The following is a 56,369-nucleotide window of genomic DNA, read 5'->3' as shown; positions in this document are numbered from 1 at the left end:
GCGGTGCAGTGCGGCGTTCGGGTACTTCTCGATGGCCTTGAGGAACCGGGCGATCAGCGCGCGGCCGCCGATGAAGTAGTCGTCGGGCGCGGGTGTGCCGAGCCGGTCGGTGTCGAGCGGTCCGCGCACCACCTCGCGCAGCTCGGGGGCCTCCGACACCGGCAGCACCGACGGCATGGTGTGCCGCTGGCCGTCGAGGCGGGCCTTGGGGGCCTTGCCGAAGTAGTCGGGCCACGGCAGCATCTCGAACTTGAGGTTCTCGTCCTGCTCCAGGTACTCGATCAGCGGGGCGCCGCCGCGGACGTACGCGTCCTGCAGCTCACGAGGGGTGCGATCGCCGACGACGGCGTGGTAGTACTCGAGCGCGTCGTCGATGGTGTCGTCTGTGCCCGCGCGCTTGAGCACCGGATTGCACGGGAACCACACCCCGCCGCCGCCGGAGTACGCCGTGGTGCCGCCGAACTTGTCGGTGGCCTCCACCAGGATCACGTCCAGGCCCTCGCGGGCCGCGGTGTAGGCGCCGGTGACGCCGCCGCCACCCGACCCGACCACCAGCACGTCACACGTCTCGTTCCACTGCACCATTCTCTGCACCTCTCACACCGCCGCCCGCCAGGGCGGCATTCGTCGGCTCGACCGGACCGTCTTGGTATGCCCAAGGTAGGCGGCCGCGAGACCTGCATCACAGCAACCTCCCGGTCAGAGGGAACATCCTGGTTCGGCGCCCGGAGATCCGCGGCCTACCCTGGATCCGTGAACAAGCGCCTGCCCGTCCTGGCCGTCGACATAGTCCTGGTGGTGGTGTTCTGCGCGATCGGCCGACGGAGCCACGACGAGGCGAACGCCCTCGCCGGTCTGGCGACCACGGCATGGCCGTTCCTCGGAGGGCTGGCGGCCGGCTGGCTGGCCAACGAGGCGCTGTACCGCAACAAGTCACTCCCGGCGTCGGTGGTCCCGGCCGGAGTGATCATCTGGCTGAGCACGGTGGTGGTCGGGATGATCCTGCGGGTCATCGGCGGTCAGGGCACCGCGTTCAGCTTCATCATCGTCGCGACCAGTGTGTTGGCGGTCTTCCTGCTGGGTTGGCGCGCGATCTACGCCACGGTCATGAAGCGCTCGGCAGCCGCCTAACAAGTTGGCGTCGAGTCCCACCCCGCACCACGCACTCATGAGAAAGTTTGGCGATGAGCGAAATCACTTCGCCACCCCGTGATCCCAAGGCCGACCACGGCTTCTTCGGCCAGCCAGTAGCGCTCGCGAACCTGTTCGGCGTCGAGATGTGGGAGCGGTTCTCGTTCTACGGGATGCAGGGCATCCTCATCTACTACCTGTACTACTCGGTGGCCGACGGCGGGCTCGGCATCTCGCAGGCAGCCGCGACCAGCATCGTCGGGGCGTACGGCGGCACCGTCTACCTCTCCACCATCCTCGGTGGCTGGATCGCGGACCGCATCCTGGGGTCCGAGCGCACCCTCTTCTACAGCGCGGTCCTGGTCATGTGCGGCCACATCGCCCTGGCCGTGATCCCGGGCCTGGCGGGCGTCGGGGTCGGCCTGATCGCGATCGCCGTCGGTAGCGGCGGACTCAAGGCGAACGCCACCTCCCTGGTCGGCGACCTGTACGCCGAGAACGACGACCGCCGCGACGCCGGGTTCTCGATCTTCTACATGGGCATCAATCTGGGCGCGTTGGTCGGCCCGCTGCTGACCGGGTGGGCACAGAAGGAGTGGGGATTCCATGTCGGCTTCGCGCTCGCCGCGATCGGCATGGCGCTCGGCCTGATCCAGTACACGCTCGGTCGCAAGCGGCTCGCCGGGATCGGCGAGCGGCCGCTGAACCCGATGCCGCACGCGCAGCGACTGCGGTACGCGGCCCTCGGCGCCGTCGCGATCCTCGCGATCCTCGTGCTCTGCCTGATCGGGCTCATCACCACCGACAACCTCTCCGACGTGGTCGTCGGCCTGACGATCGTCGCGTCGATCACCTATTTCCTGGTGATCCTGACCAGCAAGAAGATCACCAGCACCGAGCGCAGCCGCGTCATCGCCTTCATCCCGATGTTCCTGGCAAGCGCCGCGTTCTGGTCCCTGTTCCAGCAGCAGTTCACCGTCGTCGCGATCTACTCCGACAAGCGCCTGGACCGCAACCTGTTCGGCTGGGACTTCCCGGCCTCCTGGGTGCAGTCCATCAACCCGGTCTTCATCATCATCTTCGCGGGCGTGTTCGCGGCCATCTGGACGAAGCTCGGCCCCCGCCAGCCGTCCTCACCGCTCAAGTTCGCGGCGGGCACCATCATCATGGGCCTGGCCTTCCTCGCGTTCCTGCCGTTCGCGGGCGGCGGGCCGAACAGCACCCCCCTGTTGGGCCTGATGTTCATCCTGCTGCTGTTCACCTTCGCCGAGTTGTTCCTCTCCCCTGTCGGGCTCTCCCTGTCGACCAAGTTGGCGCCCAAGGCATTCCACACCCAGATGGTCGCGCTGTTCTTCCTCTCGGTGGCGCTGGGGTCGTCGATGGCGGGCACGCTGGCGAAGTACTACAACGAGAACGACGAGGTGTCGTACTTCACCTGGGTCGGCGCGGCGTCGATCGCGGTCGGCGTCGTGATGATCCTGCTCTCGCCGTGGATCAGCCGGATGATGCGCGGGGTGCACTAGCAACCTCCGGCGGCCGCACCCTTGTGCGTGGTGTCGCATCGGGCGGACGATGGTTGGGAGCCATGAGGGGTGGCTCGACCGCAGGTTCGTCCCAATCAAAAGGTGTGAGCACAATGTCCACCAAGATCACGAAAACCCTCGCTGCGACCGCAATCGCCCTGACAGTCGGAGTCTTCGCGGCCCCCGCCGCCTCCGCGAGCGACACCGTGGCCGCCACGCCCGCTCTTGGCTCGGTTGCCCTCTGCTTCAGCGTCCCGCTCGGGTCCGCCGCACTCGTCTGGTGCATCTGAGCTGCGCCGCGGAACGCCCCTGTCGAGCGATCCAGGGGCTATCTCAGCCGTAGAACGGCCGACCCGAACACGCCCGTCGGCCGGATCGCCATCATCGCGGGATCTGGGCCTGGATCGGTCGTAGGAACCGGCCGGCCGCGTCCACCGCGGGGGCGGAGCTGTCCGCCCCAGCGACGAACACCGCGAAGGCCACGTCGCCGTCGATGCCGACGAACCAGCCGTGCGCGGGGGCGTCGCCGACCTCGGCGGTGCCGGTCTTGCCGCGCAGGTCGGCGATGTCCGCGAGCTGGGTGGCGGTGCCCGCCGTGACCGTCTCCCGCATCATCGTCCGCAGCTGCTCGGTGACCTGCGGGGGCGCAGGGGCGGGTGTCGTGTTCGCGACGCCCGGCATCCCCGCGACCAGCGTCGGCGCGGGCGTGGAGCCCTTGGCGATGGATGCCGCCACGAGCGCCATCCCGAACGGCGTCGCCGTCACCTGCCCCTGCCCGATCGCGGATTCGACGCGCTGCGCCGGGGTGTCCGCGGGCGGCACGCTGCCGGTGACCGTGGTCAACCCCGGCGTCACGTAGTCCACCCCGAGACCGAACTGCAGGGCGGCATGGGGCAGGGCGGTCGGCGGCAGCGCGACCGCGAGCGCGCCCATGGTGGTGTTGCAGGAACGGGCGAACGCGGTGTGCAGCGGCACCGAACCGAGGTCGAAGTTGTCGTCGTTGGGGATGGTGCGGCCCTCGATGTTCGCGCTGCCCGGGCACGGCAGCACGGTGTCGGGGGTGACCGAACCCGATTGCAGCGCTGCGGAAGTGGTGACCGTCTTGAAGGTCGACCCCGGCGGGTACAGGCCGGTCAGCGCGATCGGGCCCTGAGCGGTGGCTGCCGGGTTCTGCGCCACCGCGAGCACCGCCCCCGTTGACGGCCGCAGTGCCACGATCGCGGACTGCTGCGGGAGATCGGCGATGGCCGCCTGGGCGGCGCCCTGGATCGCGGGGTCGAGGGTGGTGGCGATGTCGGGCTGAACCGTGCCGTCCTCACCGGCCAGCCGCTGCGCGGATCCGTTGGCGGACACCAGCTGTACCGCCCAGCCGGCGGAGGCATCCTGGCCCTGCTGCCACAGTTCCCGGAGTCCGTCGAGGGTCGGTGAGGTCATGGACTTGTCCGCGGTCAGCAGCCGGGCCTGCTTCACCAACTGCACACCGGGGATCTCGGCGAGCCGATCGGCGATCGGCTGGAAGTCCGCGTCCCGCAGCGTGATCGCGGTGACGGTCTTGCCCTGGGACCCGGCCAGGTCCGCCTGCAGCGAGGCCGCGGTGACCGTGGGCGCCACCGGGCCGACCAACTGCGCGACCGCGGCGGCGGTACCGGCCGAGTCGGCGATCGTCGCCGGGTCGAGATTGACCAGGGTGACGGTCTGCTCGGTCATCAGCGGGCGACCGGCGGCGTCGAGCACCTGCGGGGAGCCACCGGCGAGGGTGGTGTAGCGCAGCGTGCTGTCCGCCGTCAGCCCCGGCGCCAGCAGTTGCGGGTCCCATGGGATCTTGCCGCCGTCGGCAACGGCCTGGCCGCCGCCGGTCGTGGTGTAGCTCCAGGTCTGCGCCGAGTCCGTCTCGGCGGTCGGGGTGGCGCTCGTCGTCCCGGAGGTCGGGGTCGTGGTCGTGGTGGACTCCGCCTCGGGCTCGGGTTCGGCGCCGAGGGTCCAGTCCGCGTCGAGGGTGAAGGTGCCCGCATCGTTGTCGGTGCCCGCGACCACGAAGGTCGCATCCCGGGCGGCGAGGCCGTCGAACATCTGGGTGATCGCGGCCGCCGCGGCCGCCGGGTCGCTGGTGAGGTCCGCGGCCGCCTGCGCGTTCCGCTGGGTGAGCGCGTCGGCGAACTGCTGCGCCGCGATCTCCGTTTCCGACTGGGTCTGCCCGATGGTGCATCCGCCCAGCACCAGCGCCGACACCGCGATCCCCGCCACACTCAGCTTCATCCGCATGGCCTCGAGGTTAGGCGGCCCCGCCGCCGGCGCGCAGTTTCCGCACCTCGCGCGGCCGAAGCGGCGCCGATCCTGGGGTGGCGAGGATCCATTCCATGGGTGGCTGCGCCGCACCCTTGGGTCGCTTCTGAGTGGGGTCCGGACTGGGCAGAGTAGTCCCTGTCACCAACACACCTCACCCACCATCACCCCAGGAGATACTGAATGTTCAACGCCCGTCGCACCTTTGCCGTCGTCGCTATCGCGGCCCTTCCGATCCTGAGCGCCTTCGGGGCGGCGTCCGTCGCCAATGCCGAGCCCAGCACCCCCATCGGTCCCAACGGCCCGACGGGGCCGTGCCCGATCGTGAACACCGACGACCAGGGCAATGAAACGGTGATCAACAAGAAGCCGGGCGATGTCAGCCACGGCCTGGTCTGCGGCGCGGACGGCGAATGGCACATGCCTGCGAAGGCGGGCGGCGGCGCCGGTGGTCCCGGGAAGATCCAGACGCAGCCGGGGCTGTCGCAGGGCTAGGAAGTCGTTCGCCCCCTGCCCCGATCTGGCAGACCCCGCATCGATACCGATGCGGGGTCTTTGCCATCGGCGACCCATAGCGCATTCACCGAAACAGGCGTATGACTGTAATCAAGTAATCATCGCAACCTTAGAGGTGAGCTCGATGGGATACACGGGACACGGCGGCCGCAGGTTCGGGCGGCCCGGCGGCTGGCAGCAGGCGGACACCCCCGACGCGAGCGACGCGAGCGAGTGGTTCGCAGGACGACTACCCGAGGACTGGTTCACCGGACCGGCCACGGCGGTGGTGGACCGCGAGGAGATCGTCGTCACCGGCGAGCTGCCCGCGCCGGAGGAGACCTCCCAGGCCGCCGTCGACGGCCGGATCTCCCGGTTCCGGGAGACCACACGGGCGGACCGGATGCGGATCGCCGACGAGGCCGAGGCCCGCTACGGGCGCAAGGTGGCCTGGGGCGTCACCGTGGGCGAGCAGCACGTGCTGTTCACCCATCTGGCGGTGCCCGTGATGACCCGGCTGCGCCAGCCCGAGCGCCGGGTGCTCGACACCCTGGTCGATGCCGGGGTGGCCAGGTCAAGGGCGGACGCGCTGACCTGGGCGGTCAAGCTCGCGGGCGAGCACAGCGAACAATGGCTCGCCGAGTTGCGCGAGGCGATGGGCCGGGTCGACGAGCTGCGGTCCGAGGGGCCGAACATCTGAGGCGCCGCTCATAATTCCCTTGCCGAACGACCGGGGTCGTCCTATCGTGGTGGCCGTCTTGTTGTCGACGATCGGAGAAGGGCCCTTGCTCATTCAGAGGTAGTGATCGCATCGCGTCGCGTGCTCGTGCACGCCGTCGCCCCGCACCCACCTCTAGGAGCACCCATGGCCCAGCCCTATCTCGCCCTGTCCGATGTCACCTTCAGTTGGCCCGACGGCGACCCCGTCTTCGATGGCCTCGACGCCGTGTTCGGCAGCGGTACAACCGGACTCGTCGGCCTGAACGGCGCGGGCAAATCCACGCTGCTCCGGCTGATCGCCGGGGAGCTGACCCCCGACCGCGGTTCGGTGACCGTGCACGGGTCGCTGGCATACCTGCGCCAGGACCTGGCCCTCGACCCACACCGTCGGGTGGACGCCATACTCGGCATCGAGTCCGCACGAAAGGCACTGCACCGCATTGAATCCGGCGCGGGAACGGACGAGGACTTCGCCGTCGCCGCCGGACACTGGGACATCGAGGAACGCGCCGTCGCCACTCTCGACCGGCTGGGGCTCGCGCATATCGCCCCCTCGACCGATGCGCTCGGCCGGACCGTCGGCACGCTGTCGGGCGGGGAGACGATGCTGCTCGGTCTCACCGCCGCGCTGCTCGGCGAACCACAGGTGCTGCTGCTCGACGAGCCGACCAACAACCTCGACCTGTCCGCGAAGTCCCGGTTGTATGCGGCGGTCGGACAGTTCCCCGGCACCGCGGTCGTGGTCAGCCACGACCGCGAGATGCTCGAGCGGATGGATTCCATCGCCGAACTGCGCCGCGGGGAGGTGCGGATGTTCGGCGGCAATTTCAGTGCCTACCGGGCCGTCGTCGACGCCGAGCAGGAGGCGGCCAGGGCGGCGGTCCGCGACGCCCGCAGCGACGTGCGCAAGCAGGGCCGCGAGCTCGTCGAGGCGCAGACCAAGATCGCGCGCAGGGTGCGGTACGGGAAGAAGATGGAGGGCAGTGTCCCGCGAATTCTGGCCGGCGAGCGCAAGCGCCAGGCCCAGGTGTCGGCCGGCAAGCTCCGCGGCAGCCACATCGACAAGCTGGAGGAGGCCAGGCAGACCCTCACCGAGGCCGAGGAGATGATCCGCGACGACCGCGAGATCCGAATCGACCTGCCGGACACCGCCGTCCACCCGGGCCAGCAGGTGATCGAGCTCGAGGACATCACGCTGGCCTGCGGTCCGACGGTGTCGCTCACCGTGTCCGGTCCGGAGCGAATCGCGTTGGTCGGACGGAACGGGATCGGCAAGACCACCCTGCTCCGCGCGATCGCCGATGCGAGCCCGCGGGTGCCCTGGCGGTCCCTTCCACAGCGGCTCGACATCTTCGACGGCGACCGCACGGTGGCGCAGAACGTCGCCGATGCCGCACCGCATGCGACGCCAGAGCAGATCCGGGCGCGGCTGGCCCGGTTCCTGTTTCGCGGCGACGCGGCCGACACGCAGGCCTCGGCCCTGTCCGGCGGAGAACAGCTGCGCGCGGCGCTGGCGATGATCCTGCTCGCCGAGCCTGCGCCGCGACTGCTGATGCTCGACGAGCCGACCAACAACCTGGACCTGCCCAGCCTCGCGCACCTCACATCGGCGCTGGCCGAGTTCCGCGGCGCGCTCGTGGTCGCCAGCCACGACCTGCCCTTCCTCCGGGAGATCGGAGTGACCCGATGGCTCGAACTCACCGAGGAGGGGCTGCACGAGGTGGATCCGCGTTAATCTCGGAGTCGGCCGGCCACACCGCCGGCCGGCCGTGCCTGCAACCCCGATCCGAGGACACCCGATGACCGACGACGCACGCATCCACGCCTTCCGCGACGACGCCCTCGGCGACCTCGACGCCACCGGCATCGCGGAGCTGATCGCCTCCGGGCAGTTGTCCTCCCACGAGGCCGTGCTGGCGTCGGTCGAACGCGCCGAGTCGGTCCGGGACTCGCTCAACGCGATCGCCTTCCCCGACTTCGATCGGGCCCTGACCCGATCCGCTGGGCCGCACACGGGCGTCTTCGCGGGCGTCCCGACGATCGTCAAGGACAACGTCGATGTCGCGGGCCTGCCGACGAATCACGGCAGCGCGGCGTTCGTGGCACGGCCCGCCCGCGCGGACAGCGACTTCGCCAGGCAGTTCCTGTCCACCGGCGCGGTCCCGATCGGCAAGAGCAGGCTGCCGGAGTTCGGGTTCAGTGCCTCGAACGAGTACGCCACGGCCGAACCCGTGCACAACCCGTGGAATCCGACGTTCTCCTCGGGAGCCTCCTCCGGGGGATCCGCGGCGTTGGTCGCGTCCGGGGTACTCCCGTTCGCACATGCCAACGACGGCGGCGGATCGATCCGGATCCCCGCGGCCGCCTGCGGTCTCGTCGGCCTCAAGCCGACCAGGGGGCGCACGGTCGCGGACCCGGCGGACCGGGCGATGCCGATCCGCATCGTCGCCCAGGGCGTGCTGTCGCGGTCGGTCCGGGACACCGCGCGGTTCTACGCCGCGGCCGAAAGCTATTACCGCAACCCGAAACTCCCTCCCATCCGGCTCGTCGAAGGCCCGGGCCGCACCCGCCTGCGCATCGGCGTGATCATCGATTCGATCACCGGCATCCCGACCGACGACGAGACCCGCGCCTCCGTCACCGCGACCGCGAACCTGCTCGACGAACTCGGCCACCATGTCGAGGAGGCGCCGTTGCCGGTCGATCGATCGTTCGTCGAGGACTTCTCGAACTACTGGGGGTTCCTGTCGTTCGCGATCTGCGCGGGTGGAAAGCGAATGCTCGGACCGGACTTCGACAAGTCCAAGACCGACAACCTCACCCGCGGGCTGGATGCGATGTACCGCAGGAACATCGCGAAGACGCCACAGGTGCTGTACCGGCTGCGGCGCACGCATCGGCAGTACGCGGAGGTGTTCCAGAAGTACGACGTGCTGCTCTCGCCCGTCCTCGCGCACACCACCCCGAAACTCGGATACCTCTCTCCGACACAGAGTTTCGAGGAACTGTTCACCAAGCTGGTGAATTACACCGCGTTCACCCCGCTGAACAACGCATCCGGCGGGCCCGCCATCTCGCTGCCGCTGCACGAGACCGCCGCGGGGCTGCCGCTGGCCTCACACTTCTCGGCCGACCACGGCGACGAGCGGACCCTGCTCGAGCTCGCGTTCGAGCTGGAGCAGGCCCGTCCGTGGCGGCGGATCCAGGACTGACACCGGCCGACGAGGCGCGGCTCACTCCCGCCGCAGGGGCTGGGTGGTGCACCGGAACGACCCGCCGAAGCCGCGGGTGATCGCGAAGTCCACATATTCGACGGTGACGCCGTGCGCGGCGATCCGGTCCCCGATGTGACGGAAGGCCGGATCGGTGACGTAGACCTCCGGACTGATGGGCAGACCGTTGGTGCCGAGGCCGACACCGTCCCTCTCGCTTATCTCGATCCGCTCCCAGCCGCGCAGCGCGGCGGGCAGGCCGTCGAGGAGTGCGTCCGGGCACGCGACCAGCAAGCCCTCCCGAATCAGGCCGAGGGCACAGTCCAGGTGCAGGAAGTTCGGTGCGAGGCGGACGGTTTCCACGGTGTAGCCCAGTGGGGTGAGCAGCTTCTCCAGCCAGCGGATCCCCATGGCGTTGGACGCCAGCCCTGAGTTGCCTACGAAGACACGCTTCTCGTACACGAGCACGTCGCCACCCTCGAGGAAGGGACCGGCGCCCAGGTCACCCGGCGCCCCGTCGGGAACCGCAGGCTGCGGCAGCGCCAGGTAGGAACAGCGCCCCTCGAGCGCCCTGGCGGTGAGGAGGTCGCGGCTGGGCAGCACCTCGCGTCGGCGGTGGGGCAGCCTCAGGTTCCCCTCGATGACGATGTCTCCGATGGTGAACCAGGGGTCGCGGACGAAGAAGTTCGCGTAGCCGTTGGAGCCCCCGGCCGCCTTCTCCGCGTCGGTCAGCATCCGTGGCCGCAGGACCTCCACGCCGTGGCGTTCGAACACCGAGCACAGGTTCTCGCGTTCGGATTCCCAGAGCCGCTGGCGGTCGGGATAGACATCGCCGTGATCGCGTCCGAGCATGCGCTCGAGGATCGGCAGCACCTCGGGAGCCAGGAACGACGCCTCGCTGTCCGACATCTCGTCCGGGGCGCGGAACTGCGACCGGGCGACGGCGACCGTACGGAGCGGCGCGAACTCACTGCGCACCATGACTCGGCCATGGTCGGGTACTGCTGCGGTCGAATCCGTGACGGCTTCCATCGAGTCCCTCCACCCTCAGACATCGTGACCCGGTACCGATGCTAGTTGGCCGCGGCGGCCTGGCACCCTGGTCAGGTGAACTCGTACTGGGCGCAGTGGTCGGCCTACCTCCCCATCGCCATCGCCGCCGCCATGGTCCTTTTCGGGCCGCTGTGGTCGTTGACCAGGCACGCGGTGACGCTCGTGCACGAGGCCGGGCACGCGATCGCCGCGGTGGTGACGGGCCGACGGCTCACCGGGATCCGGCTGCACTCGGACACCTCGGGCCTCACGCTCTCGCGCGGCAAGCCCCGCGGCCCCGGCATGGTGCTCACCGCGGCGGCCGGCTTCCTGGCGCCCTCGCTGCTCGGCCTGGCAGGCGCGCTCCTGATCGCGGCAGGCCAGCTCCCGGTGCTGCTGTGGGGCGCGGTCGCGCTGATCGTCGCGATGGTGCCGTTCATCCGCAACGTCTTCGGGCTGCTGGTGCTCGTGGTCTGCGGATCGGCGATCGGCGTCGTCGCGTACTACGGATCCCCCACGCTGCAGCTACATTTCGCGTACACCGCGATCTGGCTGCTGCTGTTCGGCAACCTGCACACCATCGTCGAGGCCGCCCGCACCCGGTCCGGCCGTTCGGACCTCGACCAGCTGCGGTCGCTGAGCCACCTGCCGCGGTTCGTGTGGGTGCTCCTGCTGGTGGCCGTCGCGGTCGGGACCGGGGTGCTGGCGTGGCGGGCGCAGTATCTCGGCTAGCAGCCGTCCCCGCACACCTTCTGACGAGAACGCACACGCCTTGTACGTCCGCAAGGGGTGCGACCTTGTCAACGAGTGTGCGACGCCGGCTCCGTCGTCACCGCGTCGACCGCGTACGGCCGCATCGTGTAGTCGTCGAGCGGGAAGCTCTTCGCCTCCCGGAACGCGTTGACGGTCGAGGTCGGGCGCAAGATCGCCGCCTCGCCGTGCTGGTTGAAGTAGTAGCTGCGCGCGGTCTGGCAGCTGCCGCCGTAGAAGACCGAGTCGTCCAGCTTCTCGGTCATCCGGTCCAGGAAGCCCGCATTCGCCTCCTCGGTCACCTCGAAGACGTCGGCGCCGCGTCGTCGCAGCTCCCCGAACAGCCGGTTCATGTGCGCCATCTGCGACTCGATGGTGGTGAAGTACGACAGCCCGCTGTAGGAGTACGGGCTCGCCAGGCTCAGGAAGTTCGGGAAGTGCGGCACCGCCACTCCCTCGTACGCCTGGAACCGGTTGTCCCGCCACCACTTACCGAGGTTGCGCTCCTCCCGACCGATCACCTCGATGGCCGGGAAGTTCACGTCCCACAAGTTGAAGCCGGTCGCAAGGACCAGCGTGTCGATCTCGGTCTTGCGTCCGTCCGCGGTGACGATGCCGTCGGGCTCGATGCGCTCGATCGAGTCCGTCTCGAGGTGCACGTGCGGCTTGGTGAAGGTGCTGTAGTAGCTGTTGGAGAAGGTCGGCCGCTTGCAGCCGAAGTCGTAGTCCGGGGTCAGCTGACGACGCAGCTCCGGGTCACGGACCTTCGCGCGCAGGAAGATTCGTGAGAGGGCGGCGGCACCCTTGTTCAGCAGCTTGGTCTGCCGGTAGTGCAGCACGGCGCTCACCATCACGGCCTCGAGGATCCCCGAGCTCACCCCGCGGGCCGCACGCTGGACCGCGGGCACCCGGGCGAACAGCCGCTGCACCGGACCCGGGATGGGGGTGTCCACCTTCGGCAGCACCCAGATCGGGGTCCGCTGGTACACCGTCAGGGCGGCGGCCTTCCGGGCCACCTCGGGAATGAGCTGGACCGCGGTCGCCCCGGTGCCGATGATCGCGGTGCGCGTGCCCCTCAGGTCGTAGGTGTCGTCCCATGCCGTCGTGTGGATGACCTTGCCCTCGAACGAATCGATGCCGGGGATGTCGGGCTTGTGCGGCTGCGACAGGAACCCGGTCGCGGTGAGCAGGTACTTCGCGGTGACCAGTTCGCCGCCCTCGATCGCGACCTCCCACCGCTGCGCGTCCTCGTCCCAACGGGCGCCTTCGACGACCGCACCGAAGCGCATGTGGCGGCGCAGGTCGTACTTGTCCGCGACGTGCTCGGCGTACCGCTTGAGCTCGGCGCCCGGCGCGAACAGCCGCGACCAGTACGGGTTCGGCTCGAAGGAGTAGGAGTACGTCACGGAGGCGATGTCGACGGCGAGTCCCGGATAGCGGTTCACGTGCCAGGTACCGCCGAGGTCGTCCTCACGTTCGAGAATCGCGAGGTTGGTCAGGCCGAGCCGTTTGAGCTGGATGGCGGCACCCATGCCGCCGAATCCGGCACCGACGATCACCGCGTCGTACTGCCCGTTCTGGTCCACAGGTCCAACCCCTTCGCCGATGTGCGTTACAGCCAGTATCACGCACTTTCCGCGGCGGCAACACCCCCTTCGACCCAACACGGGTTCCGAAACCGTCCTCGCGGTGGTAGGCAGAACCATGACCGCGACGATCGACGACCTCAGCCGGGCACTCGACGCGACGGGCACGCTGGTAGCAGGCGTCGCCGACGACCAGTGGTCCGCACCCACCCCCTGCACAGGGTGGTCCGTCCGCGACGTCGTCAACCACGTGACGGCAGGCAACCACCTGTTCGCCTCGTCCCTGCGGGGCAACCCGCTGCCCGTCACCGTCGTGGGCGCGCCGCCCGACCTGCTCGGTCCGGACCCCGCGGGCTCCTTTCACGCCTCTGCCGACGCACTGGTGCAGGCATTCGCCCTGCCGGGGGTGCTGGACCGGGAGATCACCCTGCCGATGGGCCAGGTACCGGCCGTGCAGGCCCTGAACATGCGCATCACCGAGATGCTCGCGCACGGCTGGGATCTCGCCCGAGCGTCGGGGCAGACACCGCGCTACCCCGACTCGGTGGTCGAGGACCAGATCGCATTCAGTCGGGTGCTGCTGCCGAACCTCCCGGCAGGACGCACCCCGTTCGCACCGTCACGGCCGGTGCCCGAGGACGCTTCCCCCCTCGACCGACTGGCCGCGCTCCTCGGCCGGACTCCCTGACCCGTCAGCCCCTCGGCAGCCCTTGTTACGTTCATTTGAACAACTGAGCAATTGTTGAGATGGCTGGTTATGCTCCGCTCGTGAACAGCCCGAACGACGCCGTCCTCGCGATGCACATGAGCGACGGCCTGGTGGACTCGCCGACCTCGCTGCTGTTCGGGGTGGTCGCGGTCGCGGGCATCGCAGTGGCCGCATGGAAGGCCCGAACCGAACTCGACGAGCGGACCGCGCCGATGGCAGGCCTGGTGGCCGCGTTCATCTTCGCGGTACAGATGGTGAACTTCCCGATCCTGCCCGGCGCCAGCGGCCACCTGCTCGGCGGCGCCCTCGCGGCCATCCTGGTCGGCCCGTACACCGGTGCGCTGTGCGTGGCCATCGTGCTCGTGGTGCAGGCGCTGCTCTTCGCGGACGGCGGCATCACCGCGCTCGGCACCAACATCACGAACATGGCGCTGATCGGCGTCGGGGTCGGCTACGCGGTGGCCGTCGCCCTGCGACCCCTGCGCCGCCGGTTCGGCGATGCCGGCCTCGCCGCGCTGGCTTTCGTTGCCGCGCTGGCGAACACGCTGGCGGCCGCGTCCGGGTTCCTGCTCGAGTACGCGCTCGGCGGCGCCGGGGAGACCTCGCTCGACACCGTCGCCTGGTACATGCTCGGCACCCACACGCTGATCGGGGTCGGCGAAGGGTTGATCACCGCGCTCACCGTTGTCGCCGTCGCCAGGGCCCGACCCGACCTGGTGTACCTGCTGCGCACCGCGCCCCGACCGGCCACGGAGGTACCGGCATGACATCCCGAAGGTCCTGGTTTCTCACCAGTTTCGCCGTCGTCGCCCTGTTTGTCGCCGGCGTTGTCAGCTACCTCGCCAGCTCGAGTCCCGACGGCCTGGACTCCACCACCCTGCGCGGCTGCACCGTCATCGAGACGGCGGCGGGCGAGGAGTTGACCGGCAACTGCATCGCGCAGAACGCCGGGGAGCACCACCTCGCCGACGGCCCACTCGCGGACTACGCCGTCGCGGGCAACGACAACCTTTCCGGAATCGCCGGGATCCTGGGCGCTACTGCGACATTCGCGGTAGCGGGAGGACTGTTCTGGCTGATCGCCCGCTCGGGCCGCACCCGCAGGACCTGACGATGGGCGCCGGTCACACCCACCCGCTGTACCGCGCGGGCGACTCTCCGGCGCACCGGTTGCCGGTCGAGGTGAAGATCGTCGCGGCGACGGTGGGGGTCTTCGCGGTGGTCGCGACGCCGCGCGAACAGGTGTGGGCCTTCGGCCTGTATGCCATTGTCCTGCTCGTGGTGTGGCAGATCGCCCGGATCCCGCTGCGCTGGATCGCGCCACGGATGCTGATCGAGGCACCCTTCTTCGTGCTCGCGGTACTGCTCCCGTTCGGCGACGGCGGTGAGCGCGTGCGGTTGGCGGGGCTGTCACTGTCCGTGGCCGGCCTGTACGCGGCCTGGGGAATCCTGATCAAGGGCACTCTCGGGGTCCTCACCTCGCTGACACTCGCGGCCACCACCCGGACCGCGGACCTGCCGCTGGGGCTGACCCGACTGAGGGTGCCCGCCCTCGTCACCACCGTCGTCGTCCTGATGCTGCGCTACGTGGATCTGCTTGCCGCGGAGGCAAACCGGATGCGGATCGCGCGAATCTCTCGCGGCGACGATCCCCGCACCCTGCGACAGATCGGCGCCACCGCACGCGGGGTGGGCGGGCTGTTCCTCCGGACCTACGAGCGCGGCGAGCGGGTCCACCTGGCCATGGCATCGCGCGGGTTCACCGGCGCCATGCCCGACCTCGGCGCACCCGCGGCCACCGCGCGCGGCTGGCTGGTCGGCCTCACCCCCACCGTCGGCGCGGTCGCCGTCTGCCTGACGGCGCTGGCGGTGGCCGGATGAGCCCGACGGCCGCGGTGCGGGTGCGCGACCTGGGCTTCGCCTACCCCGACGGCCGGGTCGCGCTGCGCGGCGTCGACCTGGAAGTCGGTGTCGGCGAGCGGATTGCGCTGCTCGGCCCCAACGGCGCCGGCAAGACCACCCTCACGCTGCAGCTGAACGGGGTGCTCTCCCCCACCGCGGGCCACGTCGAGATCGGCGGCACCCGGGTCGAGCGGGGCACCCTGCGCGAGGCCAGGCGCCGGGTGGGGATCGTCTTCCAGGACCCGGACGATCAGCTGTTCATGCCGACCGTCGCGCAGGACGTCGCGTTCGGCCCGGCGAACTTCGGCGCCACCGGCGACGAGCTGCGCGCGCGGGTGTCCGATGCGCTGGCGGCGGTCGGCATGGGCGAGCACGCCGAACGGTCACCGTCGCACCTGTCCGGCGGGCAGCGTCGGCGGGTCGCGCTGGCCACGGTGCTGGCGTGCAGGCCGGACGTACTGGTGCTCGACGAGCCGTCCGCGAACCTCGACCCGGTGGCCCGCCGCGAGCTGGCCGAGGTGCTGCTCGGGCTGGACACCACCCTGATGCTGGTCACCCACGACCTGCCCTACGCCGCGCAGCTGTGCGACCGCGCGGTGATCATCGACGACGGCCGGCTGGTGGCGGACGGCCCGGTGCTCGAGCTGCTCGCGGACGCGGAGCTGCTGGGCCGACACCGCCTGGAGTTGCCGTGGGGGTTCGAGGTCCCGCGCGGCTGACGGTGCGCTCGGATTGCCGAGTGTGCACCTGCCGGCTCGCCCTCTCGGGCGATGCCCCGGCAGGTGCACACTCGGCGGAGTTAGTTAGTGCGCGATCTATTCGTGTACGCTCTACTGCATGTCCATCGTCGAACAGTCAGCGGCTACCGGGGTCGACCCGCTCGCCCTCGACCGCCAGGTCTGCTTCGCGCTGGCCGTCGCCAATCGGGCGGTGCTCTCGGTGTACCGCCCGCTGCTCGAGCCGATGGGTCTGACGCACCCGCAGTACCTGGTGATGCTCGCCCTCTGGGGCGAGGCGCCGATGTCGGTGAAGGCGATCGGCAGCGCCCTGCAGCTCGATTCCCCGACGCTCTCGCCGCTGCTCAAGCGACTCGAGGCGTCGGGCCTGATCACCAGGTCCCGCAGCAGCGAGGACGAGCGGCAGCTGGTCGTCGACCTGACCGAGGCCGGGCGGGCCATGCGCGCCAAGGCCGAGCTGATTCCGCCCGCGGTGGTCGAGCGCCTCGGCGTCGGCCTACCCGAGCTCGAAGAGCTGCACGACGTTCTCACCCGGATCAACCGGGCCGCACTCAAGGCAGGAGCACTGAACCAATGAGCGCCACCCGACCGAACCCGATTCAGTGGATCGCTTACGCCTGCGGCGCCAAGCTGCCCGCATCCATGAACGACTGGGTGCTCAACGACATCACGGGCGACCACTACGTCGCCCGGCACCTCACCCGCGCGATGGTGCCGTTCATCCCGCTGTTCGTGATCTTCATGCTCTTCCCGGGACCGCTGTGGCTGCGGGGGTCGATGGTCCTGCTCGGGATCCTGCTGGCCCTGTTCTACTCGGTGGTCTACATCCACCAGAACCGCGCGCGGCGCCTGCAGAAGAACGGCCTGCCCATGGACCTGGACAACCCCCGACGCAAGGCCGCGCGCGAGGCGGAGGAGGACGCCTACCGCCGCCTGTGGGCTCGGTAGGCGCCCGACGGACTACGCGCCCGACTCCACCGCTCGACCGGAGCTGATCCACGCGTCCGTGCCACCCGCGACGTTCACCGCGTTGATACCCGCGGCCCCCAGCAGGGAGGCGCCGTGCGCGCTGCGGCCGCCCATCGCGCAGATCACGTAGACGGTCGGCGCGGCGGGCACCTCGTCGATGCGGGCCACCAGCTCGCCGAGCGGGATCAGCCGGACCCCCGGCACGTGCCCGCGGGCGTACTCATCGGCTTCGCGCACGTCGATCACCGGCGCGCCGGCGGCCAGGGCGGCGTCGAGCGCCACCAGATCCACTTCCTGCATGAGGTTCCTCTCCTCGTCGAATGCCCAGATCATACCCAAGGGGGTATCGAAGGAGAGCTCAGTAACGCGCGACCGCCCCGTCCACCGCGCGCTGTAGGCCTGCCGCCACCAGCCGCGCGATATCGGCCGGCTTCTCCGGGATCTCGGTGACCGGATTGTCGAGGTACACGCTCGCCCGCGTCTCCTTGCCGGGCACCGGACCGTAGCTGATCCCCATGTAGACCAGCACCGGGCGGACCCCGAGTCTCACCGCCCTGCTCATGATGTGGCCGATCCCGCTGCCGATCTTCTGCAGCCGGGTCGGATCCTCCAAGTTGCAGGTCCCCTCCGGGAAGATGGCCAGGTCATCGCCTTGACGCATCCGCTCGGCGCAGACGTCCATCATCCGCTGCCCGGCCGCGTTGACCGCGCGCATCCCGTGGTTCTTGCCCCGGAAGACGGGGATCCCGCCCATCAGATCCACCCGCTCGCGCCGCTTCGGCTCCAGGAACAGCTCGTCCTTCGCCAGCACCCGGGTCCGGCCGATCGCCGGGCGCAGCGCGCTGGCCGACGCCGCGGCGGCCACCGTGTACGGATCGCGCTGACTGAGGTGGTTGACCGCGAGAACCAGCCGGGAATCCGACCGCACCAGGGCCCGGACCTGCTCCTTCGCCCCATCCGCGTAGGTCACCCTCGGCCGGAACTTCAGCGCGAGGAACCCGTAGGCGGCCTTCGCGGCCAGGCGGTTCTGCTGGTGACGCAGGTAGAAGTCGTAGACCTCGTCGCAGTTGTCAAGGGCAACCTCGGGCTTGTCCATGTCCACACTGTACGGAGATAACGCGTAGTGCGCCCGCTACAGTAATTCCCTTGCACGACAACAGAATTCAGCCATGACTAGAGGAGAATCGAACTGAACGCATGTCCGGATGGCCACGCCGGGGTGCGCCGAACTAGCATCATGGAATGAGCATCGCCTTCGTTCAGTCCACGTGGCACCGACCCATCGTCGACCGAGCACGAGACGCCTTCGTCACGCAGTGGCGAACACTGGGCCACACCTCCGGCGAGATCGAGTTCTTCGAGACCCCCGGCGCCTTCGAGATCCCCCTGCACGCGCTGCGGCTCGCACGTACTGGCCGGTTCCAGGCCATCGTCGCAGCCGGACTGGTCGTCGACGGCGGCATCTACCGGCACGAGTTCGTGGCGTCCGCGGTCATCGACGGACTGATGCGGGTCCAGCTCGACACCGATGTCCCCGTTTTCTCCGCCGTGCTCACCCCGCACCACTTCCACGAGCACGAGGATCACGCCGTCTTCTTCGCCAACCACTTCGACAAGAAGGGCGCGGAGGTCGCTCAGGCCTGCTCGCTCACCCTCGCCTCGCTGGACACGATCAAGTAGCCAGTGCGCCGAGGAACTCGAGCATCGCCGAGTTCACCTCGGCGGGCTTTTCCATCTGCACGAAGTGCCCGGCGTCGGGGATCACGTGGGTGGAGACCAGGCCCGGAACCAGCCGACCCATGGTCGCGAACGGGTCGCTGCCCATCATCTCGAGCACCGGGTCCTTGGCGCCGGCGATGAAGGTGACCGGCACCTCCACCGGCTTCGCGTGCAGCGACTCGTTCTGCGCCCAGACCGCATCCTCTGCGCGATACCAGTTGAGCCCGCCGGTGAACCCGGTCTGCTCGAATTCCGTGACGTAATAGTCGAATTCGCCCTCGTCGAGCCAGCTCCACGGCAAGGCGGGCGGCTCCGGGAGCACATCGAGGTAGCCGTTGCCGTCGGAGGGGAACTCCCAGCAGTCGAGGTAGCGGTTCGCACCGCTGAGCGCGTGGAAGATCTTGGCCAGGAACGCCCTGGTGTTGTCGCCGAGCTCCCGGTCCGCGACGCCCGGCTCCTGGAAGTAGTGCACGTGCGCAAAATGCTTGGATGCCAGGTACTTGAACCCGACACTCGGCTGCACCGGCAGTCGAGGCGCGCGGGGGACGCTCAGCTGCATCAGCGCGGACACCCGATCGGGCGCCCAGGCCGGCAGGTCCCAGGTCAGGTGGGCGCCGAAATCGTGGCCCGCGAACACCGCCCGCTCGATGCCGAGCACGTCGAGGAGGCCGACCAGGTCACCGACGGTTTGCGGCCGGTCGTACTCGGAAACCTGCGCGGGCGCGCTCGTCCGTCCGTACCCGCGCATGTCCGGGGCGATGACGCGGTAGCCCGCGGCGGACAGCGCCGCGAGCTGGTGACGCCAGCTGAACCAGAGTCCCGGGAACCCGTGGCAGAGCACCACCGGCTCGCCCTCGCCCTGCTCGGCGAAATGCAGGTCGATCCCGTTGACCGCGACGGTCCGGTGCGTCGGCTGCCCCATGCTCACTCCTCCTCGCCGTCGTCGGCAATTCGCCACCCTAGCTGGCGACTCCCCTCGACAGTGGCGGATCGCCGGTCACCCGGTTACGACGCGGGCGGCGTCAGCTTGACGACGGTGCCGAGAAAACTGGTGGCGTACAGCGCGTTCGGGTCCCAGCCTGGACCCGAACCGAACCGGACCGACGAGATCAGCGGCAGGCCGGCAGCGATGGTGCACTGCGCGCCGGTGGCAGGGTCGAGTCGCACGACCGTCCCCGCCACGTTCAAGGCGACGTAGACCGATCCGTCGGACCCGACCGTGAGATCGTCGGCAGAGTTGATCGGGCCGACCCCCGGCAGGTCGAACCGGCGCGGCGGGGCGTCCGGGTGGTCGATGTCGACGGCGGCGATGGTGGTGACCGGGTTGAAGGTCGTCGCTACATACAGTCGGCGGGTGGTCTCGTCATAGGCCAGTCCGTTGGTCGAACTCAGGGTGGGCGCGAACCCGGACGGGAGCTCGGCACTCCCGGGCACGCGGGTGAGTCCCGTCGACTGCCCGATGTCCCGGCTGACCACGAAGTCCCCGTCAGGGAGCTGTGCGAGCCCGTTGGGCATGGTCAACCCGGTCTCGACCGTGGTGGCGGCGCCCGTGTCCAGGTCGAGCGCGTCGATCGTGCCGTCGCTACGACCGAGAAGTCCCGAGACGAACCCGTTCCCGGTGGTGAAGTAGGCGGTGTCGCCCACCACCACGATCGCGCCAGGCGCCTTCACCTCGGGCACCGCAGTGGTGCGGGATCCGTTCGCCTCGAGTCGCCGGATCGCGCCGTCCGCCCCGGTCAGCGACGACTCGGACAACAGCATTCCGCCGCGTCCGTCGAACGCGAGGTTCTCGAGCGTCCCGTACCCCTCTGCCACCCGCTCGGTCGTCCACGGGACGCAGCCTGGCGTCGCCGCGGCGACGCCGGGACCGGAGACCGCGACCAGACCGGCGGCGACTCCGGTCCCCGCTGCCGCGGCCAACCACGCGGCGATTCCTGCACCCTTCATCCGAAATCCCCCGTCTCGAAGCCAGCTGCGGCGGACCGACGGCCCGTGACGAACCCTAGGCGCCGAGCGGCTTTCCGAACAGGCCTGCGACCTCCTCGCCGACGACCTGCTGCCACACCGGCCACGTCCTCGCGTCCAGCGCGATCGATCCGACATCTGTGGTGCTGCACCCCTGCTGGGCAGGCTCCCCCGCGAACCGATCGCGCAGCCACAGGATCACGCTCGGCACCGCGGCAACCTCCAGGCTCAGGTGTTCGCTGAAGTGGTCGCGCGTGTAGGCCACGCTCGCGGACGGATCCTTGCAGTATGTGTCCACCAGTGTGTTGACGGGACCGACGGGGACGAGCCAATCCGGGTTGGACTGATAGATGTACATGGGCATGTCGGGTACCGACCTGCCCATCGCGGTCCGCGCGAGCGCCTTCTTGGCGATCGGGTTCTGCAGCGGATCACCACCGTCGAAGAACCCCTTCAGATTGAGGAACGGCGCCACCGACGAATTCCAGGCCACGCAGAGATTGTCCTTCGCGGCGAACAGCGCGCGCCCGACCGGATTGATGCGCTCGTCGACGAACGCTGCCAGCTCGGGATCCTCGCGGCTGACCCCGATCACGCCCGAGGCGACGATGCCGGAGCCGAGCGCATTGTCGGCGTTCTCGACGAGCGCACCGAGATCGGCCGCGACGCCGCCCTCCGCGGCTCCCACGATGTCGAGTTCGGGCGCGTAGGTCTTGCGGAGTTCGGCGGCGTGCCCGGTCGGGATCGAGCCGCCGGAGTAGCCCACCATCCCCACCTTGGTCGACCGGCCGCTGAGCTGCATCGGTGCGAAATTCTCCGCGGCCCGGATTCCGTCGAGGGTGATTCGCCCGGCCACCGGACCGGCGGCGAAGGACGAGTTCGGGCCCTGGTGGTCGGGAACAACCACCGCCCAGCCCTGCGCCAGCGCGGCCTGTACCTCGAGGAACTGCGCGCCTGAGGTGACTGCACCCGTCAGGAGCCACGGCACCGCCGCCTGCTGCATGACGTACGACGGCGCGCAGTAGCGCCCGAGCGAGTCCTCGGCCATCTGGAACGACAGCAGCGGGCGCGGTGCGCCGTCCCTGGTCCCGCCGCGAGGTTTGATGACCGTGGCCACCGCCGCGATCGCCTCGTCGCGACCGTTGTTCGACCGATACGAGACCTGCCAGGCATCGACGTTGGTCGGGATGACGTTGAGCGTCGCCAGATTCACCTGGCGGGCGGCGATGATCTCGCCTGGCGCCTTCGAGGCCACGATCTCGGCGGGCGGCTGGTAGAACTCCGCGTCGAACTCCGGGATCTTCGGCGGCACCGGAAACGGCAGGGCCGGTTGCACCGACACCTGTGGCGATCCCGCCCCTCCGTCAGGCGCGGGCGCGGCCAACGCGGGCCCGGACAAAGCGAACTGCCCCGCCACCGCGGCCGCGGCCATCAGGCACATCCGGCGTCGGCGGCCCCCTCGATCGAACAGTCCTCGCCCTGCCATATCGGTGTCCTCCCCTGTCCCGCGAGCAGATCACGGGAAATTAGATACTCGTGTCTAACTTTGCTCGCACGACTGTAGGGGGTTGTGTCGCGGATAACAATGGGGCGCCTCGGGCCACTCAGGTCTCGGCGGAATCCTCGGATGCGCCGCTCACAAACGCGTTGAGGACGGTGGTCATCACATCGATCAGGCCGGCGACGGGCGGCCGGGGATCGGTGGTGCTCCACTGATGCACCAACGCGGTCAACGCGCCGATGAAGGCCGTCGAGGCCATCTCGTACCCGCCGGGCGGGACGAACCCGGCGCCGGCGACACCCCTGAGGGTCGACTCGAAGAAGCCGCGCCACACGGCGCGCTGATCGAGCCGGTGCTGCTCGACCCGGGGGCTGACGCCGACGATGTCGACGTAGGAGATCTGCGCTCGGCGCGGGTCCTGGCCGATCGATTCCACGAAGGCGGCCATCGCTGCCGCCGCGTGTTCGCGCACGTCCGCAGAGTCCACCTCCGCGAGCCCGGCGACCATGGCGTCCCTGGCATCGGACTGGATCTGGTCGTAGAGCGCGAGGAGAAGATCCTCGCGGCTGGCGAACTCGGCATAGAACTGGCTGCGGGCGAGCCCCGCGGCCGCACAGATGTCGGCGACCGAGCTTCGCGCATAACCCTTCTCGGTGAAGACGGCGAGGGCGGCGCCGAGGAACTGAGATCGCCGTTCCGCCTTGCGCGCCGTCACGGGCCTTCCGCCGTAGTGTCGCTCCACCTCACTCACCGTTTCCACCCCACCAGACTAGGACCAGCAGGCGCAGGCCCCGATTCCTACGCCGAACCGGCGCCGAGCATCGACGACACCGCCGACCACAACTTTGCCCAAGTGAGGGTTCGAAAGAAATCCCGTGAACTCGGCCAACACCGCGTCCACCGGCCTACGGTAGAAGGGCGTGCTTGTCCCGGCAGAGCGTCACATCGATGAGTTCCAAGACCGGCTGCTCCGCAACCGGGAGAGGAAGCGAGGCCCGGAGTTGAGCGTGAAGCTGCAGGACGAATCGATCGGCGACCTGTTCGATACGGGCTTGTTCATCGACGGAACCTGGGTCCGCTCCAGTTCCGGCGACACCCGCGATTGCCTCAATCCGGCCGACGGTTCGGTGGTCGCCACGGTCGACGAGGCCGCCCCCGACGACGCCACCCGCGCCGTCGCGGCGGCGCGCGCGGCCTTCGACGAGGGCACCTGGCCCCGGACACCCGTCGCGGAGCGCACCGCCTTGCTCGCCACCATCGCCGACCTGCTCGAGCGCGACAAGGAGAAGTTGGCACGGATCGAGACCCTCGACACCGGGAAGACCCTGGCGGAGAGCAGGATCGACATCGACGACGTGGTGTCGGTCTGCCGTTACTACGCGCGACTCGCCGCGATCGAGTCGGATCGGGTGGTGGATGTCGGTCGGCCCGACGTGATCAGCCGGGTGGTACACGAGCCGATCGGCGTGTGCGTCCTGATCGCACCATGGAACTACCCGCTGCTGCAGATCTCGTGGAAGATCGCGCCCGCACTGGCCGCCGGCTGCACGATGGTCGTCAAGCCGAGCGAGGTCACCCCGCTCAGCACCATCGCCTTCGTCAAACTCATCGAGGAGGCCGGGGTGCCAAGGGGCGTGGTGAACCTGGTGCAGGGCAGCGGCGCAGTCCTCGGCGGCGCGCTGACCGACACCCCTGACGTCGATTTCATCTCGTTCACGGGCGGACTGGTCACGGGACGGGTCATTCTCGAGACAGCCGCCAAGCATGTCACCAAGGTCGCGGTGGAGCTCGGCGGGAAGAACCCGCACATCGTCTTCGCCGACGCCGACGGTGCCGACTCCGTCGACCAGGTGCTCACCGGGGTCTTCCTGCACTCCGGGCAGGTCTGCTCCGCGGGGGCCCGCCTCATCGTCGAGGACTCGATTGCCGACCACTTCGTAGCCGCTCTCGCCGCGCGGGCCGAGAAGATCCGGATGGGCGACGGCCTCGATCCCGCAAGCCGAACCGGGCCGCTGGTGTCCATGGCGCATCGGGAGAAGATCGAACGCTATGTGGCCCTCGGCATCTCCGAGGGCGCCGAACTGGTGACCGGCGGATCCCGCCCTTCGGACCCGGACCTGGAGCGGGGCAGCTACTACCTGCCCACCATCTTCGACCGCTGCGACCGGAACATGCGCATCGTGCGGGAGGAGACCTTCGGCCCCATCCTCACCGTCGAGCGGTTCGCCACGGAGGAGGAGGCTCTCCGGCTCGGCAACGACACCGAGTACGGACTGGCCGCTGGGGTCCGGACCGCCGACAGCGCCAGGGGCGAACGCATGGTTCGCGGCCTGCGCCACGGCACGGTGTGGCTCAACGACTTCGGCTACTACACCGCCGCCGCCGAATGGGGCGGCTTCAAGAGATCGGGAAACGGGCGCGAACTGGGCCCCGCCGGACTGTCCGAGTACCAGGAGATCAAGCACATCTGGCACAACACCGCGCCGACTGCGGCGGGTTGGTTCGACAACGACTGACCGAACCCGGGGAGGGCGCACAGACATGACCACTCAGCGCGACATCGCAGTTGGAGACAGCGGACTCGGCGATTTCGGTTACAAGGAGTCCCTGGACCGGAGCCTCGGCAAGTTCGCCAGCTTCGCCGCCGGGGTCAGCTACATCTCCATCCTCACCGGCACCTTCCAACTGTTCTATTTCGGGTTCGGAAACGCGGGACCCGCGTATCTGTGGTCGTGGCCGATGGTCTTCGTCGGCCAGCTGGCCGTCGCGCTGTGCTTCATGGAACTGGCGGCCAAGTACCCGGTGGCGGGTTCCGTGTACAACTGGGCGAAGCTCCTTGGCAGCCGGATCGTGGGATGGACGTCCGGCTGGCTGATGCTCACCGCCTCGATCGTGACCCTCTCGGCCGTGGTCCTCGCGTTGCAGCTCAACCTGCCGCGGATATGGAGCGGCTTCCAGATCGTCGGCGACGGCACCGGCGAGTACGACTTCGCCACGAACGCAGTCATTCTCGGCACCGTCATGATCGCGTTCACCACCTTCATCAACGCCTACGGTGTCAGGTTGATGGCGAGGATCAACAGTGCTGGCGTCTTCATCGAGCTGATCGCCGCGGTCCTCATCGCCGTGATCCTGGCGGCGAACATCACCAGGGGCCCGGAGGTGTTCTTCTCCACGCACGGATACGGCGCGGGCGAGAGCGGCGGATATCTCGGGGCCTTCCTCGTCGCCTCGCTGGCGTCCGGCTACGTGATGTACGGCTTCGACACCGCGAGTTCCCTTGGCGAGGAGACGGTCGAGCCGCGCCGGACCGCTCCCAAGGCGATCTTCCGCGCGATCCTGGCTTCGTTCGTGATCGGTGGAGCGATCCTGGTGTTCGCCGTCATGGCGGCGCCCGATCTCGACGATCCGCTGCTCGGCAGCCCCGAGGGCAGCCTCCAGTACATCGTCGAGCAGGTGATGTGGGGTCCGCTGGGCACGATATTCCTCATCTGCATCGTGATCGCGATAACCGTGTGCTCCCTCGCCGTGCACGCCGCCGCGATCCGTCTGACATTCGCCATGGCCCGCGACAACGCGCTGCCATTCGGGGAGAAGCTGGCCCGGGTGCATCCCAAGCACCAGACGCCCGTGGTCCCCGCGATCGCGATCGGCGTGCTCGCGGCCCTGATCCTCGTGGTGAACATCGGCCAGCCGCAGATCTTCACCGTGCTGACGTCGATCGCCATCATCATGATCTACCTCGCGTATCTCATGGTCACCGGACCGCTGCTGAAGAAGCGACTGAAGGGCGAATGGCCGCCGCCCGATCTGAAGGAGGGCGGCTACTTCACCATGGGCAGGTGGGGCCTGCCCGTGAACATCCTCGCCGTGGTCTGGGGCGTGGGGATGGCGCTGAACCTGGCCTGGCCGCGCCCCGAGGTGTACGGGACGCCCTGGTACAACACCTGGGGCGCCTTCGTCTACATCGGCGCGATCCTGTGCCTCGGCCTGCTCTGGTACGGCATGAAGGGACGGCACCACCTCGGCACCCTGGCCTCACACGCGGCCACCTCACGCACCGCGGCACCGGAGGGCGAACCATCGTGACAGACACCGTCTTCGACTATGTGATCGCGGGTGGAGGCACCGCGGGATGCGTGCTCGCCGCCAGGCTAAGCGAGGATCCGTCCGTGACGGTCTGCCTTCTCGAGGCCGGCCCGTCGGACGTCAACGACCGCAACATCCTGGAACTCTCGCAGTGGATGCACCTCCTCGACTCCGGGTACGACTGGGACTACCCGGTCGAGCCGCAGGAGAAGGGCAACAGCTTCATGCGGCACGCCAGGGCCCGTGTCCTCGGTGGGTGCTCGTCACACAATTCGTGCATCGCGTTCTGGCCGCCGGCGGAGGGCCTCGACGAGTGGGAGGCGATGGGCGCCACCGGATGGGGCGCCGAGAGCACGTTGCCGTTCGTTGCCCGGGTGGAGAACAACGATGTCCCCGGCGGGCAGCACGGTCACAGCGGCCCGGTACGGCTACGCGATGTCCCGCCGAACGATCCGTGCGGCGCCGCCGTGTTGGAGTCGGCGGCCGAGGCCGGACTGCCCACCGTCCAATTCAACAGGGGCGCCACGGTACTCAACGGGGCCGGCTGGTTCCAGATCAACGCCGGCGAGAACGGCAATCGCATGTCGAGCTCGCATGCCTATCTCCATCCCATCCTGGGGACACGGAACAATCTCGAGGTCAGAACCAACTGCTGGGTCAGTGAACTGCTGATCGACGACAGTCTGGCCGCCACCGGGGTGCGGTACCAGCGTCCGGATCTCACGGGCTATGACACCGCCACCGCCCGCCGCGAGGTGATCGTCACTGCCGGTGCGATCGATACGCCGAAGCTGTTGATGCTCTCGGGAATCGGCCCCTCCGTGCATCTGCGGGAGATCGGGATCGACGTGCGTGTCGACTCGCCCGGGGTTGGCGGCAACCTCGACGACCACGTCGAGGGCCTGGTGTTCTGGGAGGCGTCGAGGCCCATGGTGACGACCTCGTCGCAGTGGTGGGAGATCGGCCTCTTCGCCACCACGGCCCCGGGGCTGACGCAGCCGGACCTGATGATGCACTACGGCAGCGTGCCCTTCGACATGAACACGCTGCGGTGGGGATATCCCACCACCGACAACGGATTCTGTCTCACGCCGAATGTGACGCAAGGACGATCCCGCGGCACGGTGCGGCTCCGTTCGCGTGATTTCCGGGACCGGCAGAAGGTGGATCCGCGATACTTCACCGATCCCGAGGGCCACGACGAGACCGTGATGCTGGCGGGTATTCGGTTGGCGCGCAAGATCGCCGAGCAAGATCCCTTGCAAAGCTGGGTGGCACGGGAACTGGCGCCCGGACCAGCGGCGGTGAGCGACGAGGAACTGCTCGACTACGTCCACAAGACACACAACACCGTCTACCACCCCGCGGGAACCGCGCGAATGGGGTCGTTCGAGGACCCGCTCGCCGTGCTGGATCCGCAGCTGCGGGTGAAGGGCATACAGCGCCTGCGGGTGGTGGACGCGTCGGCGATGCCGAAACTGCCTGCCGTCAACCCGAACATCACGGTCATGACCATGGCGGAGAAGTGCGCGGATCTCATTCGCAACCCCCCAGGGTGACGACGTGGACCTCGAGCTCGACACCGCGACCTTCCTCTCGAAGCACCCACCGTTCCAATACCTGACGCCGGGTGAGCTCACCGAGTTGGCAGGCGCGGCGGTCACGGATGAATACCTAACGGGTGCAGTGATTCTCGACTCCACGCAGCGGCCCGCTGATGTGATCTGGGTGGTGCGTAGCGGACAGGTCACGCTCCTGCACCCGCACGACGACGGGATAGACGGTGTCCCCATGGACACCGTCTATCCAGGTGGCGTGTTCGGCTACTCGGCGCTGCTGACCGGCTCCGACCTCGGCTTCACCGCCAGGGCGAGCCAACCCACCACGGTGTCCCGCCTGCCAGGGGAACTCGTGCGGCCATTGTTCGCCAGGCCAGCCGGCCTGGCCTTTCTCGCGGAGGCTGCGGCGAAGGCCACCGGCGCGACTCCCGTACCGGTCGAACAGATCCCGTCCCGACGCGCCGTGGGCGATCTGGTGCGAGGCGAACCGGCCCTCACCAGGCCGGGGACCTCCGTGCGCGACGCCGTCCGGCAGATGAGCGAACGCCGCAGCTCCTACATCCTGATCCCGTTGCCGGGTGGCGACCTCGGGATCTTCACGGACCGGGACCTGAGGACCAGGGTGGTGGCCGCCGGGGTGGACCTGAGCACCCCGGTGTCGGAGGTGATGAGTACGCCTGCCCAGACCGTCACGGAGGACAGGTTGGCCGCCACCGTGTTGATGGACATGCTCGAGAGCGGCCTACGGCACATGCCGGTACTCACGATCCGTGGCGCGGTGTTGGGTGTCCTCGAGGAGGCGGACCTGCTCGCCGCGGCCACCCGCAAGAGTTTTGTCCTGCGCCGATCGATCGCGCTGTCACCGAGCCCCGCTGCGCTACAGGAAGTCTGCTCTGGAATCCCCGATCTGGTGGTGGACCTGTTCCGCGGCGGCACCGAGGCATCGGCGACCAGCGGGATCCTCTCGGTGGTCATCGACAGCGTCGTTCGACGCGCTGTGGAGTTCGCGTTGGCGGACGACGAGGACCTGCCGCGGACGGGATTCGCCTGGCTCTCGCTCGGCAGCATCGCGCGCCGCGAGGCGATGCCGTCATCCGATATCGAGAGCGCCCTGTCCTGGGTGCCCGAGTTGTCTCCCGAGTCGGGACGTCTCATGAGGATGGCGGCGACCGTGCATGTCACCCTCGACGACTGTGGGCTGCCCGCCGACGCGAATGGTGCGGTCGCGAGCACACCGAGGTTCGCGCGGTCGGTCTCCGGCTGGCGCCGCACCGCAGCACGTTGGTTGGACGATCCGCTGCAGGACCGTGGGCTCGTCATGTCGTCGCTGCTTCTGGACGGGCGCGTGGTGTGGGGCGAGCGGTCTCTGCACACCGTCCCGGCGGCCTACCGGAACATGCGGACCGACCATCCCGATGCCCTGCGATTGCAGCTGCGTGATGCGTTGGCCGGGCGCGCACGCACCCGCTCGCTGCGGGACGTGCTCTCGCGACGCGGGGGCACCTTCGACCTCAAGACGCACGCACTGACACCGATCGTCAACCTCGCCCGGTGGGGTGGCATGACGGTGGGGGCCACCGCCGCCTCGACGCCGGGTAGGTTGCGGGCCGCGGCGGGGAACGGCCTACTCACAGAACGGGATACGACAATCCTCACCGAGGTGTTCACACTGCTCCAGCGGCTGCGGTTGACCCACCAGGTGGATCAGATCACCGCGGGTCTCGCCCCTGGCGACATCGTCACCATGCCGGAGCTGTCGCCCCTGAACCGGAGCCTGCTGGGCGACGGCGTACGCGAGATCGCGGCCGTGCAGCGCAGGGTGGGGTACCTGGCATCCGACTCCGGAGTGCCTCTGCGCCGGTGACCACGGCTCTCATCCCTTGAGGCGCGACTCCAGCCACTCGACCACGTCGTCGAGCACCTGCTCCCGCTCCGGCTCGTTGAACACCTCGTGGAACAGGCCGTCGTACTCGGTGTACGTCAGATCCGGGGAGCCCACGATGTCGGCGATCATCCGGCTGCCGTTCACGTTCGCCAGCCCGTCCTCGCTGCCGTGTAGCAGCAGCAACGGAACCTGCAGTGTCGGCAGCCTGTTGGGCAGCGACTCTGCGTTGACGATCATCCCGCGGGCGATACCGGCGGGAACCCTGCCGTGGTGCACCAGCGGGTCGGAGTTGTAGGCGGCCACCACAGCCGGATCGCGGGAGACCAGATTTGCGTCCAGCGACTCGACGGGCACCCGGGGCGCGTACCGGCCGAGAACCTTGCCTACCTCGACCACCACTCGAGGCACCCCGGTGGTCACGTCCACCGCAGGGGCGGACAGGATCAGGCCGGCCAGGTCGCCGGGGTGATCGAGCGCGTAGGTCAGCGACATCGCGCCACCCATGCTGTGGCCGAGCAGGTACCGGTCGAGTCCGGGATGCTCGGCGGCGGCGATCCCGAACAGCCGCCGCAGGTCGTCGGTGAAGTCCGACCAGTCCTTGAGCTCGACGCGCTTGCCGCCCGAGCGACCGTGGCCGCGATGGTCGGGTGCGTACACCACGAGGCCAAGGCCCACGAGGCGTTCGACGACATGGTCGTAGCGGCGGGCGTGCTCACCGAAGCCGTGCGCGAGGATCAGGACCGCGCGCGGTTCGCCGTCCGGCGTCCAGACGTCGTAGTCGATCCGGGTGCCGTATTTGCCGGTGAACGAGGACTCGGTGTGGGCCACGGATCCGAGTCTAGTGTCTCGTGCCCGAAGTCCATCGATGGTTGCCGGGGATCCACGTGGATGCATCGCCAGGCGGAGGAGTCCCAGGTAGCGGGGTTCTACCTGGGACTCCGACAACGCAGCGAGGCGCCGCGTGGGCCACGGCAGCCGCGAGAAGACTTCGGGCGCGGGGCACTCGGTGGCAGACTCGGATGGGCATCGACGATTCCGGGGAGCATTCACCGAGGGAGCCACGATGACCGAGACGACGGCGACCGACGCGTGGCCCGCGCTGCGCCTCGACGACTGGACCGACACCCGCGACACCCTGCACATGTGGACGCAGATCGTCGGGAAGATCCGGCTACAGCACGCGCCGCTGCTCAACCACTGGTGGCAGGTGACGCTGTACGTCACCGCCAGGGGGCTGACCACCTCGGCCATCCCGTGCGGCTCCCGGCTCCTCGAGATCGAGTTCGACTTCTGCGACCACGAGCTGCGCATGCGCACCAGTGACGGCGGCGCGCGCCGGATCGCGCTCGAGCCGAAGTCGGTGGCCGTGTTCTACGCCCAGACCGTGGCGGCGCTCGGGGAACTGGGCGTCGAGGTGCGGATCCAGGCCGCCCCCAACGAGGTCGTGACGGCGATCCCCTTCGCGGAGGACGAGGTCCACGCCTCGTACGACGCCGCGGCCGCGAACCTGTTCTGGCGACAGCTGGTCCAGGCCGACCGGGTGCTGACCCGGTTCCGCTCGAATTTCGTCGGCAAGTGCTCGCCCGTGCACTTCTTCTGGGGCGCGATGGATCTGGCCTGCACCCGGTTCTCCGGGCGCGGCGCGCCCGTCCACCCCGGTGGTGCCCCGAACTGCGCGGACTGGGTGATGGTCGAGGGCTATTCCCGCGAGCTGAGCAGCTGCGGGTTCTGGCCCGGCGGCGGCGAGGAGGGCGGCTTCTACTCCTACGCCTACCCGGCGCCGGACGGTTTCGCCGACCATCCGGTCGGCCCCGCTCAGGCGCACTACAGCGCCGAGCTTGGCGAGTTCGTGCTGCCGTACGAGGCCGTGCGCACCGCCGCCGACCCGGACGCCGCGCTGATGGAGTTCCTGCAGAGCACCTACGAGGCCGCCGCGTCGATGGGCAACTGGGACCGGTCCGCGCTCGAGTCCGACCCGGCCCGCTGGGATCGGAACGCCTGAACCGCGCTCCCCTACTGTGTTGACGGTGCGATCGGAACTCAGCGCCCGCCTCGTCGCGGCACATCCCCTGCCCGGTGTGCGCGCGGGCTCGGCGCTGGTGCGTGTCGGCGACCGCCTGCTGGCGGTTCAGGACGACGCTTTCTGTGCCGCCTGGATCGACCTGCCCGGACTCGGCGTCACCCGGCTGCCGCTCAGCGGTGACGGCGTGGCGCTCGCCAAGAAGGACAAGCCCGATTTCGAGTCGGCGCTGCGCGCCCCGGACGGCAGCATCCGACTGCTGGGCTCCGGATCACTGGAGAACCGCTGCACGCTCGCGCGCATCGACCCCGACGACGGCTCCGTCACCCTGCACGAGTTCCCGGCGATATATGACAGCGTCCGACTCGCGCTCGGTCTCGCCGATCGGCCCAACATCGAGGGGGCCGCGGTAGACGGATCACGGCTGCGGCTGTTCCATCGTGGCGCCGGCTCCGCGGCGAGTGCGTGCGTGGATCTGCCGCTGGGTGTCCTCGACGGCGACCGTCCGCAGGTGCTCGGGTTCACCTGGTTCGAGCTCGGCACGCTGGACGGGGTCGGCCTCGGCGTCACCGACGCAGCCGTCCTCTCCCACGACCGCACGATGTTCCTCGCCGCCGCCGAGCTAACGGACGATGCCATCGCCGACGGTCCGGTCGCGGGTGCGGCGGTCGGCCTGATCGACGGCGTGGGGGACCCGCTCTCGGTGCGCTGGACCCGGCTGCTCGAATCCGACGGCCGGCCCAGCGTGCGCAAGGTGGAGGGCCTGGCCGTGGACGACGATCTGGGCGGCGGCTGGCTGATCACCGACCCGGACGATCCGACCCGGTCCGCCGAACTGTGCCGAGTGGAGCTCGACGGGATCGCCTGATAGTCGAGGCGATCCCGCCTTCGGTGTCAGGGGGTCGCGGGCGAACCCGACGGGCGCCGCCGCAGCGACCACACCAGTGCGCCCGCGAGCGCCGCGGTGGTCGCCGCGAACACGATCGCGAGGTTCCTGGCGGTGAACAGCTCGACCCCGCCGTCGGATCCGCTTGTCTGGACCACCGCGACCGGCGCGCTGAGCACGGTCGAGATCCGATCCTGCTGCGCGGCATTGCGGGCGGGAATCGCGTTGACCCCCTTCGTCAGCTGCTCCCCGATCTGCGTCGAAACGGACTTGAGCTGGCTGACGCCGGTGAGGATCTGGTCCTTGGTGGTGCCCAGCAGCGCGGGCGCCTGCTCCGCGATGGGGCCGATCCCGGCCTGGAGCTGGTTGCCGGCATCGGTGAGCTGCGCGGACACGTCCTGCAGCTGGCCGAGCCCGCTGCGCAGCGCGCCGCCCAGGTCGGTGTCGGGCCCGGCGTCGGCGCTCAGCAGCCCGGTGATCGCCGTCAGCTGACCGGACACCAGCGCGAGATCGGTCTTGGTCTGCTCCAGCGTCCGCACCATTTCGGGCTGGAGCCCGGTGGCACGCAGGGTCGCGGCCGCGGCGTCGAGACCGCCCTGCAGCTGCTCGGTGGAGCGGGTGACGTCGCCGAGGGTGACGCCGAGCTCGGTCAATCGCCCGGACACCTCGGTCGCGGGGCCCGCCGCGCCGTCCACCATCGCCGAGACCTGCCCGGCGACGTCGACGAGCTGGTTGGCGCCGTCGTTCGCCGTGGCAAGGAGCGGCAACACCTGGTCGGCCTGACCGAGCAGCTGCTGGACCTGCTTGTCCGCGGCGGTGGTCGCCGCCGTCAGCAGCTGGGACGGCAAGAGCGTCTGCTGCAACTGCGCCCGCGCCGAAGCGATCCCGGCCAGGACGTCCTTGATGCCCTGCGCGCCGGTCTGATCCGAGACGGTCGCCATCAACGCCGACATCGACTCCGTGTCCGCTGGCGAGCCGTCACCGTTGTAGTGCACCGCGAGTTCCGCCTGCCGGGGCGCATTGGTGGAGAGCGAGTTCACCGAGTCGGAGAAATCCGCCGGGATCGTGACGGAAGCCAGATACGTGTCGGCCGACCCCTCATCGACCGATACCGTCGCCCATTCGAAGTCACCCGATTCCTGCAGTGCCGCGACGACCTGGTCACCCGCATTCATCGGTTTGCCGTCGACCACCGCGCCCGCGTCCTCGTTGACGATCGCGACGGTTCGCGTCGACTCCCCCTCCGGTGAGACCAGGAAATAGACCCCGACGGCGGCGGCGAGGAGCGCCGTCACCGCGGCGATCACCCACGGCCCACGTCTCGAACTCGCATGTGCGGCAACCATAGGCCGGACCGTACGGGAAATCTCTGGCACAGGGGTGGCGCGAGTGTGAGAAGACTGTGAGGAAAAGGGCGCGCGCTCAGTCGATGTCGTAGACGACCGCGACCGACACCGTCAGCTCCTGGCTGCCCGGCTCGATCGGCGTCGAGGGGGCTCGGTCGAGAGCGGCACCGGGGTACGGGGTCGGCCCGGTGACGGGCACCTCGGTGATCGACCGGACCTCGCCGAGGCCGACCCCGGCGGCCTCCGCGATCTGCCTCGCCTGGGCCTGCGCCTGCCGCACCGCGTCGGCCCTGGCCTGCGCGCGCAGGTCGCTGTCGTCGGCGATGGAGAAGGAGGTCTGCTGGACCCGGACGGCATCGCCCGCCGCGGCCGCGGCGGCATCGATCAGCCCGCCCGCCGCGCTGACATCGTGCACGGTCGCCGTCACCTGGTTCGTCACCTGATAGCCGGTGATCGCCGAGGAGTTCGGCTCATATGTCGGCTGCACGGACAGCCCGCTGGTCTGGATGTCCTCCGCCTGCACCCCCTTCTCCTTCAGGGTGTCGATGAGGGCGTTCGCCCTGTTCGCGTTGTCCTGGAGGGCGCCTGCCGCGTCCGGTGCCTGCGTCTGCACACCGAGCACCACGCTCAGGGTGTCCGGCGTCCCGCTGACCGTCCCGGTGGCCTGAGTGCTGATCCCCGGGGGAGCACCGGTCCCCGCGTGCGCGTCAGACCCATCTGTGCAGCCGGCGGCGAGCAGTCCGACGGCGGATACCGCCAGTCCCACGGCGGCGGTGCGTGTTCGTTTGGCGGCCACGCACCCACTATGGCCGATCACCGCGGGGAACCGTCGGGTTTCACGTCGCCGCGCCGTGCCCCGCGAGAAACAGGTACGTGCCCCCGTGTTTCCACCGTGGTCCCGCGGGCCGCCCGAGAGAACAGTGTGATCCACACCACTGCCGAGCACGTCGAGGTTCCGATGACGCACCACCAGCCCCCGCCCCCGCGCATCCTCCATCCCGATCCGCGCCCCGCGCTGACCTCGCTGGACTCCGAGCTCGACGGGCGTTCCCTCGCCTACGGCGTCGCGGGCGAGGGCCCGCCGCTGGTCTTCCTGCACGGATGGGGCTCGAGCCATCGCACGTACCGGCGGTCACTGGAACGGCTCGCCCGCAACGGCGCGCGCGTGTTCGCGCCCTCGCTCCCGGGGTTCGGCGGGACGGCCGAGCTCCCACGCGGTGAGCGGCACCCCGCCGGTCACGCCCGGTGGCTGGGCCGATTCATCGACTCCGTCGGCGTGACCGAACCGGTCACCCTCGTCGGGCACTCCTTCGGCGGCGGCGTCGCCATCCAGACCGCCCACGACCTCCCCGACCACGTGGCCCGCCTCGTTCTCGTCAACTCGATCGGCGGCGGCGTCGGCCTCCGCGCCGCGGAGAACGGGGACCCGATCCGGGCGGGACTGCCGCACGAATGGCGCGCCACGACCGGCGGCGGCGACCAGACGCGCCAACTCGACCGCCTGGCGGAACGCGGCCTCCCGGTGACGCTGCTCTGGGCTCGCGGCGATCAGGTGATCCCGCGGGCAGGCCTCGAGTCGCTGCGCACGGCGCTTCGTCGTCCGCCGGTGTTCACGGTCGCCGGCTCCCACGAATGGCCGGTCGGCGACCCGCACGGCTTCGGGCACGCCATGAGGACCGTGCTGGCATGGCCGCCGAGGGTCGCGGCATGACCGCGCAGGGCACGGCGCCGGTCAACCCGTCCTCGCTGATGATCAATCGCTGCGTGCGCTGCGCAGCACTGCTCTCGCCGATGACGGCATCCTGCCCGTCCTGCCAGGGCGCCGAACTCCGCCCGGTGGCGTCCTCCGGCGCCGGGTCGATCGTGTCGTGGAAGGTGGCCGATCATCGGCCGGACGAGGCGCGCGCGGACTCCGCGCCCTCGGCCGTCGGGATCGTCGAGCTCGACGACGGCCCGCGGATCTACACGTGGATCGACGGCGAGGTCCCGGCTGGGACCGACCGGGACGTCCGCGTCGAGTTCCGGCCCACCGCCGAGGACGGCCGGTTCCCGGTGTTCGCCGTCCGGCAGGCTTCCTGACCGGCTGGCGGCGGCGGACGGCCGCGCCGGGAATACCTCCACCCCGCGGGTGTTGAGTCAGATGCACTAGTTGAACAATCAACTAACCGAGTCGGAGGAGCGCCCCATGCCTGCCGTGACCGTCGACAACATCCTCGCCCTGCCGCGCATCACCGAGACCGCGCCCGAATCCGCGGCGCGGCCGGTGCTGGCCGTGACCACCGCCCCCGTTGGCTACGAGGGCGAGGGCTTCCCGGTGCGCCGCGCGTTCGCGGGCGTCGACATGAAGCACCTCGACCCGTTCATCCACATGGACCAGATGGGCGAGGTGAACTACGCGCCGGGTGAGCCCAAGGGCACCCCATGGCATCCGCACCGCGGCTTCGAGACCGTCACGTACATGATCGACGGGATCATGGAGCACCAGGACTCCAACGGTGGCGGCGGCACGATCGGGGGCGGCGACACCCAGTGGATGACCGCGGGCGGCGGCATCCTGCACATCGAGACCCCACCCGAACACCTCGTGATCAGCGGGGGCCTGTTCCACGGCGTGCAGCTGTGGGTGAACCTGCCCCGCGACAACAAGATGGCCGCGCCGCGCTACCAGGACATCACCGGTAACAAGGTCGCGCTGCTGTCCTCGCCGGACGGCGGCGCACTGGTCCGCGTCATCGCGGGCGAGGTCGACGGCCACCAGGGCCCCGGCTCCACCTACACCCCGATCAGCCTGGTGCACGCGACCATCGCACCGGGGGCCCGGCTGACCCTGCCGTGGAACCCCGAGTTCAACGCGCTCGCGTACGTCCTCGCGGGCGAGGGCACGGTCGGCGCCGAGCGCAGGCCGGTCCGGATGGGCCAGACCACGGTGTTCGGACGCGGCGACACGCTGACCGTCTCGGCCGCGGACACCCAGGACTCCCGGACCGAGTCCCTCGAGGTCTTCATCCTCGGCGGCAGGCCGATCCGCGAGCCCGTCGCGATGGCCGGGCCGTTCGTGATGAACACCAAGGCGGAGGTCATCCAGGCATTCGAGGACTTCCAGGCCGGACGGCTGGGCTCGATCCCCGCCGCCCACGAGACGCTGGCGTAGCGATGCCGTCGATCGCGGTCCAACGCGCGGGCGACCGTGCGCACCAGCGCTACGGCTGGCTCGAGTCCTGGCAGAGCTTCCCCTTCGCGGGCAACTTCGACCTGGCCGCGAACGCGCACGGGCTGCTGGTGGTCAACAACGAGGACATCGTCGACGCCGGGTCCGGCTTCGACATGCACCAGCACCGGGACGCCGAGATCATCACCTGGGTGCTCAGCGGATCCCTGGTCCACCAGGACTCCGAGGGGCACTCGGGGGTGGTCCACCCCGGACTCGCGCAGCGGATGAGCGCGGGCCGCGGCATCATGCACTCCGAGCGCAACGACCGCTGGCGGGCGGACGGGACCCGGGGCACCGGGCCGGTGCACGTGGTGCAGATGTGGATCCCGCCGGACGAGTTCGGCATCGAGCCCAGCTACCAGGAACTACCCATCGACGCGGAACTCGACAGCGGCCGGCTTGTCACGGTGGCGTCGGGGCTGCCCCGGCACCGCGATCACGCCGCGATCGGCCTGAACAACCGGCACGCGGGGCTGCACGCCGCCAGATTGCAAACTGGACAGTCGGTAACAATGCCGGACGCGCCGTACGTCCACGTGTTCGTCGCGCGCGGATCCGGCGAGGTCGAGGGGTTCGGACGACTCGACCAGGGGGATTCATTGCGGCTCACCGGGATCGGCGGCCAGCAGTACACAGCAGCCGAACCCACGGAGCTGCTGATCTGGGAGATGCATGCCGCGATCAGGTGAGTCCGCAACCAAGCGCGGATCCGTTTGGACAGCAACCCTTTTCAAGGAGATCGAGGATGATCGACAACCCGGGTCGCGCACACCGAACCGGGTCCGACATGCAACGGTCCCGCATCGGAGCCGACAACTGTGCACCGAGTCCTTGACGCCCTCGTACTCTGGAAACCCGAAGCACCACAAAGGAGGACGCCCATGACGGCACCCACCACACCGCACGTCGACATCCACCGCGCGGGCGATCGGATGAAGACCCGGATCTCCTGGCTCGACTCGAAGCACTCCTTCTCGTTCGGGCAGCACTACGACCCGGACAACACCCACCACGGCGTACTGATGGTCAACAACGACGACATCGTGATGCCGGGCCAGGGCTTCGACACCCATCCGCACCGGGACATGGAGATCGTCACCTGGGTGCTGCGGGGATCGCTGGTGCATCAGGACTCGATCGGGCATTCCGGCGTCATCTACCCGGGCCTGGCCCAGCGGATGAGCGCAGGCACCGGCATCCTGCACTCGGAGAAGAACGACTCCTGGCGCCTGGCCGGATCCCAGCACGACGAGCATGCCGAGCCGGTTCGATTCATCCAGATGTGGGTGCTCCCCGACGAGCCGGGCATCAGCCCCGGCTACGAGCAGCTCGAGATCGACGACGAGCTGATGCGCGGCGGGCTGGTGCCGGTGGCCTCCGGCATGCCCGCACACCGGAACCAGTCGGCCATCACGATCGCGAACAGCGGCGCTGCGCTGCATGTGGCGCGCCTGCAGCCGGGCGGCTCCGTACAGCTCCCCGAGGCCCCCTACCTGCATCTTTTCGTCGCCGAGGGCGAGGTGTCACTGGAGGGCGCGGGGATCCTGTCCGAAGGTGACGCGGTCCGGCTCACCGCGTCGGGCGGTCAGCGATTGTCCGCCGACGCGCCGGCCGAGGTGCTGGTCTGGGAGATGCACGGCCGCCTCGGCGGCTGATCGGCCCGCCGGTCGGCTCAGCCGCTGACCGGGACCGCGCGGCCGACCGGCGCGGCCCCGGTGATAGAGAAGACGCATGACCACCACGGAGAACCAGCGGATCGACCGGCTCAACGAGCTGATGGGCGTGCAGGCCGTCGAGCTCGCCCCCGGCCTGATCCGGTTCCGGCAGGAGGTCGGCCCGCGGTTCCACGACCATCGCGGCCGGACCGTCCTCGGGTCGATCGGGGTGCTGGCCGACAACGTGCCAGGCCGCGCGATCGGGAACGCGGTCCCCGAGGGAACCCAGGTGGTGTTGTCGCAGGTGGTGGCCGCTCTCGCCGGTCCACTGCCCGCGAGCGGCACCATCGAGGCGAGGGGCAAGGCGGTCCGGATCGACAGCGCGGCGGGCACCGGACTGGCCACCGGCGACATGCGCGGACCCGACGGCGAGGTGCTCATGGCGTTGCAGACCCGCGGAATGGTGGTCACCCGAGAGGCCGCCAACGCCGAGGCCGTGCTCCGGGGCGACGCCCTGCCCGTCGAGGCCGCCGAACCGGTCGCGGACGCCGCCGAGCTCGCCGACCACCCCGGTCTGGAGATCGTGGAGAGTATCGGACGCGACGCGCTGGCACGAGGTCCGCTCGCCGGACTGCTCGGCATGGGGCTGACCGAGGTGGCCCGGGGGCGCGTGATCGGCGAGTTCGCGCCGCGGAACTGGATGAGCAACCCGCTCGGATCCATTCAGGGCGGGGTGCTGATCTCCGCGGCCGACCTGATCACGGGTCTGGCCGCACAGACGCTCACCGCCCCCGGTCAGGGCTACGAGCCGCTCGACCTGAGGATCGATTTCGTCCGATCCCCCGCGTCCGACGGCCCCCCGATCCGCGCCGAGGCCGAGGTACTCCGGGCCGGGCGGCGGCTGGCGTTGATCGAGTCGCGACTCGTCGATCCCTCCGGACGCCTGCTCGCGCGGGCGGCAGCCAGCGTCCAGCTGCGCTGACCGGGGTCGCGGCAATACGGTCTATCGGACCTCCGACGCGACTAGTCTGCGGGTGACTTGGCTTTTCCGGTGCCCATGGGTGAATCCGAGGAGAGACGATGACGAATCAGCCACCGAACGGAACCCCGCCGCCGGACGACCAGCAGCCGCCGAACCCCCCGGAGGGAACCCCGCCGCCGGATGACCGGCAGCCGCCGTACCCCGGCCAGCCGTACCAAGGTCAGCCCTACCCCGGTCAGCCCTACCCAGGCCAGCCGTACCAGGGTCAGCCCTACCCCGGCCAGCCCTACCCAGGTCAGCCGTATGCGGCGCAGCCGTACCCACAGCCGCCCGCGCAGCCCCGCAACGGCGCGGGCATCACCGCGCTCGTCCTCGGCATCTTCTCGGTGCTGACCGTGTGGACCATCATCGGCGGCATCCTGCTCGGGGCCGTCGCGATCATCGTCGGCCTCGTGGGCCGATCGCTGTACAAGAAGAGGCAGGCCACCAACGGCGGGGTTGCCCTCACGGGCATCCTGCTCGGCCTCGCCGGGCTGATCATCTCGATCGTGCTCGTCGTGGTCGGGATCGGTCTGTTCCACAAGGTCGGCGGCCAGGACTTCGTCGACTGCCTCCGTGAGGCGGGCAACAACCGGGCCGCCCAGCAGCGGTGCGAGGACGAGTTCGAGAGCAACATCGAGGATCGGTTCTCGGTGACGTTCGAGGCCCCGACCATGGTCCCGCCGCGCTGACCGCACCCGCGCCCAGGCACCTCGCAGCCCGCTGCCAGGGTTCTCACAGCTACCCGCTCGACGATGGTGAACACCATCTACACCGAGCGGAGATCAACGTGAACGAGGACATCGAGCGCAGCCGCGCCCGCGTCAGCCGACGGCGAGCGCTGGCCCTTGGCGGGACAGTCGGACTCAGCGGGCTGATCGCGGCCTGCACGGGCAACGGCTCCGGCGGGACCACGACGAGCGCCTCGGCGTCCGCCACCGGCACGGCGGTCGCCGCGAGCGGCGATGTGACCGCCCTGCTCGCCCGGGCCCCACAGTGCGTCATGACCACCGAGGAGACGCAGGGCCCGTACTGGTTCGACGTCGACTCGATCCGCAACGACCTGCGTGAGGACCGGCCCGGCGCCACCCTCGACCTGGCCGTCCGGGTGCAGGATCTGCAAAAGTGCACCCCCGACGGCTCGGGCGGCGAGGTAGCCAATGCCGTCGTGGAGATCTGGCACTGCGACGCGGGCGGCCTGTATTCCGGCTTCGAATCCGGTTCGCAGGGCGCCAACGGCGCTCCCCCCGAGGGCGGCCCTGGTGGGCCTCCCGAAGGTGGCCAAGGGCGGCCTCCCGAGGGTGGGCCCGGCGGTGCGGGTGGGAGTGTTCCCGGCGGTCCCGGCGGCAACACGACGGACTACTCCGACGGCTCGTACAGCAAGGGCGACAGCGAGTCGGCCACCACCGACGACGGCACCTACCTGCGCGGAGCGCAGACCACCGACGCCGACGGCATCGCGAGGTTCACCACGATCTTCCCCGGCTGGTACCAGGGCCGCACCACGCACATCCACCTCAAGGTGCACGTGGACAAGGCCACCGTGCTCACCTCGCAGCTCTACTTCGAGGAGGGGCTCATCGACGAGGTGTACGCGTCGGCACCGTACAACGAGCACACCGGGCGGGCGAACAACGTCGACAACGCCGGCGACGGCATCTTCGATGAGTCCGGCATGGTGACGGCCGTCTGGGCAGGCGACGGATACCTCGGCGCCATCAACATCGGGGTGTAGCGCTGCGCGCCCGTGCGCGTGTTTCACCCCCCACCGGGGTACAACTCACGCACGGTCGGCGGCGTCGCGGTAGAAATAGAGGCATGACGACGCCCGCTTCCGGAATCGACCTCACCCACCTCGACCAGGGCATCCGCGCGCAGGACGACCTGTTCGTCCACGTCAACGGCAAATGGTTGGACGACTACGTGATCCCCGCCGACCGAGCGGTGGACGGTGCCTTCCGCACGCTCTACGACCAGGCCGAGGTCGACGTGCGGGCGATCATCACCGAGTCCGCGGAGGCCCGCGGCGAGGAGGGCACCGACTCGCAGCGGATCGGCGACCTCTACAGCTCGTTCATGGATGCCGACGCCGTCGAGCGGGCCGGGTTGGAGCCGATCGCGGGCGAGCTCGCCGCGGTCGACGCGGTGAGCGATCTGTCCGCTCTCGCGGGACTGCTCGGTGAGCTGCAGCGCACCGGCGTCTCCGGGGCTATCGGAAACTACGTCGACACCGACGCCAAGGACTCCACGCGCTACCTCGTGCACCTCACCCAGTCCGGGATCGGGCTGCCCGACGAGTCCTACTACCGCGAGGATTCCTACGCCGAGACCCGCTCGGCCTACCTCGAGCACGTGCGGAAGATGCTCACCCTCGCAGGCAGGCCCGACCCGGTCACCGACGCGCAGACGATCCTCGACCTGGAGACCCAGATCGCCGCCGGCCACTGGGACGTGGTGCGCAGGCGCGATGCCGAACTCAGCTACAACCTGGTCACCCTGGCCGACCTGTCCACCGACAATGACGGATTCGACTGGCCCGCTTGGGTGTCCGGCCTCGGCGGTACACCTGATACCTTCGCGGAGCTGGTGGTCCGCCAGCCCAGCTTCCTGACGGCACTGACCGCACTCTGGACGCAGCGCCCCCTCTCCGACTGGAAGGCGTGGGCGGCGTGGAAGGTGATCCACTCGCGGGCCGAATACCTGACCGCCGACCTGGTCGCGGAGGATTTCGCCTTCTACGGCACCACCCTGTCCGGCACCGAGGAGAACCGTGAACGCTGGAAGCGCGGCGTCTCCCTGGTGCAGGACCTGCTCGGCGAGTCCGTCGGCAAGCTCTACGTAGAGCGACATTTCCCCGCCGAGGCAAAGGCCCGGATGCAGGAGCTGGTGGCGAACCTGCAGGAGGCGTACCGCCGCAACATCTCCGAACTGGAGTGGATGAGCCCGGACACCCGGAGCGCGGCGCTGGCCAAGCTGGAGAAGTTCACCCCGAAGATCGGCTACCCCGACAAGTGGCGGGACTACTCCGGGTTGGTCATCACCGCGGACGACGTGGTCGGCAACTACCGTCGCGGGTACGCCGCCGATCACGACCGCGACCTGGCCAAGCTCGGCGGACCGGTGGATCGCGACGAGTGGTTCATGACCCCGCAGACGGTCAACGCCTACTACAACCCGGGAATGAACGAGATCGTCTTCCCCGCAGCGATTCTGCAGCCGCCGTTCTTCGACGCCGCCGCGGACGACGCGGCGAACTACGGCGGAATCGGCGCGGTCATCGGACACGAGATCGGGCACGGCTTCGACGACCAGGGCGCCAAGTACGACGGCGACGGCAACATGATCGACTGGTGGACGGACAGCGACCGCACCGAGTTCGGCAAGCGGACCAAGGCGCTGATCGAGCAGTACAACGAGTTCGAGCCGAAGGCGCTGCCGGGACACAAGGTCAACGGCGAGTTCACCATCGGCGAGAACATCGGCGACCTCGGCGGCCTGTCCATCGCGGTCGAGGCGTACCGGATCGCGATGGACGGCAAGGACTCTCCCACCCTCGATGGGCTGACCGGCCTGCAGCGCGTCTTCTTCGGCTGGGCGCAGGTGTGGCGAACCAAGGCCAGGAACGAGGAGGCCATCCGCCGCCTCGCCGTCGACCCGCACTCGCCGCCGGAGTTCCGCTGCAACGGCGTGGTGCGCAACCTGGACAGCTTCCACGAGGCGTTCGACGTCACGTCCGGCGACGCGCTCTACCTCGAACCCGAGCGCCGCGTCCGCATCTGGTGATGCGCCTGCGGCGCGGTGGTGCGGTCACGGAGCCTCAGGTCTCCGTGACCGCACTACTGCGGCAACGCCGCACTTCCTCGTAGTCCAGCCGGTTCTGCTCGCCGTAGACCACCGCGAACTCCGCGATGGCCTCATCGAAAGCGGTTCCGTTGCCAAGGTATCCGGCAATCGCGGCCGGATCACCGGTACGGGCGTGGGCTCTGGCCAGCGCGATCGCACACAGCCGTGCGTACGCCCGCAGCCCGGACGGGTCCATCGCGGCGATGCTGAAGGAGCCCTTCTTGTCCCGCAACTGCCGGACATAGAAGTCGCGGCCGAACGGACCTGGGCCGCTGAACCATCCGAGGAACGGATCGCTCGCGCTCTGGATCAGCCGCTGCCCCTCGACCACCCGCCTGCCCTGGTCACGGTGCGGCGAACCGGGAACGTACGGCGCAAGAACCGACGGCTGCGCCTCCTTGATCTGCAGGAACAGCGGGTCCTGGGCGCTCTCGCCCACGAACAGCGCCATGAAGCCGAGCATGCCTACCGATCCGACCCCGACGACCTTGCTGGCGATGTCCTGGAATCGGTAGCGCTCCACCAGTTCCCGCCGGTCCCCCGCCAGGGTCCCGAGATAGCGCTCGAAGGAGGCCCGGAGCAGATCCGTCACCTCCGCATGCCGCTCGTGCGGGAGCCGGGCGATCAGGGGTGGCTCGTCCTTGATGAGGAACCGGCCGTTCTCGTGCCTGGCGAACCGCTTGAGCGAGCCGAGCTGAGTTCGCCGCTCCGCCTTGGCCATCACGGCCTCTGCCGCCCCGACCTGACGAGCGGTGATCTGATCCCGCAGCCCGGCCAGCATCGCGTCCGCCTCGATCCGGAGATACCAGACGTCCAGCGCGGGCATCTGCGCCGCGTGACGGATCGTCTCCCGGTATGCGGCTCCCACGATCAGTGCCGCGGCACGCGCGTCCGACGCACTGTGACCGTTCGTGGTCGCCGCCACCAGCGCCGAGGTCGCCAGCCGCTTGAGATCCCATTCGAACGGCCCGCGATGCACCTCGTCGAAATCGTTGAGGTCGAACACGAGCCGGCGGTCCGGTCCGGCGAACAGCCCGAAGTTCGCGAGGTGGGCATCCCCGCTGGCCATCACGGTCAGGTCTGTTCGCGCGCAGTGCGCCAGATCCCACGCCATGATGGCGGCCGAGCCACGCAGGAAGGTGAACGGCGAGACCAACATTCGCTCGAACCTGAGCGGAACCAGCTCGGGAATCCGATTCGCGTTCTGCCGGTCGAGGATCGACACCGGATCGGGCCGACACGAGGACGGCTCCCACGAACCGTGCGCCCCGCGCGGGATCCGGGCACGCAGATGCTTGCCTCGCCGCCGGCGTTCGGCGGCGGGCTCAGACGTATCGAAGGCTGCGACGGCCACCGACCGAGCCTACCGCCGCCCTACACGGCGACCCTGAGGTCGACCCCGATTCGCAACGCGGTGACCAGTTCCCGGTAGAGCTGGTCCGACTCCATCAGCTCCACGTGGGTGCCGCGTGCCCGCACCCGCCCGTGTTCCATCACCAGGATGGTGTCGGCGTCGATCACGGTCGAGAGCCGGTGCGCGATGGTCACCACAGAACCCGTCTGAGACAGCTCCCGGATCATGTCGTGGATCGCGGCCTCGGTCCGGCCGTCCACCTGCGCCGTGGCCTCGTCGAGGAGCAGCACGTCCGGGCGGCGAACGATGGCTCGCGCCAGAGCGATTCGCTGCCGCTGCCCACCGGAGACGTTGGTGGAGGACAGGTCGCTGTCGAGTCCGTCCTCGAGCGCACTCACGGTCTCGTCGAGGTGCACCGCACGTAGCGCGTCCCACACCTCCTCCTCTGTCGCCTCGGGGTGGGTGAACAGCAGGTTCGACCGGATCGTGCCCGGCACGATGGGCGTCTCCTGCTCCACATACGCCAGCCGGGAGCGAACCTGGTCGAAAGGCAGCTCCGAGTAGGGCACGCCGTCGAGCAAAATCTCACCGCTCTCCGGGTGCAGGAACCGCAGCAGCAACGAGAACAGGGTGGTCTTGCCCGCCCCGGACGGCCCGACGATCGCGGTGTGCCCGCGTGCCGGGATCTGCGCGCTGACCCCTCGCACGGACGGCTCGGTACCGGGCGCGTACCGGGCGACGACGTCGACCAGCTCGAGCACCGGCACGTCGGGAGACGGCCGCAGCGGCTGGACCTCGACGGCAGCGTGCTCCTCGATCTCCATGTCCTGCACCTCGCGAATCCGGCTCGCCGCGGCGATCCCGGACTGGACCAGCGCGACGTTCTGCGCCATCGCGGTCACCGGGGCGGTGAGCAGGAAGGCATACAGCAGGAACGCGACCAGCGCGGAGACCGCCAACGCCCCCGTACTCACCCGGTACGCACCGAAGGCGAGAATCCCGATGATCGCGAGCTGCATACCGCCACCCGCGATGATCCAGACGAGAGCCGTGACCCGAACCGCCTTGACGCTGTGCAGCTGTGAGTCCTTCGCGTCGATGATGATCCGCTCCGCCTCGCGAGCCTCAGCGCGGCTGGACTTGACCGTCCGGATCGCGCGCAGCGCCCCCTCGAGCACACCACCGAGCCGACCAACCGATTCCTGCGCCCGCCGCTGCGACTTCGCGACCTGCGGCATGAGAACGAGGGCGAGGGCACCGACGACCAGGAGCGAGGCCACGGTCGCCCCGAACAGGACGAGATCGAGCATCGCCATCAGGACGAGGGTGCCGATCACACTGACGACGCCGTTGAACAGTTCAACCAAGCTCGAGGAGGTCGCCTCCCTGAGCAGAACGGTGTCCGAGGTGACCCGGGTGACCAGTTCGCCGGACGGCCGCGCCGTCAGGCTGCCGACCGTGGAACGGAAGTACCTGCGCACGATGGATTCCCGAGCGTCATAGACCACTCGCGCAGCCAACGTGCCGAGCAGGATCCACTGGAAGTACCCGACGACACCGGTGACCACGAGCACGCCGAGGAGCGTGAGGACGGGCGTGAGCATCGAGCCATCGCTGCTGAGCGTATCCAGGATGTGCTTGATGATCATCGGCGTCGCCAGACCCGAAGCGGTGACGATCAACCCCAGGACCAGGCCGAGTCCGAGCACCTTGCGGTGCGGGCGAATGAAGAACCACAGCAGCCGCATGTTCGGCCAGCTCACAGACGCCGGAGAATCACTCATGTCCATCAGTGGAACATTCACGTCCCATTTTTGTCAATGAAAGTTCCAATTGGGAACAATCCACTGCTACCGTGAGGACATGTCGACCGTGACCGTCCCCGAATCGGGCACCAAAGCACGCACCCGTCGCGCCATACTCGACGCGGCCGTCGACGTGCTCGGCAAGAACTCGGCCGCCCCCCTCAGCGAGATCGCGGCGGAGGCGGAGGTGGGTCGCAGCACCCTGCACCGTTACTACCCAGAGCGCATCGATCTGGTCCGCGCACTCGGCGAGGACGCCCTCGACAAGCTCCGCGTGGCACTCGAGCGGTCCCGGCCAACCGAGGGCCCCGCGGACGCGGCGCTGCGCCGGATGAGCCACGAGTGCTTCGACCTCGGGCCCCTGCTCTCGCTCATCTTCGGCGACCCGCAGGCGCTGTCGAACGCGGCGTTCTGGGAGGGACTCGGCGCTGTCGACGCGCCGCTGCTCGCTCTGATCGAACGCGGCCAGGCCGACGGCACCTTCTCGTCGGAGCTCAAGGTCCGGTGGATCCGCCGGATGCTGTGGTGGTGCCTGCTGACCGGGTGGGAGAGCTTCAACAAGGAGGGCTACTCGCGTACCGACGCGATCGAGTCCATCGACCTGACGGTCGCCCGTATCACCAATCCCGATCTGTAACCGGCCTCATACGAATGATGCGCGCACGATCACCCGGTGATCGTGCGCGCATCTCGCGCGGTTGAAGACTCCGCTACCGGTTCCAGTCCCCCAGGCCGTCGGAGCCGTTGAGCGTCCCGCCACTGGTGTTCGTCACGATCACCGGGTCACCCTTCTTAGCGTTCTCGAAGAACCACTTGCCGTCCTCGGTGCTCACGTTCAGGCAGCCATGGCTCGTGTTGGTGCTGCCCTGCTGGTTCACCGACCACGGCGCGGCGTGCACGAAGATGCCGCTGTTGGAGATGCGGGTCGCGTACTCGACGTAGGTGCGGTAGCCCTCCGGCGCGTCGATCGGGACACCGTAGGTCGACGAGTCCATGTACATGTCGCGAAGCTGCTCGCCGACGATGTAGGTGCCGTTCGGGGTCTCGTGGCCGGTCTTGCCCATCGAGGTCGGCATGGTCTTGACCACCTCACCGTTGCGGGTGATGGTGATCTGCTTGCTGTTGTCGTCGGCGGTGGCCACCAGCGCATCGCCGATGTGGAAGGCCGAGCGCGCACCGCCCGCCTCGACCACGACGTCGGTACCTGCCGGCCAGAACTCAGCAGGCCGCCAGCGCACCTGACTGTCGTTGATCCAGTAGAAGGAGCCGTCGACCTTCGGGCTGCTGCTGATCTTGATGGCCCGCTCCGCGGTGGCGCGGTCGTCGATGGCCTCGTCGAACCGGATGATGATGGGCTGCGCGACGCCGACCACCTCACCCTCGGACGGGTTCAGGCTGGGCGCGGAGAAGTTGGCGGGCCCGGCCTGCGGCTCCACCGGAGGCAGCGGCGCGAGGGGCGCCGCAGGCGCAGGCAGTCCGGGCAGGGCAGGGAGGGTCGGCAGCGCAATATCGGGACCACCGGGAAACAGCGGTACCGCCTGCGCGGGAACGACCAGCGCCGTGCCTGCGGCCGCGGCACCGATCAGGGCCGTCGCGACCCGATTCGTCCAGCGCCGACGACTCGTGGTCCCGGTCTCGATCTTGCGCATTCACGTCCCATCATCCGACTGCAGAAGAGCTCGGCTGATCCCGCGTTCGCAGGCGTCGCCGATTCCAGTAGACACAACAGGTTCGCCATTGGCCAGGAGCCACTCCGCCCAGACGGCCTGGTCGGACGGCTCCGCCCCAGGTCGCGCCGGTGCCGACCCGGGTAGGTGATCCGCCTCTCAGCCGGCGGATCACCGCACCGGCTGCCCCGTGGGGCACTAACGCCCACGCACCGTTTTCTGCGCCACCGCGCCGAGCCGGGCCAGGCGCAGGTCGCCCAGCGCGGTCAGTGCGTTGCCCATCCGATTGGTGACGAAACCGAGGGCGAGGCCGGTCTCCGGGTCCGCATAGGCACCCGATCCCCCGACCCCGTAATGGCCGAACGCCGCCCTGGGCTGGGACCGGTTCGCGATGAACACCGGGTGGTAGCCGAGCCGCCAGTTCACCCGGGCCCCGAGGACATAGTCGCGACCGAAGGTCTGTACCTCGCCCATCCGCTCGATGGTGTCGGAGGAGAGGAAGCGCCTGCCGTCGATGACGCCGTCGTTCGCGATCGCCGCATACATCTTCGCGAGTGCACGCGAGGTGAACACGCCGTTCCAGCCCGGCATCACCGCGTCGTGCACGATCGGGTCACGGACCAGCTCGTCGAAGCCCTCCGGCATGCCGGCCTCCGCGAGCCCGTTGAACGGGCGCAGCCGCGTCATCACCGAGGAGGCCATGCCCCAGGACACGGCGCCTGGGCTGAGGTGCGGGAACAGCTTCGCGATCCGGTGCCGATGCTCGGGCGGTACCCGGTACCAGAACTCCTCGACGCCGAGCGGCTCCGCGATCTCGGTGCGCACCACATCGGTGAAACTGCGACCCGTCGCCCGCGCCACCGTCTCCGCGACGATCCATCCGTACGTGACCGCGTGGTACCCGGGACCGCTGAGCCGGCGCGGGTCCGGCCGCGCCGCGGCCAGCGCGGCGACAACACGGTCGTAGTCGAGGAGCCCGGTCTTGCCCCGGACCAGCCCCCGAATCCGGTGCAGGCCCGCCCGGTGGGTGAGCATGTCCCGGATCGTGATCCGCTCCTTGCCCGCCGAGGCGAACTCGGGCCAGTACGTCGCCACCGGTTCGTCGTAGTCGACGACACCTCGGTCGGCCAGCCGGTGCAGCACCGTGCTGGCCACGCCCTTGCCTGTGGAGAAGGACAGGGCGACGGTGTCGCGCCGCCAGCGTCGGTCGCGGTCCGCCCAACCGGCCCAGATGTCGAGCACCAGTTCGCCGTTCACGTAGGCGGTCAGGGCTCCGCCACCGTTGTTCGGTTGCCGGTACATCGCGAAGAACCGATCGGCCAACGGCAGGAATTGTGCGTCGACGTGCATCTCGGTCGGTGCGCTCCCGCCGCCCGCGGGCAGGCGGGAGCGACCGCCACGCCTACTCATGCCGGTCAGACCACTCCCGCGCGCTTGGCGGCGGAGCGGAGCTGGAATGCCCCGGCCACGAACACGATTCCGAAGATGATGGCGAAGAAGCCGACCAGCCAGACGAGGCTACTGACGCCCTCGACCGGGAAGATGACCAGCAGCAACCCGAACAGGACCGCGAGAATGCCCGCGATCAGGAGCCACACCCACTGTCCACCAACGGATTTCACCTTGAACGAGCCCATGATCTCGAGGATGCCGACCAGGATCGCCCAGAATCCGATCACGTACACGGCCACCAGCACGGTGACCTCGGGCCACGCGAAGGCCACGATACCGGCGAGCACGGACACGATGCCGCCGATCAGCCACCACACCCAGCCGGTGACGATCTTGCGCGCCTGGATCGACCGGACCACCTCGACGAGGCCGTCGACGATCGCGTACACACCGAACACGACCACCATCGCCCACACGGTGACGCCCGGCCAGACCAGCGCAACGATGCCGAAGATGACGGCGAATATGCCGCGGATCAGCAGCAGCCACCAGATGTCCTTGCCGATCTGCAGCATTGCCTCGTTGCTGTCAACGATAGGGTTCTCCGTCATCGCATCCTCCGATGCTCGTGCGTGCCTGAACAGCTGATTCGGAGCCTAGTACCTCGAGCTCGAAGTCTCTCGACGATTCACGCCGGATCCGTCGCGGCGCCGGCGTGACGCTATTTCCGGTCCCTGTCCTTGCTCGGCTGCACCCGCTTCGGTTCGCCCGGCATCTTCGGGTACTGCGGCGGATACGGCATGTCGCCCAACCCGTTCGCCGCATCCCGCTCCGCCATGTCCAGCAGCGCGTCCAGCGAGTACGCGATGTCATCGATCCGGGCTGCCGGGTCGCCGCGCCTGGCCACCAACTCGGGCACGGAGGCGATGGTGAAGTCGTCCGGCTCGACGTCCGGCAGTTCCGCCCAGGTGACCGGGGTCGACACCGTCGCCCGCGGGGTCTTGCGGACCGAGTAGGCCGACGCCACCGTCTTGTCCCTTGCCGTCTGGTTGAAGTCGATGAAGATCCGTTCGCCGCGTTCCTCTTTCCACCATGCGGTGGTCACGCGTGTCGGGTCGCGGCGCTCGATCTCCCTTGCCACCGCGATGGCCGCGCGTCGCACCTCGATGAAGTCCCAGCGCGGTTCGATCCGGACGTAGACGTGGACCCCGCGCCCGCCGGAGGTCTTCGGGAACCCGACCAGCCCCAGTTCGTCGAGCAGCGGTGCGAGGACATCCACCGCCACGGCCCTGGCCTCCTCGAACCCGGTGCCCGGCTGCGGATCCAGGTCGATGCGCAGCTCGTCGGGCCGATCCGGGTCGGTACTCCGCACCGGCCACGGATGGAAGGTGACGTTGCCCATCTGCGCAGCCCAGACGATATCGGCGGCGTGCCGCACCCGCAGCGCGTCGGCAGTGCGGCCGTTGGGGTTGGTGACCGTGCAGGTGTCCAGGTACTCGGGCCGCTTGGCGGGCAGTCGCTTCTGGTAGATCTCCTCGCCCTCGATGCCGTCCGGGAAGCGCTGCAGGTGCGTTGGCCTGTCCCGGAGGGCGGTCATGATCCCGGACCGTCCGCCGTCGAAGAGCGCGATGGTCCGGTAGTACTCGACCAGATCACGTTTGCTGCCACCCTCGGCGCCGAGCTGCGGGAAGTAGATCTTGTCGGGACTCGAGAGCCGGACCGCGATGCCGTCCACGTCGAGTTCCATGGCCGGTGCCTTAGCCGCCATCAGTCCTCCCCCGCCAACACATCGCTCAGGTCATAGCGCACCGGGACCTCCAGTTGCTCGTAGGTGCATTCACGCGCCTCGCGGTCGGGCCGCCAGCGCAGGAACCGCGCGGCGTGCCGCAGCCGGTCCCCCTCCATCTGGTCGTACGCCACCTCCACCACCAGCTCCGGACGCAGCGGAACCCATTGGCGATCCTTGCCCGCCGACCACCGGCTCGCCTCGCCGTCGTACACCACGTCCTCACCCTCGCGGTAGGGCTGCAGCAACTCGAGCATCTCGATCCGCTTGGCCGCGGTGAACGCGGAGGCCCCGCCGATCATGTGCAGCTCGTCGCCGTTGTAGAGGCCGAGCAGCATGGATCCGATACCCGGCTGGCTCTTGTGCGGCCGATAGCCGATCACCACACAGTCCGCGGTCCGGGCGTGCTTGACCTTGATCATCTCGCGCTTGTTCGGAAGATAGTGCCCCGCAAGCTTCTTCGCGACCACACCGTCGAGCCCGGCACCCTCGAAGGCGTGGAACCACTCCTGGGCGAGCGCGGCGTCGGTGGTGGCGGTGGTGACGTGGCAGGACGGGCCGCCACCGACATGGTCGAGCAGGATGTCGCGCCGCTCGCCGAACGGCCGCTTCGTCAGGTCCTCGTCCCCCAGCGCGAGCATGTCGAATCCGATCAGCTGCGACGGAGTCTGCTCGGCCAGCAGGGTGACCCGGCTCTCGGCCGGGTGGATCCGCTCCGACAAGGCCTCCCAGTCAAGCCGGGTGCGGCCGTCGATCTCGCGCGGCACCACCAGCTCACCGTCGAGCACACAGCGGACAGGCAGTTCGGCCCGCACCGCCGCGATCATCTCGGGAAAGTAGCGGCCCAGGTCCTTTCCGCTCCGGGAGCTCAGGACCACCTCGTCGCCGTCACGAAAGACGATGGCGCGGAATCCGTCCCATTTCGGCTCGTACGACCACACCGGCTCCTCGCCGTCGGGCTGAGTCGGGACCGCAGGCGCGGCCTTCGCCAGCATCGGTTGCAGGGGCGGTGTCAGCGGCAGCTCCACGCACCCATACTTGCGCACCTGGCCGGTATTGGCGAGGGAACGCGCCCTGGCCGCCGCCGATCCTCCATCAGGCGCGGTCACGCGCCGCGCGCCCGTCGGATCGGCGCCATCGTCGGCACCGGTTCGGTGGTCAGGAAGTCCAGGATGATCCGGTTGCAGAGTTCGGGCTTCTCCACCAGCAGGCCGTGCGAGGTACCCGGTACCACCGCGAGCTCGGCATTCGGCAGGCCGCGGTACAGCGCGAGCGCGTGCTCGAGGGTCACCTCGTCGTCGTCACCGACCATCACCAGTGTCCGGCCGGCGGCCCGTCGCAGGTCGTCCACGGTCAGAGTCGGCTCCTCGAGGTGCATCCGGTTCAGCTTCGCGACCACGACCGGGTGGTGCCCGGCACCGTCCGGAGACACCTCGGCGTACATGTCCGCGAGGAAGGCGGGCGACGGCTGGTCCGCATCCACGACCCCGGGTTCCCAGCCGTCCCGGTGGAAGACGCCCGCGACGCAGACCAGCCGCCGGACCAGGTCGGGCCTGCGCAGGGCCACCAGCAGGGCCACGGTGGCGCCGTCACTGCACCCGAGCAGGTGGACAGGCCCGCGCGGGACCGATTCGAGGAACGCGATGGTGTCCCGGGCCATCAGGTCGAAGGTGATGGGGCCGGGCGCGTCCGGTGTGTGTCCGTGGCCGCGACGCTCGGGGGTGAACAGCCGAAAACGGCGGGCCAACCCGTCGATGTTCGGCCCGAAGGCGCGCGCGTCGACGCCGCCCGGGTGCAGCAACACGAGCGGCTCGCCCTCGCCGTGCTCGTCGTACCAGGTGTTCAGGTCCCCCAGCCGCACATAGCCCGCCACCGCCGGCCTCCCTCTGCATCAAGTCACGGCACCGCCGTGGCATCAAGTCACGGCACCGCCGTGGTCGGCGTTGCCGTAACTATGACCACGCAGGGAGCCGGAACTCATCGGTCGATGCGCGGGAACCCGCTCATTCGGCGTCGAGCCGGAACCCCAGTTTGAGGGTCACCTGGACGTGCCCGATGGCGCCGTCCTGGATGTGTCCCCTGGTGCCCACCACCTCGAACCACTCGAGATTGCGGACGGTCGAACTCGCCCGGGCCACCGCCTGCGCGATGGCGTCGTCGATCCCCTTGCTCGAGGAACCCACGACCTCGGTGACGCTGTAGACGTGATCGCTCATCGGTCTTCCTCACTCGTCGGTGACGGAAACTCCCCGACCAGCGTATGGCGGCCCCGCCGTCGACGGGAGGGGTTTCCCGGTGCGGACGGGACGAGCGGCGGCCGGTCCGGAGCCGGGTGATTCAATTGCACTATGACGCTCAACCGCCTCCAGCGTGGACTCGCCGCCGCGAGCCTGATGCTCGCCGCCCTCACGCTCGGCGCCTGCGGCAGCGACATCACCGGCCGGGCGGTGCCCGAGGCCGGCGGCGTCGTGGCCGACACCCTGTTGCCGGATGTACCGGAGGCAGACGCTGGGGGCACCGTCGAGATCGACGTCGAGGTCGGCGAGTGCGTCGAGCTGACCGGCACGGTCGCAGATGCGAACGTGGCGAAGGCCCCCTGCGGCAGCGCCCCGGCGAACTACAAGGTGATCGGGAAGGCGCCGACCAACGCGCAGTGCGTGAGCGATGCCGACTCCTACTACTACGAGACCCTGATGGGCGACGAGCAGGGCGCGCTCTGCCTCGACATCGACTGGGTGGTCGGCGGGTGCATGGATCTGGCCGACGATCAGCCCGTCCACATCGACTGCGCGACTCCCACCCGCGAGGGCGTCCGGGTGGCGGAGATCATCACCGACGTCACGGACGTCGAGAAGTGCTCCACCCCCAGCGGATTCGTCTACGACGAGCGCAGGTTCGCCGTCTGCACGGACGACCTGTAGTCGCTTCCTAAAGCCAGCCGCGGCGTTTGAAGATCGTGTACAGGGTGATACACGTGAGCGCCATCATCAGCAGCGCCATCGGGTAACCGCCCACCCAGTGCAGTTCCGGCATGCTGTCGAAATTCATGCCGTAGACGGTGCCGATCAGCGTGGGGGCGAACAGGATTGCCGCCCATGCGGAGACCTTCTTGATCTCCTCGTTCTGTGCGTAGCTGGCCTGGGTGAGCGCCGACATCTCCTCGTTCTGGGTCTGCGACACCAGGGTCGCGTTCACCGTGAGGATGTTGCCGAGCAGCTGCCGGAACCCATCCGCCCGCTCGACCACCGTGGTGGCGTGGTCGGTGACATCGCGCAGGTACTTCTGCAGTTCCTCGTCGGTGTTGTACTTCTCGAAACCCGCGGACAGCCCACGCAGCATGTCGAGCAGCGGCTTGGTGGCGCGCTGGAACTCGATGACCTCGCGGGAGAGTTCGTAGATGCGCCGCGACACCTTCGGGTCGCCGCTGAAGACCTCGGTCTCGATCTCGTCGATGTCGTTCTGCAGTCCGGCGACCACCGGTGCGTACCCGTCGACCACCGCGTCCAGGATCGCGTAGAGCACCGCCTCCGGACCGAGCTTGAGCAGCTCCGGGTCGTTCTCCATTCGTCTGCGCACCGCGGACAGGTCCGGCGATTCGCTGTGCCGCACCGTGATCACGAACGTCGGACCACAGAAGACATGCAGCTCACCGAAGTCGACTCGCTCGGTTTCGTCCAGGTACCGGGCGGCCCGCAGCACCACGAACAGGGTGTCACCGTAACGCTCGAGCTTGGGCCGCTGATGCGCGACGATGGCGTCCTCGACGGCCAGCTCGTGCAGCCCGAACTGCTTGGCTGCGGCCTGCAGCTGCTCCTCGTCCGGCCGGTACATCCCGATCCACGCCATGGATGACTCGTCCGGCAGGCTGCGCAGTGCCTCGGCCAGGCTGGCGGGCGTCTCGATCCGGGCGCCGTCGCGGTAGACCGCACTGTTGACCACGCTTGCCTCCACCGGCACCACCGCGGGGGCGGGCGGCGTCGGGTGTGGAGCCATCGAGTGCTCGGGGACGATCAGATCGCTCGAGGGGTTGGCGGATCGGCTGGGAAGCAGCGGACGGAAGGGTCGCTTTTCACGCATGAGGGCGGCTTTCGCATGAGTCGGATGCACGGGCGCGTGCCGCGGACTGGAGCGGCGCGGGTGTGATCGGAGAAGTCGCCTGGCGTGGGCAGGGGTGCCCGACGGGCTAGCGGCGACTTCGGTAGGTACTCGGAGGTTGGCTCTTCACGGCAAGCCACACCTCCTCTTCCCTCGACTCTTTCGGACCCCGATACCTTACTCCCCCGAACGCACCCTCGGCACACGTGCGCATTTCACGCCGCCGGGGGCAACACAGCGTGCACAATTGTCCTGCGTTCAGCGGACAAGATTGTTTAACCGAAACTGAACGCTTGGGTCACTCGCCACATTAGGCTCCGCGCCATGACGACTACCATCAGCGCACCCGGCGGCCTCAAGCGGCTGACCACTGCCTTTGGCGGCGCGATACTTGCACTGTTCCTGGCAGCGTTCGGTGCACTGGTGATGCCCGCCGCCGCGCACGCCGACCCCACTGCCCTTCAGTACTCCGCGGACAACTCGACCTGGGGCGACATGTCCCTGATCCCCGACTTCCAGGG

The 56,369-nt window shown here is 69.1% G+C and carries 57 protein-coding genes (2 of these 57 running past the window's edge); 34 read left to right on the top strand and 23 right to left on the bottom strand.

From position 1 onward, the window contains the following. On the bottom strand, window positions 1–585 hold the 5' end (the start) of the coding sequence (locus FCG67_RS05805; RefSeq protein WP_136907927.1) for an FAD-binding protein. The gene continues 960 nt to the left of window position 1, outside the view; the window shows 585 of its 1,545 coding nt (coding positions 1–585); its start codon is at window positions 583–585; its stop codon lies off the left edge, out of view. 168 nt (window positions 586–753) lie between these two features. Between FCG67_RS05805 and FCG67_RS05800 the strand changes: the two genes are divergently transcribed. The 3 genes from FCG67_RS05800 to FCG67_RS24895 all read left to right on the top strand — a co-directional run bounded on the left by FCG67_RS05800 (window position 754) and on the right by FCG67_RS24895 (window position 2,944). Next, entirely contained in the window at window positions 754–1,131 is a 378-nt protein-coding gene (locus FCG67_RS05800) for a DUF3054 domain-containing protein (protein ID WP_136907925.1), read from the top strand. 53 nt (window positions 1,132–1,184) lie between these two features. Beyond that, window positions 1,185–2,654, top strand: coding sequence for a peptide MFS transporter (locus FCG67_RS05795; RefSeq protein ID WP_136907923.1), 1,470 nt, complete (start codon window positions 1,185–1,187; stop codon window positions 2,652–2,654). A 113-nt stretch (window positions 2,655–2,767) separates the two neighbouring features. Continuing rightward, window positions 2,768–2,944, top strand: a complete 177-nt coding sequence (locus tag FCG67_RS24895; protein ID WP_027502587.1) for a hypothetical protein — start codon at window positions 2,768–2,770, stop codon at window positions 2,942–2,944. Between the two features lie 91 nt (window positions 2,945–3,035). On the opposite strand, the gene FCG67_RS05790 is transcribed toward FCG67_RS24895, so the two are convergent. Beyond that, window positions 3,036–4,910 carry a penicillin-binding transpeptidase domain-containing protein gene (locus FCG67_RS05790; RefSeq protein ID WP_136908137.1) on the bottom strand — a complete coding sequence of 625 codons (1,875 nt, stop codon included), beginning with the start codon at window positions 4,908–4,910 and terminating at the stop codon, window positions 3,036–3,038. A gap of 210 nt (window positions 4,911–5,120) precedes the next feature. Between FCG67_RS05790 and FCG67_RS05785 the strand changes: the two genes are divergently transcribed. The 4 genes from FCG67_RS05785 (at window position 5,121) to FCG67_RS05770 (ending at window position 9,364) form a co-directional block, all read left to right on the top strand. After that, entirely contained in the window at window positions 5,121–5,432 is a 312-nt protein-coding gene (locus FCG67_RS05785) for a hypothetical protein (protein WP_077040181.1), read from the top strand. A gap of 145 nt (window positions 5,433–5,577) precedes the next feature. Continuing rightward, window positions 5,578–6,132 (top strand): hypothetical protein, encoded by a 555-nt coding sequence (locus FCG67_RS05780; RefSeq protein ID WP_136907921.1) that lies wholly within the window; start codon window positions 5,578–5,580, stop codon window positions 6,130–6,132. Between the two features lie 165 nt (window positions 6,133–6,297). After that, window positions 6,298–7,887, top strand: a complete 1,590-nt coding sequence (locus FCG67_RS05775; RefSeq protein ID WP_136907919.1) for an ABC-F family ATP-binding cassette domain-containing protein — start codon at window positions 6,298–6,300, stop codon at window positions 7,885–7,887. A gap of 64 nt (window positions 7,888–7,951) precedes the next feature. Beyond that, entirely contained in the window at window positions 7,952–9,364 is a 1,413-nt protein-coding gene (locus tag FCG67_RS05770) for an amidase (RefSeq protein ID WP_136907916.1), read from the top strand. A gap of 21 nt (window positions 9,365–9,385) precedes the next feature. Here FCG67_RS05770 and FCG67_RS05765 read toward each other — a convergent pair whose 3' ends face one another. Next, on the bottom strand, window positions 9,386–10,345 hold the full coding sequence (locus FCG67_RS05765; RefSeq protein WP_246044868.1) for a dimethylarginine dimethylaminohydrolase family protein: 960 nt from the start codon (window positions 10,343–10,345) through the stop codon (window positions 9,386–9,388). A gap of 126 nt (window positions 10,346–10,471) precedes the next feature. Here FCG67_RS05765 and FCG67_RS05760 point away from each other — a divergent pair, with 126 nt between their 5' ends. Next, entirely contained in the window at window positions 10,472–11,128 is a 657-nt protein-coding gene (locus FCG67_RS05760) for a M50 family metallopeptidase (RefSeq protein ID WP_097213874.1), read from the top strand. A 68-nt stretch (window positions 11,129–11,196) separates the two neighbouring features. On the opposite strand, the gene FCG67_RS05755 is transcribed toward FCG67_RS05760, so the two are convergent. Next, a complete protein-coding gene (locus tag FCG67_RS05755) occupies window positions 11,197–12,732 on the bottom strand; it encodes a flavin-containing monooxygenase (RefSeq protein ID WP_281282323.1) in 1,536 nt (511 codons plus the stop codon). Window positions 12,733–12,850: 118 nt separating this feature from the next. Here FCG67_RS05755 and FCG67_RS05750 point away from each other — a divergent pair, with 118 nt between their 5' ends. The 7 genes from FCG67_RS05750 to FCG67_RS05720 all read left to right on the top strand — a co-directional run bounded on the left by FCG67_RS05750 (window position 12,851) and on the right by FCG67_RS05720 (window position 17,028). Then, the gene (locus FCG67_RS05750) at window positions 12,851–13,420 is read left to right on the top strand and encodes a TIGR03086 family metal-binding protein (protein WP_169310449.1); all 570 of its coding nucleotides are present in this window, start codon (window positions 12,851–12,853) and stop codon (window positions 13,418–13,420) included. A 110-nt stretch (window positions 13,421–13,530) separates the two neighbouring features. After that, window positions 13,531–14,208 carry an energy-coupling factor ABC transporter permease gene (locus FCG67_RS05745; protein WP_136908135.1) on the top strand — a complete coding sequence of 226 codons (678 nt, stop codon included), beginning with the start codon at window positions 13,531–13,533 and terminating at the stop codon, window positions 14,206–14,208. Beyond that, entirely contained in the window at window positions 14,205–14,552 is a 348-nt protein-coding gene (locus FCG67_RS05740; RefSeq protein WP_136907910.1) for a PDGLE domain-containing protein, read from the top strand. Before FCG67_RS05745 ends, FCG67_RS05740 begins: the two co-directional genes overlap by 4 nt. A gap of 2 nt (window positions 14,553–14,554) precedes the next feature. Continuing rightward, the gene (gene cbiQ / locus FCG67_RS05735; protein WP_136907908.1) at window positions 14,555–15,322 is read left to right on the top strand and encodes a cobalt ECF transporter T component CbiQ; all 768 of its coding nucleotides are present in this window, start codon (window positions 14,555–14,557) and stop codon (window positions 15,320–15,322) included. Next, complete coding sequence (locus FCG67_RS05730; protein ID WP_136907906.1) at window positions 15,319–16,062, top strand: energy-coupling factor ABC transporter ATP-binding protein; 744 nt, start codon at window positions 15,319–15,321, stop codon at window positions 16,060–16,062. The genes cbiQ and FCG67_RS05730 overlap by 4 nt, the downstream gene beginning before the upstream one ends. A gap of 118 nt (window positions 16,063–16,180) precedes the next feature. Continuing rightward, the gene (locus FCG67_RS05725) at window positions 16,181–16,657 is read left to right on the top strand and encodes a MarR family winged helix-turn-helix transcriptional regulator (RefSeq protein WP_136907905.1); all 477 of its coding nucleotides are present in this window, start codon (window positions 16,181–16,183) and stop codon (window positions 16,655–16,657) included. Next, window positions 16,654–17,028 carry a DUF5313 family protein gene (locus tag FCG67_RS05720; protein WP_136907903.1) on the top strand — a complete coding sequence of 125 codons (375 nt, stop codon included), beginning with the start codon at window positions 16,654–16,656 and terminating at the stop codon, window positions 17,026–17,028. The genes FCG67_RS05725 and FCG67_RS05720 overlap by 4 nt, the downstream gene beginning before the upstream one ends. Before the next feature lie 12 nt (window positions 17,029–17,040). On the opposite strand, the gene FCG67_RS05715 is transcribed toward FCG67_RS05720, so the two are convergent. Both FCG67_RS05715 and FCG67_RS05710 read right to left on the bottom strand, forming a co-directional pair. Then, window positions 17,041–17,349 (bottom strand): rhodanese-like domain-containing protein, encoded by a 309-nt coding sequence (locus FCG67_RS05715; protein WP_136908133.1) that lies wholly within the window; start codon window positions 17,347–17,349, stop codon window positions 17,041–17,043. A 58-nt stretch (window positions 17,350–17,407) separates the two neighbouring features. Beyond that, window positions 17,408–18,145, bottom strand: coding sequence for a lysophospholipid acyltransferase family protein (locus FCG67_RS05710; RefSeq protein ID WP_136907901.1), 738 nt, complete (start codon window positions 18,143–18,145; stop codon window positions 17,408–17,410). 146 nt (window positions 18,146–18,291) lie between these two features. On the opposite strand from FCG67_RS05710, the gene FCG67_RS05705 reads away from it, so the two are divergent. Beyond that, entirely contained in the window at window positions 18,292–18,729 is a 438-nt protein-coding gene (locus tag FCG67_RS05705; RefSeq protein ID WP_136907899.1) for a 6,7-dimethyl-8-ribityllumazine synthase, read from the top strand. Here the strand turns inward: FCG67_RS05705 and FCG67_RS05700 are convergent. The 4 genes from FCG67_RS05700 to FCG67_RS05685 form a co-directional block, all read right to left on the bottom strand. Beyond that, entirely contained in the window at window positions 18,722–19,690 is a 969-nt protein-coding gene (locus FCG67_RS05700) for an alpha/beta fold hydrolase (protein ID WP_136907897.1), read from the bottom strand. The two genes, FCG67_RS05705 and FCG67_RS05700, sit on opposite strands and share 8 nt — an antisense overlap. An 83-nt stretch (window positions 19,691–19,773) precedes the next feature. Further along, complete coding sequence (locus FCG67_RS05695; RefSeq protein WP_136907895.1) at window positions 19,774–20,715, bottom strand: SMP-30/gluconolactonase/LRE family protein; 942 nt, start codon at window positions 20,713–20,715, stop codon at window positions 19,774–19,776. Between the two features lie 55 nt (window positions 20,716–20,770). Then, window positions 20,771–22,174 (bottom strand): lipase family protein, encoded by a 1,404-nt coding sequence (locus FCG67_RS05690; protein ID WP_136908131.1) that lies wholly within the window; start codon window positions 22,172–22,174, stop codon window positions 20,771–20,773. Window positions 22,175–22,337: 163 nt separating this feature from the next. Then, the gene (locus tag FCG67_RS05685; protein WP_246044867.1) at window positions 22,338–22,994 is read right to left on the bottom strand and encodes a TetR/AcrR family transcriptional regulator; all 657 of its coding nucleotides are present in this window, start codon (window positions 22,992–22,994) and stop codon (window positions 22,338–22,340) included. Between the two features lie 253 nt (window positions 22,995–23,247). Between FCG67_RS05685 and FCG67_RS05680 the strand changes: the two genes are divergently transcribed. The 4 genes from FCG67_RS05680 to FCG67_RS05665 are packed head-to-tail and all read left to right on the top strand — an operon-like array spanning window position 23,248 to window position 29,746. After that, complete coding sequence (locus tag FCG67_RS05680) at window positions 23,248–24,750, top strand: aldehyde dehydrogenase family protein (protein WP_136908127.1); 1,503 nt, start codon at window positions 23,248–23,250, stop codon at window positions 24,748–24,750. 25 nt (window positions 24,751–24,775) lie between these two features. Next, window positions 24,776–26,323, top strand: a complete 1,548-nt coding sequence (locus tag FCG67_RS05675; protein WP_136907893.1) for an APC family permease — start codon at window positions 24,776–24,778, stop codon at window positions 26,321–26,323. Beyond that, window positions 26,320–27,882 (top strand): GMC family oxidoreductase, encoded by a 1,563-nt coding sequence (locus FCG67_RS05670; protein ID WP_136907891.1) that lies wholly within the window; start codon window positions 26,320–26,322, stop codon window positions 27,880–27,882. Before FCG67_RS05675 ends, FCG67_RS05670 begins: the two co-directional genes overlap by 4 nt. Window positions 27,883–27,886: 4 nt before the next feature. Continuing rightward, on the top strand, window positions 27,887–29,746 hold the full coding sequence (locus FCG67_RS05665) for a putative nucleotidyltransferase substrate binding domain-containing protein (RefSeq protein WP_169310447.1): 1,860 nt from the start codon (window positions 27,887–27,889) through the stop codon (window positions 29,744–29,746). A 9-nt stretch (window positions 29,747–29,755) separates the two neighbouring features. Here FCG67_RS05665 and FCG67_RS05660 read toward each other — a convergent pair whose 3' ends face one another. Beyond that, on the bottom strand, window positions 29,756–30,595 hold the full coding sequence (locus FCG67_RS05660) for an alpha/beta hydrolase (RefSeq protein WP_136907889.1): 840 nt from the start codon (window positions 30,593–30,595) through the stop codon (window positions 29,756–29,758). A gap of 235 nt (window positions 30,596–30,830) precedes the next feature. Between FCG67_RS05660 and FCG67_RS05655 the strand changes: the two genes are divergently transcribed. Together FCG67_RS05655 and FCG67_RS05650 are read left to right on the top strand one after the other, a co-directional pair. Continuing rightward, entirely contained in the window at window positions 30,831–31,769 is a 939-nt protein-coding gene (locus FCG67_RS05655; RefSeq protein ID WP_136907887.1) for a DUF5996 family protein, read from the top strand. Between the two features lie 25 nt (window positions 31,770–31,794). Further along, window positions 31,795–32,655, top strand: a complete 861-nt coding sequence (locus FCG67_RS05650; protein ID WP_136907885.1) for a DUF6929 family protein — start codon at window positions 31,795–31,797, stop codon at window positions 32,653–32,655. A gap of 26 nt (window positions 32,656–32,681) precedes the next feature. On the opposite strand, the gene FCG67_RS05645 is transcribed toward FCG67_RS05650, so the two are convergent. Both FCG67_RS05645 and FCG67_RS05640 read right to left on the bottom strand, forming a co-directional pair. After that, window positions 32,682–34,019, bottom strand: a complete 1,338-nt coding sequence (locus FCG67_RS05645) for a YhgE/Pip domain-containing protein (RefSeq protein WP_136907883.1) — start codon at window positions 34,017–34,019, stop codon at window positions 32,682–32,684. Between the two features lie 76 nt (window positions 34,020–34,095). Beyond that, window positions 34,096–34,815 (bottom strand): SIMPL domain-containing protein, encoded by a 720-nt coding sequence (locus FCG67_RS05640; protein ID WP_246044866.1) that lies wholly within the window; start codon window positions 34,813–34,815, stop codon window positions 34,096–34,098. Window positions 34,816–34,941: 126 nt separating this feature from the next. Between FCG67_RS05640 and FCG67_RS05635 the strand changes: the two genes are divergently transcribed. The 9 genes from FCG67_RS05635 (at window position 34,942) to FCG67_RS05595 (ending at window position 43,689) form a co-directional block, all read left to right on the top strand. Further along, window positions 34,942–35,730 (top strand): alpha/beta fold hydrolase, encoded by a 789-nt coding sequence (locus FCG67_RS05635; protein ID WP_246044865.1) that lies wholly within the window; start codon window positions 34,942–34,944, stop codon window positions 35,728–35,730. Continuing rightward, the gene (locus FCG67_RS05630; protein ID WP_246044864.1) at window positions 35,706–36,098 is read left to right on the top strand and encodes a Zn-ribbon domain-containing OB-fold protein; all 393 of its coding nucleotides are present in this window, start codon (window positions 35,706–35,708) and stop codon (window positions 36,096–36,098) included. Before FCG67_RS05635 ends, FCG67_RS05630 begins: the two co-directional genes overlap by 25 nt. A 106-nt stretch (window positions 36,099–36,204) precedes the next feature. Then, the gene (locus FCG67_RS05625) at window positions 36,205–37,170 is read left to right on the top strand and encodes a pirin family protein (protein WP_136907877.1); all 966 of its coding nucleotides are present in this window, start codon (window positions 36,205–36,207) and stop codon (window positions 37,168–37,170) included. 2 nt (window positions 37,171–37,172) lie between these two features. After that, window positions 37,173–37,919 (top strand): pirin family protein, encoded by a 747-nt coding sequence (locus FCG67_RS05620; RefSeq protein ID WP_136907875.1) that lies wholly within the window; start codon window positions 37,173–37,175, stop codon window positions 37,917–37,919. 192 nt (window positions 37,920–38,111) lie between these two features. Then, window positions 38,112–38,885, top strand: coding sequence for a pirin family protein (locus tag FCG67_RS05615; protein WP_136907873.1), 774 nt, complete (start codon window positions 38,112–38,114; stop codon window positions 38,883–38,885). 76 nt (window positions 38,886–38,961) lie between these two features. Continuing rightward, window positions 38,962–39,867: a PaaI family thioesterase gene (locus FCG67_RS05610; protein ID WP_136907871.1), complete on the top strand. Its 906-nt coding sequence runs from the start codon at window positions 38,962–38,964 to the stop codon at window positions 39,865–39,867. A 98-nt stretch (window positions 39,868–39,965) separates the two neighbouring features. Next, complete coding sequence (locus FCG67_RS05605) at window positions 39,966–40,598, top strand: DUF4190 domain-containing protein (protein ID WP_136907869.1); 633 nt, start codon at window positions 39,966–39,968, stop codon at window positions 40,596–40,598. Window positions 40,599–40,696: 98 nt separating this feature from the next. Then, a complete protein-coding gene (locus FCG67_RS05600) occupies window positions 40,697–41,641 on the top strand; it encodes a peptidase associated/transthyretin-like domain-containing protein (protein ID WP_136907867.1) in 945 nt (314 codons plus the stop codon). Window positions 41,642–41,724: 83 nt separating this feature from the next. Next, window positions 41,725–43,689: a M13 family metallopeptidase gene (locus FCG67_RS05595; RefSeq protein WP_136907865.1), complete on the top strand. Its 1,965-nt coding sequence runs from the start codon at window positions 41,725–41,727 to the stop codon at window positions 43,687–43,689. 34 nt (window positions 43,690–43,723) lie between these two features. Here FCG67_RS05595 and FCG67_RS05590 read toward each other — a convergent pair whose 3' ends face one another. Both FCG67_RS05590 and FCG67_RS05585 read right to left on the bottom strand, forming a co-directional pair. Beyond that, the gene (locus FCG67_RS05590) at window positions 43,724–45,103 is read right to left on the bottom strand and encodes a DUF2252 domain-containing protein (RefSeq protein ID WP_136907863.1); all 1,380 of its coding nucleotides are present in this window, start codon (window positions 45,101–45,103) and stop codon (window positions 43,724–43,726) included. Between the two features lie 20 nt (window positions 45,104–45,123). Beyond that, window positions 45,124–46,887: an ABC transporter ATP-binding protein gene (locus FCG67_RS05585; RefSeq protein ID WP_246044863.1), complete on the bottom strand. Its 1,764-nt coding sequence runs from the start codon at window positions 46,885–46,887 to the stop codon at window positions 45,124–45,126. Between the two features lie 79 nt (window positions 46,888–46,966). On the opposite strand from FCG67_RS05585, the gene FCG67_RS05580 reads away from it, so the two are divergent. Continuing rightward, window positions 46,967–47,545, top strand: a complete 579-nt coding sequence (locus FCG67_RS05580) for a TetR/AcrR family transcriptional regulator (protein ID WP_136907861.1) — start codon at window positions 46,967–46,969, stop codon at window positions 47,543–47,545. Window positions 47,546–47,618: 73 nt separating this feature from the next. On the opposite strand, the gene FCG67_RS05575 is transcribed toward FCG67_RS05580, so the two are convergent. From FCG67_RS05575 to FCG67_RS05545, 7 genes are all read right to left on the bottom strand, one after another. Then, entirely contained in the window at window positions 47,619–48,557 is a 939-nt protein-coding gene (locus FCG67_RS05575; RefSeq protein WP_136907859.1) for a L,D-transpeptidase, read from the bottom strand. 216 nt (window positions 48,558–48,773) lie between these two features. Continuing rightward, complete coding sequence (locus FCG67_RS05570) at window positions 48,774–49,985, bottom strand: serine hydrolase domain-containing protein (protein ID WP_136907857.1); 1,212 nt, start codon at window positions 49,983–49,985, stop codon at window positions 48,774–48,776. Window positions 49,986–49,990: 5 nt separating this feature from the next. After that, a complete protein-coding gene (locus FCG67_RS05565; protein WP_077040151.1) occupies window positions 49,991–50,578 on the bottom strand; it encodes an HdeD family acid-resistance protein in 588 nt (195 codons plus the stop codon). Window positions 50,579–50,688: 110 nt separating this feature from the next. Then, window positions 50,689–51,735, bottom strand: a complete 1,047-nt coding sequence (gene ligD / locus FCG67_RS05560) for a non-homologous end-joining DNA ligase (protein ID WP_136907855.1) — start codon at window positions 51,733–51,735, stop codon at window positions 50,689–50,691. Beyond that, complete coding sequence (locus FCG67_RS05555) at window positions 51,735–52,781, bottom strand: ATP-dependent DNA ligase (protein ID WP_136907853.1); 1,047 nt, start codon at window positions 52,779–52,781, stop codon at window positions 51,735–51,737. Before FCG67_RS05555 ends, ligD begins: the two co-directional genes overlap by 1 nt. A gap of 77 nt (window positions 52,782–52,858) precedes the next feature. Continuing rightward, entirely contained in the window at window positions 52,859–53,626 is a 768-nt protein-coding gene (locus tag FCG67_RS05550) for an alpha/beta fold hydrolase (protein ID WP_136907851.1), read from the bottom strand. Between the two features lie 130 nt (window positions 53,627–53,756). Further along, window positions 53,757–53,969, bottom strand: coding sequence for a dodecin (locus FCG67_RS05545; RefSeq protein WP_077040148.1), 213 nt, complete (start codon window positions 53,967–53,969; stop codon window positions 53,757–53,759). Between the two features lie 132 nt (window positions 53,970–54,101). Here FCG67_RS05545 and lppU point away from each other — a divergent pair, with 132 nt between their 5' ends. Next, window positions 54,102–54,674 carry an LppU family putative lipoprotein gene (gene lppU / locus FCG67_RS05540; RefSeq protein WP_136907848.1) on the top strand — a complete coding sequence of 191 codons (573 nt, stop codon included), beginning with the start codon at window positions 54,102–54,104 and terminating at the stop codon, window positions 54,672–54,674. A 7-nt stretch (window positions 54,675–54,681) separates the two neighbouring features. Here the strand turns inward: lppU and FCG67_RS05535 are convergent, their stop codons facing one another. After that, window positions 54,682–55,830, bottom strand: coding sequence for a magnesium and cobalt transport protein CorA (locus FCG67_RS05535; RefSeq protein ID WP_097213783.1), 1,149 nt, complete (start codon window positions 55,828–55,830; stop codon window positions 54,682–54,684). Between the two features lie 342 nt (window positions 55,831–56,172). On the opposite strand from FCG67_RS05535, the gene FCG67_RS05530 reads away from it, so the two are divergent. Further along, window positions 56,173–56,369: the beginning of an Ig-like domain-containing protein gene (locus FCG67_RS05530; protein ID WP_136907846.1), read on the top strand. The gene runs 697 nt beyond the window's last position; the window shows 197 of its 894 coding nt (coding positions 1–197); it begins with the start codon at window positions 56,173–56,175; its stop codon lies beyond the right edge, outside the window.

It is taken from the genome of Rhodococcus oryzae (assembly GCF_005049235.1).
GTDB lineage: Bacteria > Actinomycetota > Actinomycetes > Mycobacteriales > Mycobacteriaceae > Rhodococcus_G > Rhodococcus_G oryzae.
This window is presented reverse-complemented; position numbering and strand designations above follow the sequence as displayed.

Bases quoted from the DNA above. Each gene is read 5' to 3' on its own strand.
- FCG67_RS05765 (WP_246044868.1), bottom strand. From the start codon at position 10,345: ATGGTGCGCAGTGAGTTCGCGCCGCTCCGTACGGTCGCCGTCGCCCGG.
- FCG67_RS05780 (WP_136907921.1), top strand. From the start codon at position 5,578: ATGGGATACACGGGACACGGCGGCCGCAGGTTCGGGCGGCCCGGCGGC.
- FCG67_RS24895 (WP_027502587.1), top strand. From the start codon at position 2,768: ATGTCCACCAAGATCACGAAAACCCTCGCTGCGACCGCAATCGCCCTG.
- FCG67_RS05705 (WP_136907899.1), top strand. From the start codon at position 18,292: ATGAGCATCGCCTTCGTTCAGTCCACGTGGCACCGACCCATCGTCGAC.
- FCG67_RS05595 (WP_136907865.1), top strand. From the start codon at position 41,725: ATGACGACGCCCGCTTCCGGAATCGACCTCACCCACCTCGACCAGGGC.
- FCG67_RS05715 (WP_136908133.1), bottom strand. From the start codon at position 17,349: ATGCAGGAAGTGGATCTGGTGGCGCTCGACGCCGCCCTGGCCGCCGGC.
- cbiQ (WP_136907908.1), top strand. From the start codon at position 14,555: ATGGGCGCCGGTCACACCCACCCGCTGTACCGCGCGGGCGACTCTCCG.
- FCG67_RS05795 (WP_136907923.1), top strand. From the start codon at position 1,185: ATGAGCGAAATCACTTCGCCACCCCGTGATCCCAAGGCCGACCACGGC.
- FCG67_RS05565 (WP_077040151.1), bottom strand. From the start codon at position 50,578: ATGACGGAGAACCCTATCGTTGACAGCAACGAGGCAATGCTGCAGATC.
- FCG67_RS05575 (WP_136907859.1), bottom strand. From the start codon at position 48,557: ATGCGCAAGATCGAGACCGGGACCACGAGTCGTCGGCGCTGGACGAAT.
- FCG67_RS05690 (WP_136908131.1), bottom strand. From the start codon at position 22,174: ATGTGCCTGATGGCCGCGGCCGCGGTGGCGGGGCAGTTCGCTTTGTCC.
- FCG67_RS05725 (WP_136907905.1), top strand. From the start codon at position 16,181: ATGTCCATCGTCGAACAGTCAGCGGCTACCGGGGTCGACCCGCTCGCC.
- FCG67_RS05645 (WP_136907883.1), bottom strand. From the start codon at position 34,019: ATGGTTGCCGCACATGCGAGTTCGAGACGTGGGCCGTGGGTGATCGCC.
- lppU (WP_136907848.1), top strand. From the start codon at position 54,102: ATGACGCTCAACCGCCTCCAGCGTGGACTCGCCGCCGCGAGCCTGATG.
- FCG67_RS05655 (WP_136907887.1), top strand. From the start codon at position 30,831: ATGACCGAGACGACGGCGACCGACGCGTGGCCCGCGCTGCGCCTCGAC.
- FCG67_RS05745 (WP_136908135.1), top strand. From the start codon at position 13,531: ATGCACATGAGCGACGGCCTGGTGGACTCGCCGACCTCGCTGCTGTTC.
- FCG67_RS05620 (WP_136907875.1), top strand. From the start codon at position 37,173: ATGCCGTCGATCGCGGTCCAACGCGCGGGCGACCGTGCGCACCAGCGC.
- FCG67_RS05605 (WP_136907869.1), top strand. From the start codon at position 39,966: ATGACGAATCAGCCACCGAACGGAACCCCGCCGCCGGACGACCAGCAG.
- FCG67_RS05720 (WP_136907903.1), top strand. From the start codon at position 16,654: ATGAGCGCCACCCGACCGAACCCGATTCAGTGGATCGCTTACGCCTGC.
- FCG67_RS05730 (WP_136907906.1), top strand. From the start codon at position 15,319: ATGAGCCCGACGGCCGCGGTGCGGGTGCGCGACCTGGGCTTCGCCTAC.
- FCG67_RS05545 (WP_077040148.1), bottom strand. From the start codon at position 53,969: ATGAGCGATCACGTCTACAGCGTCACCGAGGTCGTGGGTTCCTCGAGC.
- FCG67_RS05570 (WP_136907857.1), bottom strand. From the start codon at position 49,985: ATGAGTAGGCGTGGCGGTCGCTCCCGCCTGCCCGCGGGCGGCGGGAGC.
- ligD (WP_136907855.1), bottom strand. From the start codon at position 51,735: ATGGCGGCTAAGGCACCGGCCATGGAACTCGACGTGGACGGCATCGCG.
- FCG67_RS05785 (WP_077040181.1), top strand. From the start codon at position 5,121: ATGTTCAACGCCCGTCGCACCTTTGCCGTCGTCGCTATCGCGGCCCTT.
- FCG67_RS05630 (WP_246044864.1), top strand. From the start codon at position 35,706: ATGGCCGCCGAGGGTCGCGGCATGACCGCGCAGGGCACGGCGCCGGTC.
- FCG67_RS05675 (WP_136907893.1), top strand. From the start codon at position 24,776: ATGACCACTCAGCGCGACATCGCAGTTGGAGACAGCGGACTCGGCGAT.
- FCG67_RS05700 (WP_136907897.1), bottom strand. From the start codon at position 19,690: ATGGGGCAGCCGACGCACCGGACCGTCGCGGTCAACGGGATCGACCTG.
- FCG67_RS05535 (WP_097213783.1), bottom strand. From the start codon at position 55,830: ATGCGTGAAAAGCGACCCTTCCGTCCGCTGCTTCCCAGCCGATCCGCC.
- FCG67_RS05615 (WP_136907873.1), top strand. From the start codon at position 38,112: ATGACGGCACCCACCACACCGCACGTCGACATCCACCGCGCGGGCGAT.
- FCG67_RS05770 (WP_136907916.1), top strand. From the start codon at position 7,952: ATGACCGACGACGCACGCATCCACGCCTTCCGCGACGACGCCCTCGGC.
- FCG67_RS05625 (WP_136907877.1), top strand. From the start codon at position 36,205: ATGCCTGCCGTGACCGTCGACAACATCCTCGCCCTGCCGCGCATCACC.
- FCG67_RS05740 (WP_136907910.1), top strand. From the start codon at position 14,205: ATGACATCCCGAAGGTCCTGGTTTCTCACCAGTTTCGCCGTCGTCGCC.
- FCG67_RS05775 (WP_136907919.1), top strand. From the start codon at position 6,298: ATGGCCCAGCCCTATCTCGCCCTGTCCGATGTCACCTTCAGTTGGCCC.
- FCG67_RS05580 (WP_136907861.1), top strand. From the start codon at position 46,967: ATGTCGACCGTGACCGTCCCCGAATCGGGCACCAAAGCACGCACCCGT.
- FCG67_RS05750 (WP_169310449.1), top strand. From the start codon at position 12,851: ATGACCGCGACGATCGACGACCTCAGCCGGGCACTCGACGCGACGGGC.
- FCG67_RS05695 (WP_136907895.1), bottom strand. From the start codon at position 20,715: ATGAAGGGTGCAGGAATCGCCGCGTGGTTGGCCGCGGCAGCGGGGACC.
- FCG67_RS05585 (WP_246044863.1), bottom strand. From the start codon at position 46,887: ATGAGTGATTCTCCGGCGTCTGTGAGCTGGCCGAACATGCGGCTGCTG.
- FCG67_RS05710 (WP_136907901.1), bottom strand. From the start codon at position 18,145: ATGGACAAGCCCGAGGTTGCCCTTGACAACTGCGACGAGGTCTACGAC.
- FCG67_RS05790 (WP_136908137.1), bottom strand. From the start codon at position 4,910: ATGAAGCTGAGTGTGGCGGGGATCGCGGTGTCGGCGCTGGTGCTGGGC.
- FCG67_RS05610 (WP_136907871.1), top strand. From the start codon at position 38,962: ATGACCACCACGGAGAACCAGCGGATCGACCGGCTCAACGAGCTGATG.